The sequence below is a fragment of the Amycolatopsis sp. CA-211722 genome, from assembly GCF_056828465.1.
This window is the reverse complement of the sequence record NZ_CP184752.1, coordinates 7,940,863-7,998,533: the sequence shown is the minus strand read 5'-3', so window position 1 is coordinate 7,998,533 and position 57,671 is coordinate 7,940,863. Positions and strand designations below refer to the sequence as shown.

Sequence of the window (57,671 nt, the reverse complement as noted above, 5' to 3'; positions counted from 1 at the left end):
GGATCCCCGGCGACATCGAGGTCCGAGACGGACGCGGACGTCGGCTCCCCTGGCGGCACGCGGGTCCGGGCACGATCTCGATCCCGCTCGGCCGCGGCGGCACGGCCGTCGTCACACGACGGGGCGCCCGTCCGGTGCTGGAGCCACGGGATGTTCCCGGTGATCGTGGAACTCCGGCATGGGGGGTCTGAGCATGGACATCACTCGCAGGACGGTGCTCGGCGGGGCGTTGGCGGGCGTGGCGGCGGCCGGGTTCGCGCCGTCGGCGTCGGCGGTGGAGAACGACTTCGCGCTCGGCGGCGTCGACTGGCCGGGTTTCCTCGGCACGGCCGACCTGATCTGGCGGCGCATGCCGAAGACCTGGTACGAAGGTCCCTTTCTGGGCAACGGTTTCCTTGGCTCCGGAATCTACGCCGAACCGGGCCGGAACGCCGTCCGGTTCAACGTCCAGCACAGCGAGGTGCAGGATCATCGGCCGGAGTTCGGCTCCCTGTTCGGGCTCGCGCGGTTGCCGATCGGATACTTCACCCTCGAACCGGTCGGCGCCATCATCGGGATCGACTGGCGGATAGACCTCTGGAACGCCGAACTCAGGGGCACGATCACCACGGCCGCGGGCAGTCTCTCACTGCGTGCGATCGTCCACACCGGACAGTCGCTGCTCGCCGTCGAGATCGAGCCGTCCGAGGGTGAGCGCGGCTTCGAGTGGATCTTCCACCCGGCCGAGGCGGTGAGCCCGAGAACGGATCCCAAGTTCGGGAAGCCGCCGCCGGCCGGGTACGTGGCCAACCCGCCCGCGACTCTGGAAACCAGCGGCGACGCCGAGCTTTCCGTGCAGGCCCTGCTGGCCGGTGGGGAATACGTCACGGCGTGGCGCGAGGTCGAGCGCGGATCGAAGCGGACGCTGTACACGTCCGTGGCGTGGTCATTCCCCAAGCGGATGGCCGCGCGAGAGGCGCTGAAGACCGTCCGCCGGGCAGAGCCGTTCTCCGCGCTGACGGCCGGGCATCGGCGCTGGTGGCACGACTACTATCGGCACGGATTCCTGTCCGTTCCGGACACCCGGCTTCAGAGCTTCTACTGGATCCAGCTGTACAAGATCGCCTCCGCCGCGCGCCGGGAAGCGCCGGTGATGGCGACCTGCGGACCGTGGCTGGAGCCGACCCCGTGGCCCGCGACCTGGTGGAACCTGAACGTCCAGCTCGAATACTGGCTCATCCACGGCTCCAACCACCTCGAACTGGACGCCGTGAGCCACGCGCTCGGCAAGTTCCGGGCGAACCTGACGAGCCAGGTCGCCGAGCCCTACCAGCACGATTCGGCGGGCATCCCGCGCACGACCGACATGACCCTCCTCAACGGCGCGGCCGGGACGAACGCGGGATTCCCGGTGGGCATCCCCGGCAAGGCGACGCCGACGCCGGAGGTCGGCAATCTCACCTGGGCGCTGCACAACGTCTGGCTGTCCTATCGGCACACGATGGACCGGCGGCTCCTGCGGGACACCCTCTTCCCGCTGCTGCGCAAGGCGATCAACTACTACCTTCACTTCCTTGCGCCCGGATCGGACGGAAAACTGCATCTGCCGCCGACGTTCTCCCCGGAGTACGGCGTGAACGCGCCGGACTGCACCTACGACCTCGCGCTGATCCGCTGGGGTTGCAAGACCCTGCTGGAGTCGACGGCGGAACTGCGCGTCGACGACCCGCTCGCCGGGCGCTGGCGGGAGGTGCTGGCCACGCTGGTCCCGTATCCGGCCGACGCCGACGGCTACATGATCGGCGCGGGCGTGCCGTTCGCGAAATCGCACCGGCACTACTCACATCTGCTGCAGATCTACCCGCTGTACGAGATCACCTGGGAGCGTCCGGAACACCGGCGGATCATCGAGACCTCGCTCGACCACTGGGTGGGCTTCGAAGGCGCGTTGCAGGGCTACACGTTCACCGGTGCCGCGTCGATGTCGGCGCAGATGCTGCGCGGCGAGAAGGCGGCGTTCTACCTCGGCGAACTGCAGCGGCGCTACATCCAGCCGAACACGATGTACAAGGAATCCGGTCCGGTGATCGAGACGCCGCTTTCGGCCGCGCAGTCGCTGCACGACATGCTCGTGCAGAGCTGGGGCGGGGTGATCCGGCTGTTCCCGGCCGTGCCCGCCGGCTGGGCGGACGCCGCGTTGCGTGACTTCCGCACGGAGGGCGCTTTCCTGGTCAGCGCCTCCCGGCAGGCAGGGAGGACACGCTGGGTCAAGGTCACCAGTGAGGCGGGGGCGCCGTGCGTACTGCGGACGGACATGGCCGGGGAGCTGACCGTCCGCGACCGGTGGGGGCGGCCGAAACGCTGGCGGCGGTTGCCGAACGGCGACGTCCACGTCGACCTGCGGCGTGGAGAGGAGGCCGTCGTGCACCGCGCGGGGGACCGGCCCGACCTCGAGGTCCGGCCTGTCCCGGCGAACGGGACCGGCGCACCATGGGGGATGCCGTGACGGCGTGAGCGGCGATACGCGAGAGTGTTCCTGTACTTCTTCCGGACGACAGGAGCACAGATGTCCCAGCCGCCGCAGCCGGGCGAGCCCGAAGGCCAGGCGCCCGACCCCGGGGCTCCGCAGGGGCAGCCTCTCCAGCAGCAGTATCAGCAGCCCTATCCGCAGCAGCCGTACCAGCAGCAAGGCTGGTATGGCGCGCCGCAACAGCCGCCGCCGTCGTCGTCGACCAAGACGGTGCTGTGGGTCGGCCTGGGTGCGCTGGGGCTCGTCGTGAGCGTCGCCGTCGTGGCGATCACCGGCTTCGTGGCGCCTGGGTTCTTCCTGCCGGACTCGAAGGACAAGAGCACGGCCGCGTTGTCGTCCTCCACGTCGGCTCCGCCGTCCAGCACCGAGGACACCGCGACGCAGAGCCCGGTGAACATCCCTTCGAGCAGGGTTCCGATGCCGAAACGCGGCACGCCGCTGCCGGATCCGACGGACTGCGCGTTCCCGGCGGATTCCACCGGAACGGCGCCGAAGAAGGTGAACCCGCCCGCGGCGGGCCCGACCCCGGCGTCCGGGACGTCGGAGGTCACGGTCAAGACGACCGCAGGCGACATCGGGTTGACGCTGGACCGCGGGCTCGCGCCGTGCACCGTGGCGAACTTCCTCTCGCTGGCGCAGCAGGGTTACTTCGACGGAACCTCGTGTCACCGGCTCGGTACCTCGGGGCTGCAGATGCTCCAGTGCGGCGACCCCGAAGGTTCCGGGATGGGCGGACCGGGTTACACCATCCCGGACGAGGTCTTCTCCGGGCTGAAGTACGGGCGGGGCCTTCTCGCCATGGCGAAGAGGCAGGCGCCGGACTCGGGCGGCAGCCAGTTCTTCATGGTCTACGGAGAAGCCGAGCTGCCGCCGGAGTACACCGTGTTCGGGAGCATCTCGGACGCCGGTCTGCAAACGCTGGACAAGGTCGCGCGCGGTGGGGTGGACGACTCGAAGGGACCGGGCGACGGGACCGGACCGCCGCGGATTCCCGTGACGTTCCAGTCGATCGCGGTGGGCTGAACACCTCGTGAGTGGTAATGACGGTTAGAACCGTCCTTGCCACTCACGAGGTTTCTGGAAGCCGCCGATCTCCTGTTCGAGCAGTTCGGCCAGCCGCAACGGGGTGCGGTCTTCGAACATCGGGCCGACGAGCTGCACCCCGACCGGCAGGCCCTCGGGAGACCGGCCCGTCGGTATGGCGGTGGCCGGCAGGCCGGGCATGGTCGCGAGGCCCGCCCAGACGAGCTGATCGAAGTACGGGTACTCGACGCCGTCGACGTCGATGCGCCGCTCCATCGGATTCGGGTGGTGGTCGTGCGGGAACGCGGGAGTCGGCGTGATCGGGCACACCACGGCGTCGAACTCGGTGAACAGCCGCCGCCAGCGGTGGCGGTGGACCTCCCGGCGCTTGTCCGCTTCCAACCAGTCGCTGTGGCTGAACTCCATGGCGCGCAGCCGAACGGCGTCAAGGCTCTGGTCGTCCGCGTCGGCCCGAAGCCGCTCAAGCGATTCGATGGGAAATCGCGCGACGGAACCTGAAATCAGCAACTCCATGTAGAGCTTCGCGGCCTCGGTCAGGTCAGGCAGCAGCGGACAGCGCCACTCGACGCGGGCACCGGCGCTGACGAGCGCGTCGGCCACCCGGTGCACGCCCGCCCGGACGGCGGCTCCGGTCGGAATGAGCGGATGGTCGTCGACGACCAGGACCCGGAAATCGCGGAGCCGGTCGTGGCGGGCGGGTGGCAGCGCCGAGCGATGCGCCACGCCGAACGTCAGCGGGTCCGGTCCGGCCATGACGTCGAGCAGGAGCGCCAGGTCGCGCGCGGTGCGCGCCATCGGACCGACGACGGCGAGGTCGAGGTCGGTCGGAAAGGCAGGCTCGGACGGCGGGACCATGCCGCGAGCGGCAGCCAGGCCGAGCGTCGGCTTGTGCGCGTAGACCCCGCAGAAATGCGCGGGCGTACGCAGCGAGCCGGCGAGGTCCGAACCGAGGGACAGCGCGCCGAACCCGGACGCCAATGCCGCCGCCGACCCGCCGGAGGACCCGCCCGGCGTCCGGCCGTGATCCCACGGGTTGAGGGTGGTGCCGTAGATGTCGTTGAAGCTCTGGATGTCCTGCAACCCCAACGGCACATTGGTCTTGCCGAGCACCACCGCGCCCGCGGCCTTGAGCCGCGACACCTGAACGGCGTCCTCGGCGGGAACATAGGCGCGGTGTGCTGGCATGCCCCACGTCGTGGGCAGCCCGGCCATGTCGTACGACTCCTTGACCGTCACCGGGACGCCGAGCAGTGGCAGGTCCTCACCACGCGCGCGTGCCTGGTCGGCACGGTCCGCGGCGGCCCGCGCGCGGTCGAAGTCCGGTACGCAGATCGCGTTGATCACCTCGTCTTCGCGCTCGATACGGGCGATCGCCTCGTCGGTCAATTCCGCCGAGGTCACCGCGCCGGCGCGCAATGCGGCAAGGATTTCCTCGGCCGGCTGAAAGCTCCATTCCATGGATCCGAAGCTATCTGCGTCCTCGTGGGGGCACGAAATTCTATGCCGTGCAACAAAAAAAGAGCGCTTCGTGGACGCGTTCTGTGACTGTAGGGGGATCGGTGCAGGTCACGGTGCTGAAAATGGGCGACTCCGCCCGTGTGAGCCACGGAATGCCGGCTCGTGCAACGGGATGGACGTCTCAATTCCCCGAAGACGACCTGGCCGACCTCGCGCGCCGTCTCGGGGAGCGTCTGACCGGTTGATCGGGAGGGGTGTGTGGAAACAGGGACATTCACCGTCTCTGTTTCCACACACCCCTCACCCACCGTGAACCGAGACCTCAGAGCGGGTTGTGCGCCCCCAGCGGCGCGGTGCAGAACGGCCCGCCGACGTACTCCGCCGCGACACCGGTCGGCGCGGGCATATCGGCCAGCTGGTCGGCGTAGGTCTCCGCGTTGTCGAGCGACTTGTAGCCCAGGGCCTCGGCTTCGGCGAGCGAGTAGACCCGGCGCGTGTTGTCCGAGACGCCCCAGATCAGCCGGTAGCCGGGGGACGGGTAGCTCAGACAGGCCTCGAACAGCCGGGCGCCGTCGTCGGGGGAGAGCCAGGTCGTCAGGCCGCGCGGACCGAGGACGAGCGGGCTTTCGAAGCAGGAGCCGATCCGGATGACGATCACGTCCATGCCGAACCGCGAGTGGTACAGGCTGCCGAGTGCTTCGATGGCCGCCTTGCTGACGCCGTAATAGGTGTCGGGGCGGGGTGTGGAGTCGGCGGGGAGGCCGTCCGCGCCCGCCTCGTCGTTGCGGCGGAAGCCGACGGAATGGTTGCTGGAAGCCAGGATCACGCGCGGCACACCGGCGGCCCGCGCGGCTTCGAGGACGGTGTGGGTGCCGTTGACGTTGACGTCGAGAGTGGCTTCCCACGAGTTCTCGCGGCTGTGCCCGCCCAGGTGGATCACCGCGTCGACACCGGCGCAGGCCTCCGCCATCGCCTCCGGGTCGGTCACCGACGCGGTGATCAGCTCGACGTCCTCGCCGCCCGCGGCTTCGGGCTGCGCGGCCAGGTCGAGCAGCCGCAGTACCCGGCCGGAACGGCGCAGCCGCGGCCGCATCAGGGTGCCGACGATTCCCGCCGAGCCGGTGATCAGGACGCGCTGGTCTGCCATGTGAACCCCTTGTCAGTGAAGGAAGTGCGGGAGGATCAGCGGATGCCGGCGCGGCGCAGTTGCTGGCCGAGTTCCGCGGTGATTTCGGCGAGGAGCTCGCCGACGCGCTGGGCGTCGGCGTCGGTGACTTCGGTGACCGGCATGGAGCAGCTGATCGCGTCGGTGCCGGGGATGCGGTACGGGATCACGGCCGCGACGCAGCGGACGCCGAGGCTGCCTTCCTCGACTTCCGAGGCATAGCCGCGTTCGCGGGTCTTCGCGCATTCGGCGTGCAGCGCCTCGACGGTGGTGATGGTGTTCGGGGTGAGCGCCGACAGCTCTCCGGTCAAGAGCCCGTCGATCTCGTCGTGCGTCAGTTCGGCCAGTAACGCCTTCCCCAGCGCGGTCGCGTGCGTGGGCAGCGTGCGGCCGACGCGGGACACGAGATGCGTCGAGTGCCGGGACTCGCGCGTCTCCAGGTACACGACGTCGGTGCCTTCGCGGCGCGCGAAATGCGCCGTGTAGCCGGTCTTCTCGCGGATCCGCTCCAGCGCTTCGGTCGCGTACGGGACGACCGGGTCGCGGTCCAGATAAGCCGTGCCGCAGATCAGCGCGCGCACGCCGAGGCGGTAGCGGGCGGTGTTGGTGTCCACCTCCAGCCAGCCGGCTTCGAGCAGGGTGCGGAGCAGTCCGTGCAGGCTCGACCTGGGGAAACCGGTGCGCGCGTGGAGATCCGACAGGGAAAGCCACACGTCGTTCGCGGCGAAGGTTTCGATGAGGTCGATCGCCCGCCTTGCCGACTTCACCCCGGCGGGTTCAGGCGCGCCGTTCGCCACCGTGACGGCGGCTTCCTGCTGCGGCATCCGCGCTCCTCCATCCGGCCGTTGACTTGTGACTCCGGCCATATTAGCGTCCCGAACAGCGTTCTTATGGATGAACATAATCACTATAACAGACTCCGTTCATGGATGTGAACAGGTCGGGCTGGGCCTTCGTGAACGCGGAAAGGAGTCAGCGGTGCATTTACTGGACTGGATCATGGTGTCCGCGTACTTCGTCCTGATGGTGGTGATCGGCTTGTGGTCGCACAGCCGCATCAACACGGTCAGTGACTTCTTCACGGCCGGCGGCAAGATGCCGTGGTGGTTGGCCGGTATCTCCCACCACATGTCCGGCTACAGCGCCGTGCTCTTCGTCGCGTACGCGGGCGTCGCGTACACGGACGGCATCACCGTCTACTTCTGGGGCATGGCCAGTATCGGCATCGGTGTCGGCATCGGCAGCTGGCTGTTCGCCTCGCGGTGGAACCGACTGCGGTCGAAGCTCGGTGTCGCCTCGCCGCTCGAGTATCTGGCGAAGCGCTTCAACGTGCCCACTCAGCAGGCGCTCGCCTGGAGCGGCAGCCTCCTGAAGATCTTCGACATCGCGGCCAAATGGTTCGCGGTCGCGACGATCCTCAACGTCTTCGCGGGCGTGCCCTACACCTGGGGCATCATCATCACCGGCACGATCACGCTGATCTACTGCACCGTCGGCGGTCTCTGGGCCGACGCGCTCACCGACTTCGGCCAGTTCGTCATCCAGGCCATCGCGGCGATCGTGATGCTGTGGGTCGTGCTGGACAAGCTCGGCGGCGTTTCCGGGCTGTGGACCGTGTGGGGGGACCTCCCGCCCGCCCACCTGAACCCGACCACTTCGAAGTTCACCACCATCGTGTTGCTCGTCTACGTGCTGGTGAAGACGCTGGAGTACAACGGCGGTATGTGGAACCTGGCGCAGCGCTACATGGCCGCGCCGAACACCTACGAGGCCCGTCGCGGCGCGCGGCTCTCCTCGATCCTGTACCTGGTGTGGCCGCTGGTGATGATGTTCCCGATGTTCGCCGCCCCGCTGCTGATCCCGAACATCTCGAACCCCAACAACGCCTACGCGATCATGACCACGACGTTCCTCCCGCCGGGTCTGGTCGGGCTGGTGCTGGCCGGGATCTTCTCGCACACCATGGCGATGGTCTCCTCGGACGCCAACGCGATCTCCGCGGTCATCACCCGCGACATGATGCCGGTGTTGTGGAAGAAGGCCCGCAGCTTCACCGAATCGCAGGGACTGCTGGCCGCGCGGATCTCGACGGTGATCTTCGTCGTGCTCACCATGGCGGTGGCCACGCAGGCCGAGAAACTCGGCGGTGTGCTCGGTATCGTGGTGCTGTGGGTCGCCGCCCTGATGGGCCCGATCTCGGTGCCGCTGCTGCTCGGCATGCTTCCCGCGTTCCGCCGCTCCGGCTCCCGCGCGGCCCTGATCTCGTGGGCGGGCGGTCTCATCGCCTACGCGATCGCTTACTACGGCTACAACGCCACCCTCGCGGTCACCGTGTCCACCCCGATCCTGGTCTCGCTGGCGCTGTTCATCGGGCTCGGCTACCTCATGCCCGAGCGCAAGGCCTCCACCGACGAGATCATCGACACGATCGACCGCGACGACGACGTCCTACCCCGCAAGTCGCAGGACGGCACCACCGTGCCCGCCTGACCGGGCCCGTACCCGGGACCATCCACAAAGAACGAAAGAGAAATCCATGGCACAGCCCAAGATCGAACTCGACGGCCTACTGGCGTTCCCCCTGACCCCCTTCACCGAGGGGCTGGAACTCAACCTCGACGCGTTCGCGGAAACCGTCGAGAGCCACGTGGCCGCCGGAGCCGGTGCGCTGTTCGTCGCCTGCGGTACGGGCGAATTCAGCTCGCTGTCCCCGGACGAGCACGCAGCGATCCTGCGCAAGGCTCGTGAGGTCGTTTCCGGGCGCGTGCCCGTGTGGGTCGGCGCCGGCGGAGGCGCTGCGTCGGCCCGCGCAGGGATCGCGGCGGCGGAGGCAGGCGGCGCGGACGGCGTCCTCCTCCTGCCGCCGTACCTGGTCACCGGCCCGCCATCCGGGCTGGTCGACCACGTCCGGTACGCCGTCGGCGATTCCTCGATCCCGGTGATCGTCTACCACCGTTCCACCGGTGTGTTCACCCCGGATTCGGCCGTGGACCTGCTCGGCATCCCGTCGGTGGTCGGGATCAAGGACGGCTTCGGCGACGTCGAGCTCATGAGCCGGATCATCACCACGATCCGCTCCGCCGGCACCGACCGGGCCAAGGATTTCCTGTTCTTCAACGGTCTTCCGACGGCGGAGGTCTCCGCTCGCGCCTACGCCGCGGTCGGCGTGGCGCGGTACTCCTCGGCCGTGCACTGCTTCGCGCCCGAGATCGCGGCCCGGTTCCACCGTGCGCTCGCGGAGAACGACGACGCCGTCATGGAGGCGCTGCTCGCCGGGTTCTACCTTCCTCTGGTGGCGCTGCGGGACGAAGGGAAGGGCTTCGCCGTGTCGCTGGTCAAGGCCGCCGCGCGCCTGCGGGGTGACAAGGTCGGCTCGGTCCGGCCGCCGCTGGTCGAGCCCACCGCGGACCAGATCGCCCGCCTGGAGAAGATCATCGACGACGGCCTCGCCGTCCTCAAGTCCGTCGAGGCCGGTGCCTGAAGATGAAGGTTCTCGACGTCGTCCTGACCCCGGTCGCGTTCGCCGACCCTCCGCTGCTCAACGCGATGGGTGTGCACGAGCCGTTCGCGCTGCGCGGTGTCGTCCAGCTGATCTGCGAAGACGGCGTGGTCGGCCTCGGCGAGTCCTACGGTGACCTCGCGTTCCTCGATCAGGTGCGGAAGGTGCTGCCGGAGCTCAAGGGACACGACGTGTTCGACCTGCCCGGCCTCCGCCGGAAGGTCGCCACCACGCTGGGCGAGGTCGTCTTCGCCGACGCGCACGGGCTGACCGGGGGTTTCTCCGTCAGCAAGACCGTGGCCAGCGTGTACTCGCTGTTCGAGGTCGCCGCGCTCGACGCGCAGGGTCACTACCTCGGCAGGCCGGTGGTGGACCTGCTCGGCGGCAAGGCCCGCGACAAGGTCGACTTCTCCGCGTACCTGTTCTACAAGTTCGGTGCCCACATCGGCGCCGAGGAGGACTCCTGGGGCGAGGTGACCACGCCGGACGCGCTCGTCGGCGAGGCACGCCGCATGGTGGAGGAGTACGGCTTCGGCTCCATCAAGCTCAAGGGCGGCGCGTTCGACCCCGGCCAGGAGATGGACGGGATCCGCGCGCTCGCGGACGCGTTCCCGGACCACCCGCTCCGCATCGACCCGAACGCGGCCTGGACTGTCGAGACGGGGATCCGGGTCGCCGAAGAGCTCGACGGCGTCCTGGAGTACCTCGAAGACCCGACACCGGGTATCGAGGGCATGGCGCGCGTCGCGGAGAAGGCGAACATGCCGCTGGCCACGAACATGTGCGTCGTGCGCTTCGCGGACATCGAGCCCGCCTTCCGGCAGCGAGCGGTCGGCGTAATACTTTCGGACCATCATTATTGGGGTGGGTTGCGGGACACCCAAGCCCTCTCGACCACGGCGGAATGCTTCGACGTGGGCCTTTCCATGCATTCGAACAGTCATCTCGGGATCAGTCTGGCCGCTATGGTGCACGTGGCCGCGGCGACGCCGCACCTGACCTACGCCTGCGACACCCACTGGCCGTGGAAGACGGCCGATGTCATCGCCCCGGGTGCGCTGGAGTTCGCCGACGGTGCGGTCGCGGTGCCCGACAAGCCGGGGCTCGGGGTCGAACTCGACCCCGACGCGCTGGCGCGGGCCCATGAAGACTATGTCCGAAGTGGACAGACAAAACGGGATGACGTGACCTATATGCGGAAGTTCGTGGGAAGCTTCGAACCGAACACGGCACGGTGGTGACGAGGTGAAGGTCACCGGATACGCCTACCCCTGGGACGTCGTCGACGATCCCGGCTTCGTCGAACGCGTACGGGAACTCGGCGTCGACGAGGTCGCCGTCGCCGTGTCGTACCACAGCGCCCGGGCGGCGACGCCCTGGTCGCCCGAGCGCACCTCGGTCGTCGCGCGCCACGCGGCGCTGTACCGGCCGGTGCGTGAGGAGGCGTGGGGTGAGCTGAAGCCCGCCGAACCGGACTGGGTCGAAAGCCGCGACAGCGCGGGTGACGCCGTCCGGACGCTGACCGAGGCGGGGATCCCGGCCGCGGCCTGGCTCGTGCTGACGCACAACTCGCAGCTGGGCACGGAGTTCCCGGATTTCACCGTGCGCAACTGTTTCGGCGAGCGGTATCCGTGGGCGTTGTGTCCCGGCGTGCCCGCGGTCCGCGAGTACGCGGCGAACGTGACGGCGGAGAGCCTCGCCGGGCTCGACTTCGCGACCGTCATCCTCGAAGCCTGCGGTCCGCTCGGTGCCGTGCACCAGCACCAGCACGAGAAGACCGACGGTGTCTGGTCGCCCGCGGTGGCGCGGCTGCTGTCGATCTGCTGCTGCGACGACTGTCTCGACGCCTGGGCCGCGGCGGGTCAGGATCCGGCGAAGGCGCTGGGCAAGCTGCGGGCCGAGGTTCGGCGGCTGATTGACAGCGGTGACCTCCGGGCGACCGAGGACAAGATCCTGCCCACGCTGCGGCAGGTCCTGCTCGACACGCGCCAGAACGCGACCGACGCCCTCCGGCGCGCGGTGCTCGAGAAGATCCCGTCCGGGCCCCGGATCGTGCTGCACGGCGCGATGGACCCGTGGGTCACCGGCGCGCTGCCGGGGCTGACGCCGTCGGCCCCGGACGACGTCGACGCGGTGGTGCTGCAGAACTGGGCACCCGGTCACCCCAGCGTGAACGCGGTCGCGGCGGCACGGGCGAAACTGCCGGAGAAGGTAGCCGTCGGCAGCTACATCACCGCGGTGGCGGCCAGCCCGGTGCCCGACATCGAGGCCTACACCACCGAACTCGGCAAGGCAGGCGCCGCCGAGCTGCACCTGTACCACCTCGGCCTCGCCGGCCCGGGGCGCTGGGCGGATCTCATCGCCGCCGTCAGCGCCGCGCAAGAACTCTAGGAGACGCAAGAAATGAGCCAGGCAACGGATCCCGCCACGCTCGACCAGATCCTCGCGGCCGCCGCCGATGCGGCAGGCACGACGGCGGCCGCGACCCCAGCCCAGCGCGCCGGATGGCTGAACGCGGCGGCGGACGCCCTCGACGCGGCCGCCGACGAGCTGATCGCGCTGGCCAACCGGGAGACGCATCTCCCGGCCTCCCCGCGGCTGCAGGGCGAGCTGAAGCGCACGACGTTCCAGCTGCGCCTGTTCGGCGAGGTGCTGGCGGACGGCGAGTTCCTCGGCGCCACCGTCGACCACGCGGACGCCGCGTGGCCGATGGGCCCGCGGCCGGACATCCGCCGTCTGCTCACCCCGATCGGGCCGGTGCTGGTGTTCGCCGCCAGCAACTTCCCGTTCGCGTTCAGCGTCGCGGGCGGCGACACCGCGTCGGCGCTGGCCGCGGGCTGCCCGGTCGTGCTCAAGGCGCACTCGGGGCACCCGGAGCTGTCCGCCCGCACCGGCGAGGTCCTGCGTGACGCGCTGGTCGGGGCCGGTGCGCCGGAAGGGATCTTCGCGGTCATCTACGGCCAGCAGAACGGCGTCACGGCGCTGAAGGACCCGCGGATCCAGGCGGCGTCGTTCACCGGTTCCGTGCCGGGCGGGCGCGCGCTGTTCGACATCGCGACCTCGCGGCCGTCGCCGATCCCGTTCTACGGCGAACTCGGCAGCGTCAACCCGGTCGTCGTCACGCGGGCCGCGATCGACGCGCGCGGTGAAGCGATCGCCAAGGGCTACGCGGGTTCGTTCACCCTCGGTGCCGGGCAGTTCTGCACCAAGCCGGGGCTGCTGTTCCTGCCGGAGGGCCACGGCCTCGAAGACACGCTGCGCGAGGCCGTCGCGGCGGTCCCGGCACAGCCGATGCTCAACGAGCGCATCGCGGCGGGCTTCGCCGACGGACTGGCGAAGCTCAGCGAGGTCGACGGCGTGGAGGTGCTTTCGGAATCCGGTGGCGCGGAAGGGATCTCGCACGGCGCGACCCTGCTCGCCACCACCGCCAAGGCCTTCCTCGCCGACGCCGGCACAGTCCGCGAGGAGTGCTTCGGCCCCGCGTCGCTGATCGTCACCTACACCGATCAGGACGAGCTGATCAGCCTGCTCGGCGTGATGGAACCCGGTCTCACCGCGACCATCCAGGGTGAAGAGTCCGATGTGGACTGGATCCGCCCGGTGCTCCCGTCGCTGACCAGGGTCGCCGGCCGTCTGTTGTGGAACGACTGGCCGACCGGTGTCACGGTCAGCTGGGCACAGGAACACGGTGGTCCCTACCCGGCGACCACCGCGCCGACCAGTACCTCGGTCGGCACCGCCGCGATCGAGCGGTTCCTGCGACCGATCGCCTGGCAGGGCTTCCCCGACGAGCTCCTGCCGGAACCGTTGCAGGAGAACAACCCCTGGGGCCTGCCTCGTAGGACCGACGGGAAACGCTAAGAGCTCGTGAGCGGTAAGGACGGTTAGAACCGTCCTTACCACTCACGAGCCCCAGCACCCGCCGCCGCCCCTTGATCCGTCTCTGACCCCTTTGGGAGGCACTGTCATGCCCGGTTTCGGTTACTTCGACAGGAGAACGGCCTTGCGGGGAGGCGCGGCAGCGGCCGCTTCGGTGGCGCTCACGTCAGCACTCGCGGGCACTTCGTCCGCGCAGCCCGCGGCCCCGGGTACGTCGTCCATCGTGACCGGCTACCGCGAACTGCAGACCGGGATCGACCGGCCGTCGGCGGAACGCTCCGCCGCGCTGGCGAACCTCGACCGGGTCGCGAAGTCGTACCACGACAGCATGACGGTCGGCGGCGGTCCACTGTGGAAAGACCTGCCGCTCGGTCCCGGCAGCGAGTTCACGACGTCGATGTACGCCCGGCTCCGCGCGATCGCCGTCAACTGGGGGACACCGGGTGGCGCGCTGGCGGGCGATCCCGCCGTGCTCGCCCGGATCAAGGGTGCGCTGGAACTGTTGTACACCAGCGATCAGTACAGCGAGAAGACCGCCGAGATCGGCAACTGGTACACCTACGAGATCGGCATCCCGCTCTACCTGCTGCACATCCTCGCGACGGTCGCCGACGAGCTCACCCAGGACGAGCTCGCCAAGTACCTCAAGCCGGTGCTGAAATTCTCCGGCGACCCGAACCGCCGCACCAACAACCCCGGCGTCGTCGAGACCGGCGCCAACCGCGCGGACAAGTCGATGATCTCGATCGTCTCCGGCGCGATGCTCGGCGACGCCGAGCGGATCAAGCGCGGCGTCGGCGCGTTCACCGACGTCGAAGGCAGGGGAGCGGCGAGCGTCATCGCCAAGCTGCACCGTGCGGCGGGCGACGGCTTCCACACCGACGGTTCGTTCCTGCAGCACGATTCGGTGCCGTATCCCGGGCATTACGGGATCATCCTGCTCACCGCGGTCGCGTCCGCCGTCCACGTCACCAAGGGCACGGAGTTCGCCTTGCCCGCCGACGTGCGCGACGCCGCGTACGCGCTGGTCGCCGACACTTTCGCGCCCTTCGTTCACGCGGGCGCGCTGATGGAGTCGGTCCGCGGCCGGTTCCTTTCCCGGCAGGGGGAATCCGCGCACGACATCGGGCATCAGCTCACCGGCGCGGTGGTCCTGCTGGCGCGGTCGGCGAGCGGGAAGCGCAAGGAGGAACTCGGCGGTCTCGCCGCGAAGTGGATCACCGACGACACTTTCGCGCCGTACCTGGAGATCCCCGATCCCGAGCGGTTCGCGCCAGGGCCCGACCTCGTCGGGATCCCCGGCATCGAGTTCGCGCAGGAGCTGCTGGCGACCGGGATCCGGCCGGCGCGGACGGTCGCGACCCATCGCGTGTTCGGCCAGCAGGACCGGATGGTGCACATCACCGAAGGCTGGTCGGCCTCGCTCGGTGTCGCCTCGACCCGGATTTCGCGGTACGAGTCGATCAACTCGATGAACCTGCACGGCTGGTACGTCGGCGACGGTGCGCTGTATCTGTTCCTGCCCAAGGCGAAGGGACATTTCACCGACGCCTACTGGCCGACGGTGGACCCGCTGCTGCTGCCGGGAACCACCAGCAAGGCCGGCCCGACGCCGAAACTGGAGTCGGTCCCGCTGACGAGCAAGGATCACTGCGGTGGCGTCCGCTGGGACGCGCGGCACGGCGCGCACGCCCTCGACTTCGTCTCGCAGGACGGCACGCTGACCGCGAAGAAATCCTGGTTCTTCACGCCGTCGGGCGTGCTGTGCCTCGGTGCCGGGATCTCCGACTCCTCCGGCGAACGGGTCCGCACCACGATCGAGAACCGCAACCTCGGCGAGAGCGGCACCGGTGTCCTGCTGGCCGACGGCCACCTCGTCGGCGGCTCGGAATCGTTGCGGCGCAAGCGATGGCTGCACCTGGAGAAGGTCGGCGGGTACGTCCTGCTCGACAACGCCGAGGTCACCGCGCTGCGCGAGGACCGGACGGGCACCTGGCGCGACATCGACAAGGGTGCCAACACGAAGGGCACGACCGTGCCCTACACCCGGCGTTATCAGAAGCTGGTCATCGAACACGGCGCCAATCCCTCGGACGCGAGCTACGCGTACGCCGTCCTGCCCACCGCGTCGGTGCTGGAGACGATCGCCTCGGCCTGGTCGTGGCGCGTCCGGTCCAACACCGCGACCGTGCAGGCCGTCCGGTTGTGGGACGCGACGCTACTGGCGAACTTCTTCGCCGCCGGCTCGGTCGACGAAGTGTCGGTGTCCGGTCCGGCCTCGGTCGCTCTGGGGCGGACCGGGAACGGCTGGCGGCTGGCCGTTTCGGACCCGACACAGCGCCAGGAAGTCCTGCGCGTGACCGTACGGCGCAAGACCGTCGAGGTGCCGGTGAAGGACACCTTCGGCGCCACACAGGTCGTCCGCGTCTAGTCGGCTGAACGCGGGGCGGGGGCCGTGTCGCGAAAGCCACTTTCGGGACATCAGACGTCGCGAAAGTGGCTTTCGCGACACGCCCGGCCAGGAGCACGCCGTCCTGAACGCGCGGGCGCATTTAGGTCACGATCTGGCCTGAATGGCCCCTACGGTCGCTTCATGACCGACATCGAGCAGTTCCGCATCGACATCCCGCAGTCCGATCTGGACGACCTGACCGACCGGCTGGCCCGCACCCGCTGGCCGTCGGCGCTGCCCGGTGCCGAGTGGAGCAGGGGCGTTCCGGTCGCGTACCTCAAGGAGCTGGCCGAATACTGGCGAGACGGCTACGACTGGCGCGCGTACGAGAAGCGGCTCAACGAGTTTCCGCAGTACACCACGACCATCGACGGGCAGCGGATCCATTTCCTCCACGTCCGCTCGCCGGAACCGGACGCCGTCCCGCTGATCATGACGCACAGCTGGCCGAATTCGATCGCCGAGTTCCTGAACGTCCTGGGGCCGCTCACCGATCCGCGGGCGCACGGGCTCGACCCGGCGCGGGCCTTCCACGTCGTCGCGCCCTCGCTGCCGGGTTTCGGCTTCTCCTCGTTCCCCGAGCCTGCCGACCAGCGCCCGTGGGACATCGCGCGGGTGGCGCGGACCTGGGCGGAGCTGATGAGCCGTCTCGGCTACGAACGCTATGGCGCGCACGGGAACGACGCCGGAGCGCTGGTGACGCCCTGTCTCGCGGTGCACGCGCCCGAGCACGTGATCGGCTCGCACATCACGTCGGGTCTCGGGATACCGATGGGCGATCCGGCCGACTTCGACGGGCTCACCGAGCAGGACCAGGCCGATCTCGCCGCCCTGATGGAGCGCTTCGCGGGTGACAGCGGCTACGCGCCGTACCTGACGAACCGGCCGCAGACGCTCAGTTTCGGCTTCCTCGACTCGCCGGTCGCGCAGCTGGCGTACCTGGTCGAACGGTTCAAGGAATTCGACGGCTGGCCCGAAGGCACGGCGCCCGCCGAGCCGATCGACCGCGACCTCCTGCTCACCAACGCGACGTTGTACTGGCTGACCGGGACCGGTGGCACCTCGCTGTGGCCGTACTACGAAGGAGCGGCCGCGATGCCGATCGACCAGACCGTGGTACCGACCGGCGTCTCCCACGGCGGGCCGTCCGTGCTGCGCACGATCGCCACCCGTAAGAACGACGTCGTGCGCTGGGCGGATCACGACAGCCCGAGCCATATGGTCGCGATGGCCGTCCCGGACGACGTGGTGGCCGAGCTCCGGGAATTCTTCGGGAATCTCGCGAAGTGATGTCGAGCGGTGGACGTCGGCTCCGACCCAGGGACGAAGCTAAAGTGCGAGTGACCCCATGGAGGACCTGATGACCACCTCGTTCGAGACCGTGACCTCGGCCGACGGCACCTCGATCGCCTTCGAACGCGCCGGGGAGGGCGCGCCGGTGATCCTGATCGGCGGAGCGTTCAACGACCGGACGACCGTCGCCGGCCTCGCCTCGACGCTGGCTCCGCACTTCACCACGATCGCCTACGACCGGCGCGGGCGGGGTGACAGCGACGCGGGCGCGGTCTATTCGGTGGAGCGCGAGGTCGAGGACCTCGCCGCGCTGGTCGAGCACGTGGGCGGTGCGGCGGCGGTGTTCGGGCATTCGTCGGGTGCGGTGCTGGGGCTGGAGGCGGCGGCCAGAGGCGTCGCCATGACCCGCCTCGCCGTGTACGAGCCGCCGTATGTCGTCGACGAAAGCCGCACGCGGCCCGCGGCCGACCTCTTCGATCGCGTCCGGGCCTCGATCGCCGACGGCGACCGCGACAGCGCGGTCGAGCTGTTCCTGGTCGAAGGGACGGCCACGCCGGCCGAGGTCGTGAAGGGCATGCGGGACGACGCGTTCTGGGCGTGGTTCACCGGACTCGCCCACACACTGCCCTACGACCTCGCGCTCTGCGGACCCGGCAACGTGCTGCCCGCGGAGCGGCTGGCCAAGATCGCGGTCCCCACGCTCGTCATCGACGGCGGCGAGAGCGACGCCTGGATGCGTGCGGGTACTCGCGCGGTCGCCGACACGGTCCCCGGCGCCCGTTACGCCACCGTCGAGGGGCAGGACCACGGCGTGCTCCGCCGGCCGGACACCTTGCGCGACCTGCTCACCGGGTTTCTCAGGTGACGACCTTCAGCGGTTCGAGGGACAGGCCCATCGCCGCGTAGTGCTCGCGAGCGGCGCGGGTCTGTCCCAGCCCGGCCAGCGCCCGGGCTTCCTGCAGCCGGTAACCGATCCGCCTCGCCGTCTCCAGCGCGAGCCGGTGCCGTCCGAGGCCCGCCGCCGTGTCGCCGAGCGCGAGGCAGGCGGTGCCCAGGCTGTTCGCCGCCATGGCCAGCAGCAGCGGATGATTGAGCCGGGTGAGGATCGCGCACGCGTGTTCGGCCTGCTCGCGCGCGTCGCCCGGCCGGTGGGCGAGCAGCAGGGCGTCGGCGAGGTCGATCCGGCTCCACGCCTCGCCGAACAGGTAGCCGAAGTCGCGCGAGGCGGCGAGGGAACCTCCGATGGTCTCGAAGGCTTCCTCGAAATGCCCGAGCCGGGCCAGCACGAGACCGAGCTGGGCCGAGCTCAGGATCGTGCCGCGGTCGTCCTCGCGCAGCGCCAACGACCGCCGTGCCGATTCGAGCGCGCCGTCCAGGTCGCCGAGGACCTCCTGCGTGTTGCTGAGGTTGGTCCACAGCGTCGCGGCGGCGTCGGTGCCGCCGTCCGGGACGGCCAGGCCATCACGGTAGAACCCGATCGCCTCGGCGTAGCGGCCGAGCATGCTGTGCAGGGCGCCCGCCCGGGACAGCGCGATCGCTTCGGCCGCGCGATCGCCGGATCGCCGGACCACGTCGAGCCGCTCCATGGCGCAGTCCATCCCCTCGGTGAGCCGCCCGTTCTCCCAGAACGCCAGGGTCAGGCTCGCCAGGCTCAGCTGGATCGCGTGCGGATCACCGATCCGGCGGGCGGCGGCGAGCCCGGCCCGCGCGACGGCGAGCAGCTCGTCGAGATACCCGTTCTCCCGGAGGTGTTCCGTGGTGTCCTCGGCGATCCGCCAGGCGTACTCGTCGAGACCGGCGTCGAGCGCGTGGCGTGTCACCGCCACCAGGTTCGCCCGTTCCCCGCGGTACCAGCCGGGGCCGCCGCCGTCGCGGTAGTGATCGAGCAGTCTGGCGAGCGCCGGACCCGATTCCTCGTCGCGCGCGACACCGCGGGAGTGCTCGGCGATCAGGTCGTGGAACGCGTAGCGGCCCAGCGCGGGCTGCCTGAGCAGATGCGCGTCGAGCAGGTCCTCCAGCAGCCGTTCGGCCTCGGGTTCGCCGGTGCCGGCCAGCGCGGCCGCCGCGGGTACCCCGATGTCGGTGCCGGGATTCCTTCCCAGCAAACGGAACATGCGCCGCTGCGCGGTGTCGAGCTCCCGATAGGACAGTGCGAAGGCCGCGGCCACGTCGCGCCCGGCGACCTTCAGCTCGGCCAGCCTGTCGTGTTCGGAACCCAGCCGTTCGGCCAGGGTCGTCGCGGTCCACTGTGGACGATGCTGGAGCCGTGCCGCGGCGATCCGGATTGCCAGCGGCAGGTTTCCGCACAACGCGGCCACGCCCGAATCCGGCCGGCCGGACGCGGCCGCGAACAGGGCACCCGCCTGTTCGTCAGGCAGGACTTCGAGGCTGATCGGCGCGGCCCCGTCCACGGCGGCGAGGCGACGCCTGCCGGTGACCACGAGCGCGACCGTGGCGGAACCCGGCACCAACGGCCTCAGCTGTTCGGCGCTAGCGGCGTTGTCGAGCACCACGAGCAGCGACCGGCCCGCCGTCTTGGCGCGCCAAAGCTCCGCCCGGCGGTCCACGCCGCCGGGAAGCCTGCTCGCGGGGACGTCGAGCTGGCCGAGCAGGGCTTCGAGCGCGGCCTCGGGTGAGAGCGGTTCACGGGCGGGGGAATGCCCGTGCAGATCCACGAACAGCTGCCCGTCGGGGAAGTCGGCGGCGAGCCGGTGCGCGACGTGGACGGCGAGCGCGGTCTTGCCGACCCCGGCCATCCCGTCGACGGCCACCGGACGGCCGAGGCGGAGGGCGTCGAGCAGACGGCCGATCTCGGCTTCCCTGCCGGTGAAATCCGGGACGTCGTAAGGGAGGAAGCACCGTGTCTTGCCGTATTCGGGCTCGTCGCGGAGGATCCGCTCGTAGAGTTCGCGGAGTTTCGGCCCGGGGTCGATCCCGAGTTCCTCCACCAGCCGGGTCCGTGCCTGCCGGTAGACGTTGAGCGCGCCGGCCTGCCTGCCCTGCTGGTGCAGCGCGCGCATGAGCAGCCCGGCGAACGGCTCCCGGAGCGGGTGTTCGGCGACCAGCGCCGTCAGTTCCGCGACGGTGTCCTCCCCGGCCGAGATCTCCTCGTCGAGGCAGCGCTCCACAATGGACAGACGGCGCTCGTCGAGCTCTTCGGCCTCGCCGCGCAGCGCCGTACTGTCCACACCGGACAGGGCGGGGCCGTGCCAGCACGCGAGTGCTTCCCGTAACTCGCCTCGCGAGACGTGCTCTTCGAACGTGCGCAGATCGAAGGTGCGCGGGCGCAGGACGAAGCCCGGACCCTCGGCGGTCAGGACGTCATCGGCGGCGCCCTCGGCGACGAGTGCGCGTTTCAGCGCGGTGGTGAGGTTGCGGATCTGCCGGGTGGCGGTGGCGGGCGGGTCCTCGTCCCAGACGACGTCCACCAGCCGTGAGACCGAGACGACGCGATCGGCGCCGAGCAGCAGCGCGGCCAGGATCCGTTCCTGCCGTGCGCCCGCCAGTTTCAGCGCCCGCGCGCCGCTGCGGCATTGCACCGGACCCAGAATCCGAAACTCCATCGCACCCCCTCCCGCGAGGTTAGCCGCCCCCTCCTCCGTGCCGGTGCGGAAGTGATGCAGCTGTGATGCGCCGTCCGGCGAACCTGCTGAGGACGGAATACGGGACGTGACGAGGAGAATCCCATGCGCAAGCGGTACTACGCGGCGTTGGCCGGGCTGGTCGTGGCGGCGGCGGGAATCGCCGTGCCCGCCGCGGCGGCGGCCAGTGACCAGCGGGCGGAGACGGAGCGGCAGACCTGCCGGCGCGCGTTCGACCGCGCGGTCTTCGAGGACATGGACAGCTTCAACAAACGCGACGAGGCCCGCTACCGGGCGATCATCCACCGGGACATGGTGACCGTCGGGCGCCGGGGCCAGCTGTTCATCGGTTACGACGCCAACGTCGACCCGGTGGTCAACGAGCAGTTCAAGGTGCCGTACGAGTACAGCATGCCGTGGACGGTGACGCACACCGTCGTCGAGGACTGCAAGATGGGTTTCGCGATCCTCGACGCCTACTACAAGGTGCCGTCGCAGAACATCGACCGGCACTACACGATCAGCCTGACCCTGGTTCGTGAGCACGGCAAGTGGCAGGTCATCAAGGACACGGTGACCGACGTGCTCCCCTGAGGGGGTCGTGAGTGGTGATGACGGTTCCGAGGGGGTCGTCACCACTCACGAGGGCCGGGACCGGGCTGGCGGCGAGCGATCGATCACCACGTGTAGAGTTCGTGCTCCTTCCGAGCGTTCCCGATTCCGGAGAGGGGCCTGTGCGAATGGACGGGCTATTCTCCGTGACGGAAAATACCGGCCCCGGTCTTATGTTCTGTTCGGTGCCGGACATTCGACGGTTTTCTATCGCGACGCGCCCGAATATCGGGACGTCACCCGCGTTCGGCGGTGGGGGAGGGAGTTGCAGTACCGTAGGGTGACCACCCGATTGGATGATCGGTAAACCGTGAGTACGGTTAGAGAATCGTGGAAGATGTTTCTCCACCACGGAATACGACAGCGACCCCAGGACCGGCGGACGTGACTGCCCCACTTCCGGACGGCGATGAGTTCCCCGTATCGCCGGACGCCCCGAAGAGAACTTCATCCTCCGCAGCCCCGAAGCGGAAGAACATCGCGCCGAGCCGCGCCACGCTGGCCCGCAAATGGGCCTACCTGGTCACCGGTACGGCGTATCTTCCGTATACCAACGCCCAGATCGAAGAGCATTTCGCCGCTCTGCTGGACGAGGTCTTCGCGGCGGTGCGAAGCGAAGACGCCGAGCCCGCGCAGGCTGCCGAAGCCGGCGCGCGGCTGGTCGCGCTCAGATGCGTCGGCCCGGACAGCCTCCGCCGCACGATGGACGTGCTCGGCAAGGGGCTCCTGCACGAGCCGGAGCTGCGCGGCGTGAAGTCGCTCCCCGAACGGGTGTTGCAGGTGCTCGGCGCGCTCGCGGCAGGTTACGGCGAGGCGTTGCGCGAGAGCATCCAGACACAGCAAGAGGATCTGAGCCGCACACTGGTCACGCTCGAACGCGAGACCCGGCGTGAGCTGGTGCTGACCCAGGCACGGTTCGAACAGCTCTTCACCGGTTCGGCCACCGGCGTGGCCGTCACCAGGGTCGACGGCCGCGTCCAGCGGGTGAACCCCGCGTTCGCCGAAATGCTGAACCGGCCCGTCGCGGACCTGGCCGGGCTCAACCTCTACGACCTCGTGCATCCGGACGACGCCGACGGACTGCGCGAGGGCTACCGGAAGCTGCTCGATGGCGAGAGCCAGCGGCTCGAGCTGTCGCGAAGACTCGTGGCCGAGGACGAGGAACCGACGTGGGCCGGTTTCACCGGCGCCGTCATCCGCGACCCGTCCGGCGAAGCCCAGCAGCTGATCACCCTGGTCGCCGGCGACACGGACGTCTCGTTGCTGCAGCGGCAGCTGAGCCGCCAGGCCCTGCACGACCCGCTGACCGGCCTGCCGAACCGGCAATGTTTCGGCACCCGCCTGGAACGAGCGTTGCGGCACGCCGACCCGTCCTTCGGCGTCACGGTCTACCACCTCGACCTGGACGGTTTCTCCCTCATCGCGGGCGGGCTCGGCCAGAAACAGAGCGACGACCTGCTGAAGAACGTCGCCGCGAAGCTGCGGGCCGTGGTCGGCGGCGAGGACGCGCTCGTCGCCAGGATCGGTGGCGACGAATTCGGCATCCTCATCCAGAACACCGCGGCCAGCCCGGACGTCGCCACCGTCATCGGCATGATCAACCACGAGCTCTCCGAACCGGTCTACCTCGACAGCGGGAGCGGGGTCGCGGTTTCGGCCTGTATCGGGGTCGTGCACCGGCCACCGAGGGACATCGCGCCCAACGAACTGCTGCGCGTTTCCGGGATGACGCTGCGCCGGGCGCAGGCCAACGGCTACCGCCAGTGGGCGCTGTCCGACTCCGTGCTCGACACCAGGGAACGGCACGAGTTCGGCCTGGCCGTGTCCATGGCGGGCGCCTGGGAGACCGGCCAGCTCGAGGTGAGCTTCCGGCCGTTGACGTGGCTGGCGGACAGCAGGCCGGCGGGTATCGAGGCGAGGCTCGCGTGGAACCACCCGCGCCACGGCCGGATCGGTCACGACACCTGCGTCCGCTTCGCCGACGAGACCGGGCTCATCGTGCCGCTGGGCGAATGGCTCATCCGCACCGCTTGCGAGGAGGCGGACGACCGGCTCCCGATGGTCGTGGGACTGACTCCGCACCAGGCCGCGGATCCGGATCTCGTCGGATCGGTGCGGAGCATCCTGACCGCGACCGGGATCGGGCCGTCACGGCTGCGGCTGGGCTTCCCCGCCGGCACCGTGCTCGCCGAACTCGGCGAAACGGTCGACAACCTGCATCTCCTCGCCGAGATCGGCGTGGACGCGGAACTGCAGGACTTCGGCGCGGCCGGTGACGTCGTCTGCCTCGTCGACGTGCCCGTGCGGACGGTCCGGATCGCGCCCCGGCTGGCGGAGCGGCGGACGGAACCGTTGGCGGAACGCTCGCTGCGGAACCTCATCGACACCGCGACCATGGCGGGCGCGACGGTGATCGCGGACGGGATCGATTCGACCGGTGACGCGGGCTGGTGGCAGAGCGCCGGGGCCCACATCGGCGCCGGACGGTATTTCGGTTAGGCCGAACTCGCGTGATCAGAGGCGTAACTCGCGTGATTGAAGGCGTAACTCACGACTTACGCCTCTGATCACGCGAGTTACGCCTTCAATCACGCGAGTCACGCGTTCGGTTAGGCCGTTTGCCGCAGTGAGGCGCGCCAAGTTACCCGAGGGTTGACGTTCGCGGGCGGATTGGGCAACATCCCAGGTCCTCACCCCGCACCTCGGAGGCATGCACATGCAGGTAGGCCCGAGGCGTGGCGGGCGTTTCACCGCGCCCGTCGTCGTCTTGAGCCTGTTGCTGGTGATCGCGCTCGGCGCCTGGTGGGGTGTGGACTATCTGCGGGCCCGCTTGGCGGGTAACGGTTGTGACGCGCTGACGCCGGTCGAGATCACCGCGGCGCCCAACGTGGCACCGGTGCTCACGCGGCTCGCGAAGACCGTGCCGCAGGAAGAATGCTTCAGCGTCAACGTGACCCCGAAGGAATCGGCCGAGGTCGCCGATCTTCTCGGGACCACCGCCTCCGGCGGGCCCGACGTCTGGGTTCCCGAGTCGAGCACGATGTTGTCCCAGGCCAGGGACGCCGGCGCGTGGAACCTGCCGGAATCCGGTCAGTCGGTGGCGAATTCCCCGGTGGTACTGGGACTTCCCGACGAAACCGCGCGGCGGTTCGGCTGGCCGGGGAAAGCGCCCTCGTGGCAGGAGATCCTCGACGGCTCCCAGGTCGGGATCCCGGACCCGGCGCGTGATCCGCGCGGCGTCGGCATGCTGCTCGCCCTGCGGAAGCTGACCGAGAAGGAGCCCGATCCGGCAGCCGCCTTCACCGCCGCCCTGCGAAAACTGAACCCCGCGTCAGGGCAGGCCCCGGCGACCGAACAGTCGGTACTCGCGCGGAATCTCGTGGCCGTGTATCCCGGTGTCCCGGTGCAGGGGTTCGACTACCCGTATGTCGTGCTGCCCAAGGCCTCCGAAGCGACGAGGACCGCGGCGGAGCGTTTTCTCCGGCTGCTGCTCGACCCGCTCGCCGGCAGTATCTTCGCCGACGAGGGATTCCGGTCGCCCACCGGTCACTTCGCCGTGCCACGGGCGCAGGACAACCGGACCGACCCGGCGCCGCGTCCGCCGGGGCCGCCGCCGGTGACGGATCTGTATGCCGCGCTGCAGGCCTGGGCGGGGACGAACCTGAGCGCCCGGGTCCAGGTGCTGCTCGACGTCTCCGGTTCGATGGCCGCCGCCGTGCCGGGGACGGGGAAGAGCCGGATGGAGCTCACCCTGCAGGCCGCGACGCAAGGCCTCGGATTGTTCAAACCCTCCACCGAGCTGGGCTTGTGGCTCTTCTCGACCAAATTGGACGGTGACAAGGACCATCAGGTCCTGTTGCCGATGAAGACGATCGCCGAGCAGAAGTCGTCGGGCGGCGTCGAGCGGCTTCAGGCCGTGCGGCCGAAAGCCGGCGGCGCGACCGGGCTCTACGATTCGATCCTCGCCGCCTACCAGAACGCCAGGCAGAACTGGAAACCCGGCCGGATCAACCTGGTCGTCGTCCTCACCGACGGGCGCAACGAGGACGGCGAGACGATCGGGCTGCCGCGACTGCTGGAGGAACTGGGAAAACTCCAGGACCCGAGGAAACCGCTGCCCGTCATCGGGATCGGCATCGGGCCGGATATCGACGCGTCCGAACTGCGGCAGGTTTCCACCGCCACCGGCGGGGATTCGTTCACCACCCCCGATCCGAGGAAGATCTCGGACGTCTTCTACCAGGCGCTGAGCAAGATCATGTGCCAGCCGCCGACCTGCAAGAATTGAGGCGATCCGTGCTCCTCCGGGGGAAAAGACCTTCGCCGGTCACGCTCACCGCGGTCGTCGCCGGCGTGGTCCCGTTCGTCCTGCATGCGTGGGCCGCGCTGCGCGGCAGCCTCGCACAGGACGATTTCGTCATCACCTACCACGCCGCGAAGGCGGGCCCGTTCGACTTCGGCTACTTCTTCCAGGACTACCACGGCCATCTCGCGCCGGGCGGATTCCTGCTCGCCGACGTGCTGACCGCGTGGGCGCCGCTGAACTTCGCCGTGCTGATGGCGCCGGTCCTGGTGATGCAGGCGGTGTCCGCCGCGCTGCTGTGGGCGGTGCTGGTGCGCTGTTTCGGGCGCCGGTGGGGGATTCTCGTCCCGTTCACGATGTTCACGACGTCGACCTTGCTGCTCGTCCCGACCTTGTGGTGGGCGTACGCGATCCAGATCGCGCCCGTGCTGCTGGCCGCCACCGCCGCTCTCCACGCGCACGTGCGGTATCTGGCCGACGGCGGACGCTGGGCGATCGCCACCGTGGCCTGGACCGTGTTCGGGCTGGCCTTCTACGAGAAGGCCGTGTTCATCCCGGTGCTGATCGCCGGGATCACCGTGCTGCTCGGGATTTCCTTGCGCCGGCACCTCGTGCTGATGGGCGTCCTCGCCGCCGTCCTGGCGGGCTACGCCGTCGTTTTCTCGGTGTTGACCACGAGTCAGGTCGGCCAGGGCGGTGGCGCGGTCACCGTCGGCACGGTCGCGGACATGACCGCCCGGATGCTCGGCGACACCCTGATCCCCGGACTCGTGGGCGGGCCTTGGTCGGGCCCGGGGCCCGGTGCGACGTTCGCCGCTTCACCCGTGGCGGTGCGGATCCCGCTGCTGCTCCTGGCCGTCGCGGTCCTGATCGCCGGGATCCGCGTGGGCGGGCTCCGGGCGAGGAAGGCGTGGCTGCTGCTGGGGCTGGTGTTCCTGGCGGACGTCGGGCTTTCGGCGGCCACCCGGCTGACCGAGGTCGGCCCGGAACTGGGCAGCGATCCCCGCTACGTCGCGGATCTGGCGCTCGTCGCCGCGCTGTGTCTCGCTTTCGCCTTCCTGGAGCCCAAACCTTTCGACCGGCCTTCGGATACCGTCGCGTCGACGGCGAAACGCCCGGTCGCTCTCGCGTTGTGCCTTGCCCTGCTCGCGAGTTCCGCCGTCGGATTCTCCCGGCTGGCGCCCGGGCTGAGGTTCGACCACTCCCGGGAATTCCTCGCCAACGCGCGGGCCTCGATCGATCGGGATCCCGACCTCGTCCTGTTCGACACGGCGGTGCCGAACGACGTCCTGCACGGCTGGTTCGGCGAAAACGCCCGCACGTCGAGGGTGGTGGGCCTGATCCCGGGTTTCCAGTTCGACCGGCCGGCGAGCCGGATGTCCCTTTTGGACGATTCGGGCACCGCGCGGACGATCACCGGGGTGGAGCCGGTTTCCCGCGGCGTGCCCGGCCCGGTGGCGGGCTGCGGGTACGCCGTTGGCGAGCACCTGGTCCGCGTTCCGTTGGACACGCCCGTTCTCGGCCGCTATCTGCTGCGGATCGACTACTTCACCTCGGACGGCGGCGAAGGGTTCGTGGACCGCGACGGCGCCCGTGTGCCGGTGTGGTTCCAGCCCGGGCTGCACACGATGTACCTGCCTATCGAGGGACTTTTCGACAAGATCGGCTTCCAGTTGTCCGCCAAGGGGGCTCCGGTCTGTCTCGCGAAGATCGACGTCGGCAAGCCGCTCACTCAGTAGGGGTCGTACGGGCTGTCGTGGCCGAAGACTCTCGCGACGGGCGCCAGGCGGAGCCGCAGCAGGATCTTGATCCCGACGTTGCGCAGGAACCACGGCATCTGGGCGAGCACGCGCAGTCTGTCCTTGACCGACGGTGGGGAAAGCCGGAACCGGGCCAGCGACGTCGCGCGGTCGAGATAGGTGTAGCGCCGTCCGAAGAGGACTTTCGCGATCGTGCCGAGGGTGACGCCGATCGACGAAAAACAGTCGTGGACCAGGATTTCCCTACCGTCGGCCAGGTCGGCCGACCAGCGCAGGTCGTCGGTGTAGGTCCAGTAGTCGTGTTTGCCGTCGATGTAGAGCAGCTGGATGGGACGATCCCAGCTCGGGCGGAGTTTCGTGCTGTACTCCGCCACGAGCTCCACGACGTCCTCGACGCCCGCGTTCCGCAAGTTCGCCTCGAAGCGTTGGCGTGTCGGCGATCCGCCGAACAAACGGCCGTCGACGAACGGGTCGACGGCGACCACCCGAGCGCCGACCGTGCGGGCGGCGCTCGCGAGCACGATCGTCGAACGGCCCTGGTGGCTGCCGATTTCGACGATGAGGTCGCCCTTGTCCAAGCGGCACGCCGCGTTCCACAAGGCCAGGCCCTGCTCCCGCGTCATCCAGCCCTTGACGGGTTCGGCGAGCGACCACGCATCTTCGAAACCGTCTGTCATAGGGCGCATGGTAGCCGCGTTTCCGCCTAGTATCTACCGGATGGTAACCCCCGGGGCGCTCGCGAAACGGCCGAGCACGTGGATCGTGCTGGCGCTCACCGTGCTGTCCTTTGTGCAGCGTCCCGGCAGGACGACGTTCGACACGAAACTCGATCTCGCCGTGGATCCGCTCGCCTTCCTCGGCAGGGCGTTGCATCTGTGGAATCCCCAGGCGACGGCGGGGGAGCTGCAGAACCAGGCATACGGCTACCTGTTCCCGATGGGGCCGTTCTTCGCCCTGTGCCAGGCGGTCGGCGTCCCGGTGTGGATCGCACAGCGGTTGTGGTGCGCGATCCTGCTCTCGGTCGCCTTCGGTGGCGCCCTGCTGGTGGCCCGCGCGCTGAAAATAGGGAACGAACGGACTCGGCTGATCGGAGCAGTCGGTTACGCCCTCGCGCCGAGGATGGTCACCGAAATCGGTTCGCTGTCCTCGGAGATGCTGCCCGCCGTCCTGCTGCCGTGGGTGCTGTTGCCGCTGATCCTCGCCGATCGCCTCGGTTCGCCGCGCCGGGCCGCCGGATTGTCCGCGCTCGCCGTGCTGTGCATGGGCGGGATCAACGGCGCGATGGTCGTGATGGCGCTCGTGCTCCCGGGATTGTGGCTGCTGACCCGGAAATGGCGGAGCACGCACGTCGCGCTGGTCATCTGGTGGTTCGTCTTCGTCGTCGGCGTGGTGCTGTGGTGGTTCCTGCCGCTGGTACTGCTCGGCCAGTACAGCCTGCCGTTCCTCGACTACATCGAATCCGCGACCAACACCACGGCGCCGATGTCGCTGTTCGAGGTGCTGCGCGGCACGAACCAGTGGGTCGCCTACGTCGTGCAGGGCACACCGTGGTGGCCGTCGGGCTGGGCGCTGATCGACAATCCCGTGCTGATGACGGCCACCGGGCTGGTGGCCGCGGTGGGCCTGCTCGGCCTCGCGCGGAGCGGCCTGCCCGAACGGCGTTTCCTGGTGCTCGGTGTCCTGACCGGGTTGACGCTGCTGACCGTCGGCTATGTCGGCACGCTCGACAGCCCGCTGGCGGAACCGGTGCGGCATCTGCTCGACGGGCCGCTCGCGCCGCTGCGGAACGTGCACAAATTCGAACCGGTGCTGCGGCTGCCGTTGATGCTGGCGTTCGTGCACGGCATCACGAGCGCCGCGCCCGCGCTGCGCCGAAATCTGCGGCCCGCGCTGGGCGCCTTGCTGGTGGTGGCGATGGCCGCGCCGGTGTGGCTGCTGACGTTGCGGCCAGGGCCGGGCTGGGACGAAGTGCCGGGATATTGGTACGACGCGATGGGGCATGTCGCCAAGACCGACGCGACGGCGCGCACGTTGCTGCTGCCGGCGACCGGGTTCGGTGAGTACGAGTGGGGTCGCACGGTGGACGAACCGGCGCAGGCCATCGCGGACAGTCCGTGGGCGGTGCGCAATCAGGTCCCGCTCGGTTCGGAGGGCAACACCCGCCTGATGGATTCGATCGACGCGGCGTTGGCCGACGGCAGAGGGGATCCAGGGCTCGCGGCGCTGCTCGCGCGATCGGGCTACCGGTTCTTGGTGCTGCGCGGCGACATCGACCGCGCCAAGGTCGGCGCGCCCGACTTCACGACGCTGCGGGCCGGACTGGCGGGGTCGCCGGGGATCGAGAAGTCGGCCCAGTTCGGGCCGCTGGAGATCTTCGAGGTGAAACGGCCGGTGCCGCTCGTCACGGCGACGCCCGCGAAGGACGTGCCGACGGTGAGCGGCGGTCCGGAGAACCTGCTGCCACTGATGAACTCCGGGCAGCTCGACCCCGGAACGCCGACGGTGCTGACCGGGGACGGCGGTTCGCCGTCCGGGCCGAGGCTGGTGACCGACGGGCTGCGTCGCGCCGAGCGCAACGTCGGCGGCGTGCGGGACAACCTGAGCCAGACGCTGACGGCCGCGGAATCCGCGCGACAGCAACGAGCGGCGCTGGACGTGCTGCCGTTTCCCGGCGAGCAGCATCAGACCGTGGCCGCCTACCGGGGGATCCGTTCGGTCGACGCGTCGACGGCGGCTTCGTTCGCGGACGCGTTCGGCGGTTCGGACCCGAGCCACCAGCCGTTCGCCGCGCTGGACGGGGATCCGCGCACCGCTTGGCATTCGTCGAGTTTCACCGGCCCGATCGGGGAATGGCTCGAAGTCGAGCTCGCTACGCCGAGGCTGGTGAACTCGGTCGATCTCGCGATGGTCGACGACATCCGCGTCGGCTGGCCGGCGACCCGGATCCGCATCACCACGGACAACGGTTCCGTCGATCACCAGGTGGTCCGGGGCGCGGGGGCGCACACCTACCCGGCGCCCGCGGGAGTGACGCGCAAGGTGCGGATCACGTTGCTGTCGCTCGTGGTCGGCAGGCAGGACGGCAACGTCGGGATCTCGGAGCTGAAGATCCCCGACGTCGATCCGCAACGCGCGCTCGAAGTGCCCGCCGACCTCGGGCCTGGCGCGGCGCCGGGGTTCGCGTTCACCCGGGGCGCGCAGCCGCGTTACGCGTGCGTGCCCGACGGAGGGCGCGTCCGGTGCGATGCCAACGCGGGCCGCGACGGTGAAGAACCGGACGGCATCCGCCGGCTGTTCTCGACGACGTCGCCGAGTGCCTACGAGTTCGGCGGTACCGTGCTGCCCGCCGGCGGTGGACAGTTCCCGGTGACCTTGCCCGGCGTGCGGGTGTCGGCGACTTCGCAACTGGGCGGGGACCCGTCGGCGAGCGGATTCGCCGCGGTGGACGGGAATCCCGCGACCACCTGGCTGCCCGACGTCACCGACCTGCGGCCGACGTTGACCCTGGACTGGACGAAACCCCAGACGATCTCGGGGATCCGCGTCGCCGCCGACACAGGGGCGCCCGCGCGGTTGGAACTGACCACACCGACGTCGAGCCGTTCCGTCGAACTGGACGCCTCCGGTTCGGCGACGTTCCCGCCCCTGGAGACCTCGCAGCTGAAGATCGCGTTCGCCGGTCTCGACGACGACCAGCGGACGCGGAACTCGCTGGGCATCGGGAGCCTGTCCCTGACCGGAGCCGAACTTCCCGCGCCGGCGGCGGAATTCACGCTGCCCTGCGGCTCGGGACCGAACGTCCGCCTGGACGGCCTCGACTACGACACGTCCGTGCGCGGCACCCTCGCCGACTTCGTCGCGCACCGGCCGCTGAAGCTCTCCGCGTGCCCCGATTCGGCGGGCGGCGTCGAGCTGGCGGCGGGCGGGCACGAACTGCGGACCGACCGGTCCGAGTCCTTTGTGGTCCAAGACCTGTGGCTGAAACCTGTCGGGCAGGCTTCCGGGGTCGCCGGGCACCGGGCCGTCACCGTGGACTCCTGGGAGGCGACGTCCCGCTCGGTCACCGTGGGCGGGGGCGACGAGTCCATTCTGGCCGTTCCGGAAAACGCGAACGCGGGCTGGACCGCTTCGCTGAACGGGACTCCGCTGGTGAAGACGCGAGTCGACGGCTGGCAGCAGGCGTGGATCCTGCCCGCGGGCTCCGGTGGCGTCGTGCAGCTGGAGTTCACGCCGGACTGGAAGTACCGGGCGGGCCTGGTGATCGGGGCGGTCGCGATCCTGCTGGTGCTGGTCGGCGCCCTGTGGCCGGCCCGGCGGCGGCGAATTCCGGTCGAGGCGGGCTCCGGGCGCGTGGTACCGGTGGTGCTGATCGGACTGCTGGCCGTACTGGGCGGAATGCTGCCGATCGTGCTGCTGATCGCCGTCCTGCTCGCCCGCCAGTTCAGCGAACGCGCGCCGCGGTACCTCGCTTTCGGCGGCATGGTCGTGGGAACGCTCGTCGCGGTGGTGGGGCGGCTGCTGGGGCACGGGCAGGAGTGGGCCTATGGTCCGGTGACGCAGGCTTCGCTGCTGCTGGCGGCCGCGGCGATGGTGGCGACTTGTGTGCCTTGGTTCGCCGGCCGGTCACCCGAGACGGACGTCGGGCCGCGGTCGTAGGCGCGCGCTGTCCAGCGCCGCGCGGAGCTCGGAGACGACCTTGCCGGGGTCCGAACGCAGTCGCGACGGCAGTGTCTGGAGCACGACGATCCCGGCCGCGGCATAGCGGGCGTTGCGGGCGAGAGTGCCGGGAAAGCCGTCGCTACCAGCGTGGTGCCCGAGGGAATCGATTTCCCAGGCGAAGCCCAGTTCGTCGCACCAGCCATCCGGCTGCGCGATGTAGGTGCCGTCCGCGTCGAAGATCCTGACGTTCCATTGGCACTCGGGAAGATCCGATCGTTGCCAGAGACGCCAGGCGTCGGCTTCGGCGACCGACCGGGCACCACCGAGGATCGGGGTCAGTGCACTGCTGAGGAGTTCTTTGCCTGCTCGGATTTCGCCGAGCTCGGCGAAGAGAGCACGCGGAAGACAGAAACCTCGCTGCACGGACTCGGCCATCATCGCCGTGACGGTGTCCTTGTCCGATGTCCTCCTCGCCGCGTCGATCACCGCCCGGGGCACTGGAGCTGTCGGGATGCCCGACCGTTGTCTGGGTTTCGGGAGGCGTCGCGACCTTTCGACGCGGACGAAGCCGCTGTTCGTGACCGAGCGATCCGCCGGGATCAGAACATGAACGTCCTCGGTGGCAGGAAGGTTGCGTAGGCCGTATCGCTCCAAAGCGCGCACGCCGGTCAGGATCGAGCCGGTTCCGGAGTGCAGGAGCGCGGCGTGGACCTTCTGCTCGTCCGTCGGCTCGCCGTTCTGGAGCAGCACGACGCCGGGCAGGAGCATCCGCCACGTCCCGCCGGGCCGGCAGCGCCGCGAGATCGTGCTCCGCGACACTCCGATGGTCTCGAGTTGTTTCGCCGCGATCACCGACGGACCGTCGACGATCAAGGGGTGGCGCGCCCAGTCTCCTCTACGCACTGGAGCAGCATGGAGCCGAGCACCGACAGAACCCGGCGCCTCGGCATCGTGACCGGACCTTTCATACGCGACCGTGTGGATTTTGGTGCGTTGGATGACCAGAAATCCACACAGTCACCTCCGCCGCGACCGCCACTCCAAAACGGCGCCCGACAGCGCCAAACCCCCAGCACAGCAAGCCGCCACTGTCACCACCTGAACCGCCGACGAGTGCAGCCACGTGGTCACCAGCACCGTCTCCACGACGACGGTCGTCCACATCAGCACGGTCACCCGCCGGTCACCGGCGGCGAGGCGCGAGAACAGCAGGATCTGCACCAGCGCGAGCATCGAGCCGGCGAGCGCGAACGGCCAGACCGGCATGGTGCTGGCGGCGTAGCCGGAGCCGCCGATGAACGAGAGCAGGCGCGACCCGAAAACAAAAGAAACCAGCAGCACGAAGGCGTCCAGGGCAGCGCAGACGGCCAGGGCGGCTGGCAGGATGCGGCGCCGGTCGTCGCCGTTCGCGAAACGGGGGAGCACCAGGACACCGACGGCCTGGGGGAGCCAGTAGGCGATCTTCGTGACGATCGCACCGAGCGCGTATTCGCCGGCTTCGGTGGCGGGGAGGGTGTGGCGTGCCAGCACCAGGTCGAGGTTCACCAGCAGGACCAGCGCCAGCATCGCCTGCGCCGCGTGCAGGACTTCGCCCGCGTGCCGGCCCGCCTTCCGCGGACGCTGCCGTCCACAGAGGATCCAACCACAGAAGATCACCAGGTACGAGCCGATCGCGGTCCCGGCCAGCGCGCCGGTGGCGTCCCCGCCGATCAGCAGGCCGATCAGCGAACCGCCGACTTTTCCCACGCCTTCGAGCGCCATGAGCCCGGCCAACCGGGAGAAGCGGCCGCTGCCCTGCAACAGCCCGTGGAAGAGGCCGAGCAGCGTGAGCGGTCCGAGCGTGACGGCGAGCAGGAGCGCGGGCACCACGGAATCCAGGTGCAGCACGAAGACCAGCACCGGCGCCAGGAGCAGCCCGATGGCCGCGACGATGGCGCTCGTGGTGAGTCCGAGCGCGAGAAGGGTCCCGCTGTCCTGCGGTTTGCGGGCCACCCGCAACGCGACCACGGTCTGCAGGCCCATCGCGGGGACGACGCCGATCACCAGCACCGCCAGCAGCGAGCTCAGTTCACCGAACGCGCTCGGCGCGAGCAGCCGGGCGGCGACGATGCTCAGCACGTAGGCGCCGGCGTTGTTGGCCGCCAGCGCGAGGGAAACGAGGATCGCCGCGACACGCTTGTCGGTCCTGGCCTCGTCGACCTCGACGTCTACGCTCAACGGTGCTCCCATTACCGGCGGGTAATCTCCGCGACCATAACCGCGATCGAGGCGGAAAGGGAAGAGCAGTTGGACGCACGGCGTGAACGTCTCGTACTGGCCGCGGTGTCGGCCGGGCTGGCGACGCTGGTGTTCCTGCCCGTGCTCGGACGTGGTTTCGTCCTGAGCTACGACATGGTGTTCGCCCAGCGTCAGTCGCTGATCCCGGACGCACTCGGGCTCGGTTCCGCCCTGCCGCGATCGGTGCCCGCCGACGCCGTGATCGCGCTCGCGACAGCGGTCGTTCCCGGTGACGTCGTCCAGAAAATCGTCTTGCTGCTCTCGCTGTTCCTCGCGGCATACGGCGCAGGACGGCTGGTCCCGACGGAGCAACTCGGTACGCGGATCGTCGCGGCCACCGGTTATGCGTGGACGGCCTATTTCGCGGAGCGGTTGTTCATCGGGCACTGGCCGCTCCTGCTCACCTACGCCTGCCTCCCGTGGATCGTGCGTGCCGCGCTTTCCCTGCGCCGGAACGAACCGAGGGCGTTCGCGGGGCTGGTGCTCGCCTGTGCCCCGGCGGTGCTCACGCCACCCGGTGGTGTGCTGGCCGCGCTCACCGCGATCGCGCTGGCCGGACCACGGAAACTCGGTCATACCGTCGGTCTCGCCGTCGTGCTCAACCTGCCGTGGCTCGTCCCGACGTTCCTGCACGCCGGGGGCACGCTGTCCGATCCGGCCGGCGTGGCCGCCTTCAGCGCCCGCGCGGAAAGCTGGGGGCCGGCGATCCTGAGCGTGCTCGGGCTGGGCGGGATCTGGAACGGTGACGTCGTTCCCGGCAGCCGGGGCGCGCCGATGGCGCCGGTGCTCATCCTCGTCACGGTCGCCGTGGCTCTGGCCGGGCTCCGCCCCCTCGCGCGAAAGTGGGGGACGCCGGCGACGAGAGCGTTGCTGCTGCTGGGAGTTTTCGGTGTCGTGCTCGCCGCGCTGGCGACGCTGCCGTTCGGCGAACCCGTGCTCTCCTGGGCGATGGCGCACGTTCCCGGCGCGGGACTGCTGCGGGACGCACAGAAATGGGTGGCCTGGTGGGCGCTCCCGGTGGCGCTCGGGTTCGCGCTGGCGGTCGAAGCCGCCGCCGCACGCCTGCGGACCGGCGCGGCGCGGCGGGCGCTCGTCGTGGCCGCCGCGCTCTTTCCCTTGCTCACCATGCCGGATCTCGCCTGGGGCGGCTGGGGAAGGCTCGAAGCGGTGCGCTACCCGGACGACTGGAACACCGTCCACCGGATACTCGACGACGACCACCGGCCGGGCGACGTCGTCGCGCTGCCGCTGTCCACGTTCCGGAGTTTCGCCTGGAACGACCACCGGACACAGCTGGACCCGGCGCCGCGGGCGCTGTCCGAGACAGTGCTCGTCGACGACACCTTGCGCGTGGGCGGCGAGGAGATCTCGGGCGAGGATTCCAGAATGGACCGTGTCCGCGCCGCGAAGTCGCCGGAAGACCTGGCCACGGTGGGAATCGGCTGGATCCTGGTCGAACACGGGACGCCGGGACGGGTCGACCCGCGGTTGCTGACCGGCGCGGAACCGGTGTGGTCCGGTGACTGGCTCACGCTTTACCGCACTCCCGGTGAGCCCGCGGTGACCGGGACGCGCTCACCCGTCCCCGTGGTGCTGGCAAACGGAGTAGCGCTGGTGTCGATCGCCGCCGCACTGTTGTGCCTCAAGTTACCGGTGCGTACATTGAGCCGACGCAGGAATTCCCTGTCTCGGAAGGAGTAGGTCTTGGGCACCCTCATCGGCGCGGCGGCCGCCGTCATCATCGGGCTCGCGACGGCCGCGGGCGGGAGTTACGCGCTGACGAACACCGCGGATCCGGACGCCGCACCCCAGGTGCAGGCGAAGATCAAGGAGCAGTTCAACCCGAACTCGAGCCCCGAGCACGTCATTTACGGCAACCGCTGAGCCGGTGTCCGAGCTCGCTTCCGACCGTGCCGGCCGGGTCGTCGGGCTCTATGGCGACCCCACCGTTTCCTGGAGCATCCTCCTGGAAGCGAGACTGTCTTCGCCGCTGACGCCGGAAAAGGCGCGGATGCGGCTGGCGGTCGCGGTCGAGGAACGGCCGTGGCTCGGGGCCGCTCCCGAAGTCGTGGCCGTTTCCGGTGAGGAACTTCCGGCGATCCGCGACCGTTTCGCCGGGACCTCGTACGAGCGCGGCGCGCCGTTGCTGCGGGTCGCGGTCGGCGTCGACGAGCCCGTCGTGCTGATCGCCGCGCATCACGGCGCCCTCGACGGTCTCGGCCTGCTCGCCGTCCTCGGGCTGGCCCTGGACATCCCGATCTCGTCCGCCGCCAAGGGAATCGGCGCCCGCACGGCCGATCGCTCGTTTCTCACTTCGGCCTTCCAGCGTCTCGCTGAAGCGCTTTTCACGCCGCCGGCGAGAATCACCCCGGAACGGGCGGAAAGCCGCCCAGGAGACGTGTTCAGCGCGAGGATTCTCCCTCGCTCGCGATTCGGATCCTCGGCCTTCGCCGCGGCCGCCGCGAACCTGACCGAGACGTGGAACGCCCGGCACGGCGAGGAAGCCGCCAGGGTGGTGGCCGCGGTCGGCGCGTCCTGGCGCAGTGGAGCCGCGTCCGAACCCGTGCACGACAGCGCATTCTTCCGGTTGCGGCTCGGCGCGAACCCCACGGTCGCCGAAGTGGGCGCGCTGCTGGCCGCGCAGCCGCCGGAACCCGATTTCCCCGCCCGCAGCAGCAGGATCGCCCGGCTGGGCACCCGGCTGCTGGCGAGCAGGCTCGGTTCGACCTACCTGGTTTCCAACCTCGGCGTCGTTTCGGCGGCCGACGCGGTCACGTCGATCGCGTTCTACCCCGCCGCCAGCGGCCGCTCAGGCGTGGCGTTCGGCGCGGCGACCGTCGGTGAGACGAGCACCGTCACCGTGCGAGCACGCCGCAAGGACTTCGACGACGCCGCCACGGCCGACCTGGCCGCCGGGCTCGTCGACGCCCTGCGGCGTCAGCACCCGGGGATGGGGGATGGCCACCCCGGCCACGTCACGCACGAGTGATTCGAAGCGGTTCACGCTGTGTTCCCAATCGAACAGGCCGGCCCAGGTGACACCGGCCTTGCCCATCTCGGTCCGTCGTACCCGGTCGGTGAGCAGTCCTTCCACCTGTGCCGTGAAATCGGCGAAGTCGTCGGCCAGCAGCCCGGTCTTGCCCTCCACAATGGACTCCGCCACGCCACCGGCCGCCCGGTAGGCCACCGACGGCACACCGTGCGCGGCGGCCTCCATGATGACGATTCCCCAGCCCTCCTTGACCGACGGGCACAGGTGCAGCCAGGACCGTTCCAGGATCTCGTGTTTCTCGTGCTCGTCCACCCAGCCGTGCAGCCGGACGCGGTCCTCGACGCCCCGCTCGCGGGCGTGCCCGCGCAGGACCTCTTCCCACGGGCCCTGGCCCACGACCTCCAGTTTCAGCGTCGGCCAGCGGCGGCTCAGCTCCGCGACGACGTCGATCGCGTGCTCGATCCGCTTGTGCGGCACCAGCCTGCTGACCGCGACCAGTGTCGGCTCGGTTTCGCGGACGGCCTTGCCGCGCGGGGGAGTGTCCAAGCCGTTGGGTACCACGGTGATCCGCGAGCCTTCGATGCCGAGCCCGGCCAGTTCGCCCTTGGTGATCTCGGAAACCGTGACGTAACGGCAGTGCCGGAACAGCCACGGCGCCAGCCGCGACTCGATCCACCAGCCGATGCGGCCCAGTGTCTCGCCGAGCGCGCTGATCCACTGTTCCTTGTGGACGTGATGCACCAGTACGAGCACCGGGCAGCCCGCGACGAGCCTGGCGAAGAACGGCATTCCGTTCTGGACGTCGACGACGAGGTCGGCGTGCGCCTTCCGGATCGCCCGGAGCGCGTGGACGTAGACACCGAACTTGTTGCCACGGCGGCGATAGCGGACACCGTCGCGCCATTCGCCCGCGTTCGCGCCCGGGTACGCCGCGCACTGGATCTCGACCCGGTATCCGGCTTTGGCGAGCCCTTCGGCCATCCGCTCGACGTACCGCTCGGAGCCGCCGCCCTCCGGATGCCCGGTGTCGCGCCAGTTGACGAGCAGCACACGTGGCCTTTCCATCGTGGTTCTCCCAACCTGTTAGCGACAATGCTAGGTTACCGGTGCGTACACGGTAGATGAATCATTCTCGGAAAGCGATGGTTCGATGGTCGGTAATCGGTCGGTGACTCCAGCAACGATGCCTCATCGCGCCACTTTGCGCAGATCGGTGACGTTGTTCCGGGCCTTTCTCACCGAACAGACGGATCCGGACGGTTTCTACTCGGTGCTCGCCGACGACTCGGTCCGGCAGTTGGCGCAGCACACTCCGTTGAACGGCCGAACCGTCGTCGACGTCGGTGGTGGGCCGGGCTATTTCTCCGACGCTTTCCGTGCCGCCGGAGCCACGTATCTCGGCATAGATCCCGACGTCGGAGAGCTGACGGCGCGGGGAGAGGCCGGGGAGAACATGGTCCGCGGCAGCGGGACGAAACTGCCGGTGCGCACCGCGTCGGTGGACGTCTGCTATTCGTCGAACGTCCTCGAACACGTTTCCGAACCCGGCGTGATGCTGGCCGAGATGTGCCGGGTGACGAAACCCGGCGGCACGATCTTCGCCTCGTTCACGCCGTGGTATTCGCCGTGGGGCGGTCACGAGACGGCTCCCTGGCATTTCCTCGGCGGTCATTACGCGCGGCGGCGTTATCTCGAAAAGAACGGCAAGGAGCCGAAGAACAAATTCGGGGAAAGCCTTTTCGCCTTTTCGGCCGGCGCGGCCATCCGGTGGGGGAAGGCCGCGCCGCACGCCGATCTCCAGGAGGTCTACCCGCGCTACCACCCCTCCTGGGCCCAGTGGATCGCATATGTCCCCGGCGTACGGGAAATCGCGTCGTGGAATCTGGTGATGGTGCTGCGCAAGCGTCAGTGACGCGAGGGGGCGGGGCGCCGCTTCACCAGCAGGAAGACGCCGAGCGCCAGGAAGGCGGCGCCGCCGATCCCGAGCACGATCGGCCCGGTGCCGCCGATGAAGTCCAGCTTGCCCTTGTTCTCGTCCACCTGCTTGACCATCGCGTCGACGGTCGCGTCGGTGAAGGTCAGCTTCCCGTCGAAGACCACCGTGGGCGTGGGATTCGCGGCCGACCGCAGTTCCTGATGCGACTGCTGCTCCTGCTTGACCTGGATCCCCGTCACCGGCTCGATCCAGCTCGTGATGGTGCCCTGGTAGAACTGGCCGGCCTCGACGGAGTCGCCGGTGGCGCCGATGAGCGTGCCCGGCACCTTCTTCGTCGAGATCTTCGTGTCGGGGATCTCCTGGACGAACTTGTAGACCTCGACGCCCTTGATGTCCTCGACACCCTTGAACCGGGCCTGGACGGCGCGGCCGGTGTTGTCGTCGTAGACCTGGTAGTCCTTCTGCTCGGTGCCGAAGGGGAACTTGAAGTTCAGGCCGGGCTGCGGCTTGTACTCCTGGACCTCTTCGGGCTTCTCGCCCTCCTTTTCGGGCTTCTCCTTGAGTTTGGTGACGAAGCTGCTGTTGGCCGAGCACTTCGCCTCCTGGTCGCCGCCGGGCGGGACATAGCCTTCCGCGGTGCGGCGGTCGAAGCAGACCTGGCGTTTGCTCGCGCTGACCACGGTCTGGTCGCTGGTGTCGACGACCGAGACGGCCATCAGCCACACGGCGACGTCCGTGCCCTCCCGCATCTCCGGCGGCGCGAAGTTCGCCACCACCCGGGCGGTCGCCTTCAGCTTGGCGTCGTCACGGATCTCCGTGACGGTCTTGCCGTCTTCGGTCTTCACCGCGAGCACCTTGGACGCGGTGCCTTCGAGGACCGACGTCGACTCCTGGTTCAGCGGCACCTTGGCGAGTTCGGGCTTCACGTAGGTCGGCAGCAGAACCGCGCCGGCGATGGCGAACACCCCTAGTGCCAAGAAGATCAGGCTCAACGCTCGACGCAACGGTCCTCCTGTGAGACACATTACCCATCGGTAATCAGTCGCCAGATAGTGGCCCGCCACCCGATCGGCGTCAAAGGTGTGACCGACGGTCACAGGCAAGCCGTGCGACCGGAAGGCGGTACGCGCGCGGCCATTCGGCGCAGGCAGCCAAACATGTTTGTTCCCGGGAACAACGTGAGCGGGACCACCATCGGACGACTTCCGGTGCGTGGAAAGGAACTCTGTGCCGCAGGACCCGAACGATCCCCGCGCGCTGGACATCGGCGCCTACTCGGATTCGATCACCGACGTCGAGCTCCGCGACGCCGTCGCCGACGTCGCCGCACTGCTTTCGTTGCACGGAAACGTGATTCGCGATCTCGACGCCAGGAGATCACGGTGGCGCCCAGGGCGGCGGTCCCCGCATCCCGACGTCGTCCTGTCCGCCGCCGGAAGACGTCCACAGTGGACCAGGTCGGCGAATCCCGAGGTGACCTTGCCGGTCGCCACGACCGCGCGCGGCCGGACGCTCGCGGTGCGGCTCACCGCGCGGCCCGGCCTCGGGCACACGCTGCTGGACCTCGCGAGGATCATCGACGCCGACATGGCGCCGGACCGGAGAGCCTAAGTGTCCGCCAGCCGGACCGCTTCCAGCGCTACATAGAGCTCGCCGACGTCGACCGGGTCGGACAGATCGCGTCTGGTCAGTTCCTGCACGCGCCGCAGGCGGTACCGGACCGTGTTCGGGTGGACGATGAGCCGGTCCGCGGCCTCCTTGGCCGAGCCGCGCCCGGCGAACCACGCGACCAGCGTGTCGAGCAGGACCTGCCGCTCCGGCTTGGGCAGCACCAGGAGCCCGGCCAGCACCGAGCGCAGGACGTCGCGCGACATCTCCGGCGCGCTCGCGACCAGCGTGGTGACCGGGGAGTCGCCGAAGACCGCGACCCCGGCGGCGCCGGTGGTCAGCGAGCGGCGGGCGATCCGGGCGCGGTGGACCGCGTCCGGTACTTCGAGGAACCCGTTGAACGGTCTGCTCATCCCGACCGCCAGCGGCAGGGTGCCCAGCACGTCGCGCAGCCGCCGGACGTCCTCGACTCGATCGATCACGACGAGGCCGACCTCGGCACCGGGCCGCCAGGCGGACTTCCAGCGCCGGGCCCGGAGCAGGGCTTCGACGCCCGGCCGTTCGTCCGGATCGACAGGCTCGGTCACCACGGCGACGAACGTGCCCGCCGCCGGGAGGTCGAGTTCCTTGGCGGCGTTCTCGAGCTCACCCTGAGTGGCGAAGCGGCCGTGCAGCAGGCCGTCCAGCAGGGCGAGCTTCTCCTGGGAGAGTTCGGCGGCGACCTCGCTGTAGGCGGTGGTCAGCGCGTCGGAGTAGAGGTCGATGGTCTTCCACACGTTGGAGTTGATCTCCACCGTGCGGGCCGGGTTGATGAAGCCGGGGCCGGCCAGTTCCAGCAGCCGCTCGTAGACGAAGATCCCGCCGATCCGGAACGCGCGGAGCACGGACGGCAGCGGGACACCCTGCCTGGCCTGGGCCAGCCCGGTCTTGCGGGCCGCGTCGAGCGGAAGGCCCCGCCCCTCGACGAGCGCGGTCAGCGCCCGTTCGAGATTGGCCCGGCAGACCTTGCGCAACTCGTCCGGCGCGGTGCTGTCCACCTGGTGATAGAACTCGTCCTCGTCGCTGAGGAGCTGGGCGAGGCGGTCGCTGAACTCGGGCAGCCGGGTGAGCATCGCCTGCATGAGCACACGCTGCTCCCGGGGTGCGGGAGTAGCGAGAGCTTCGGTGCCCATCCGTCAACTCTAACCCGATAGAGTGGCCGCTTTTTATCACGATGCGACGAAAGGGCGGTTTCCCGAGCTGAGCGCGGTTGACAACCTGCGCAGGGTGTCGCGGGCTTGCCGCAGCTCATCGGGGGTGACCCCGCTGTCACCGAGCAGGTCGCGGCGCTGGGATCCGCTCGCGTCCCACAGCCGCTCCAGCAGCCGCGCGCCCTCGGGCGTGATGGCGTACAGGGGCGAGCGCCGATGTGCCGGATTCGGCTCCGCGCGAAGCTGGCCGGCCCCGGTGAGGTCGTCCGCGACGCGTTGCACGGCTTGGCGGACCTGGCCGAGCCGCCGCGCGATGGCGGGGACGGGGAGCGGTTCTTCGGACACCGCGCTGAGCACATGCCAGCGGGCGACCGTCGTGCCCTGCCCGGCGGCCTCCCGTTCGCTGATCCGGCGGCTCAGCCCCGCCAGTTCGTAGACGTCGGCGATCAGCAGCCGGTAGTCGCGGACGAGATCGGTCATATTTGACAGCATACTGTCAAATAGTCATTCTGGCCGGATGGACGTCACGGAACGGATCGCCGCTGTCTTCACCGCCCCGGGGCCGCGTCCCGAACTCGCCGGACGGCTGGGCGTGTTCGAGCCGCTGATCGGCAGCTGGGACCTCGTGGTGCACAACTACGCCGAGGACGGGACCGTCCGGACCGTCGACGGGGAATGGCATTTCGGCTGGGCGCTCGACGGCCGCGCGGTGGCCGACGTGTGGATCAGCCCCGCCAGGGCGAGCCGGGGTGCCGGGGTGGACGGGGAATGGGGGATGAGCCTGCGCTTCTACGACGAGAGGATCGACGCGTTCCGGTCGACCTGGCTCGGTCCCGGCAACGGCTGGGTGATCCCGTTCCTCGGCAAGCGGACCGACGACGGCTTCGAGATCGAGGCCGACACCGGCGGCGTCCGGCGCCGGTGGATCTTCTCCGAGCTGACCGCCGGGAGTTTCTCGTGGCGGGCGGAGGAAACGCTGCCGGACGAGGCCCCCTTCGTCCGGCAGCGTTTCGAGGCCACTCGCGCGAGCAGTGGTCGATCTTGAGCTCGGGACAGCCGCGCGGACAAGAAATCGACCGTCCCAAGTGGACTCTTCTACACCGGGACGAGCTCCGGTTCGGTGGCTTGCCCGATGATCGGGACATCGGTCGCGTACCGGGCGTTCCGCTCGGTGAGCAGCGACCGAAGCCGCGCGAGCGCGCGGAACTGGGCCGCGCGGACCGCTCCGGCGCTGGGCAGGCCGAGCCGTTCGGCGGTCTCCTCGGCCGAAAGCCCGAACACGAACCGGAGCGCGAGCACCTGCCGGTGCGGCATCGGCAGTTTCGCCAGCAGGACACCGGCCTGCAAACGGTGTTCGAGGCGTTCGATCTCGTCCGGGTCGCGGCGGGCCCAGAACGTCAGCCCGTCGCCGATCTCCGGGACGGAGGCGACCGGTTCGCGGGAGCGGCGCCGGTGCAGATCGGCCACCTTGTGCCCGGCGATGCCGAGGACGAACGCGAGGAACCGGTCCGGGCGGTACCGGTAGCGGGGCAAGGCGATCAGGACCGCCTGCAACACCTCCTGCGCGCAGTCCTGTGCGTCGCAAGCGCCCGATCCGCCGCCGCCGATCCTGCTCGCGCAGTAGCGGAACACGTGCGGGCAAAGGAAACGGGTCAATTCGTGGATCGCGTCCGGGTCACCGGCCACGGCCGCCCGGACCACTCTGCTGTCCGGGTTGGGCAGCCGTCCCGCCGTGGCCGCGGCACGGGAATCCGCGGGGACCGTCGATGGCGCTACCTCGTCCAAGTCTGCACTCCTGGTTCAGGGGAACTGGCCGCCAAGGTGCGCCCGTCATCGGGGACTGGGACTTCGTGCGCGGTTGTCCAGCTTGCCGTTCTCCGCGAGGGATGTCCACACGACGGGCCGGAAGTCATCCGAACCGCTCAATGTCTACTGTGGACACTCGTGGACGGCGCCTTGAAACAGGACAGCACCGGGGGATAGGCGGTGGTGTCGGTGCTGAGGAGATCCGAGGTCCAGACCAGGCAGTGCGCGAGGACCCGGATCCGCTGGTCGAGATCGGCGTTCTCGCAGGCCTTGCCGATCTGGTCGGCGCAGGTGGCCCGGTCGTCGCGGACGTTGGCGGCGATCGCGCGGACGATCGCGGCCACGCCCGGATCGAGCCGGTCCGGCCGGACCGTCATACCCGCGTGATCCCGCAGGCGCAGGGTGAACGGTTCTCGGATCCGCAATGACCGGCGACGATCCTTGGCCGCCAAGGAGAACGTGTCGACCAGCCGTCCGACGACGTCGCCGAACGCCGGCGCGCGCCGGGTGGAGGACGCGATGGACACCAGTGCGGTGGCGAGCCGGTCGGCTTCTCCTGATCTGGTGAGCGAAAGGAGATCGCGGGCGACGGTGTGCGCGCGCTGGGAAGTGGGTGTCATGTCGGGCCCCTCGTTCGTCGTGCCGACTCCCGATACCCGTCGTAACGAGCGTTAAACCCGGATTGACGCGGGTTGCGGTCCGGATTGCGCCGTTCGGCTCACGTCGATGGGTACTTTCCGACGTGCAAGTAGCCACTCACGGCGGCGACCACCTGATCCGCGCGGGACGGCTCGAGGTTGCGTACCCACGCCCGGAGCGCGTCGAGAAAACCGGCGAGATCTCGGTGCACGCTCTGGAGGAGGCCCGGGAGGTCCTGGCACCGGATCTCCAGTCGCCGTCCGTCGAGGGATCCCCAGTCCTCGTCGTCCGCGTCGGGCCAGAACCGGATGATCTCGCCGTCGAACTCGAACACCGACCCCGGTCCATGGCCGAGGTCAGGTGCCTTGCCGTCCGGCAGCCCGAACCAGTCCGGCCAGTCGGTCAGGTCGGCGCAGCAACCCGGACGCACGACGATGCCCTCGGCCTCGAGCTGCAGACCGCCGGGGAGGAAGGTGCGCTCGAGCCGCACCAGCTCGTCGAACGTGGTCCCGAGGTCGGGCCGGGTGAGCTCGCCGCTCGTGCTGTGCCCGAGCAGGGAGAGCACGACCGCGCCGACGTCGTCGGAGGGCATTTCGTGGTGCAGGGGGATCCACTCGCCGTCGTAGCCGCGAAACGGCCACAGGTCGAACGACGAATATCCCTGTGGCAAGGATTCCACCACCGGCGAGAGCCTGGACATGCGATGACGATAGAGGCCGTGGCCCTGTCGGAGCCACGGCCTTTCCGCCTAGCGCGTGAGCAGGTCCCGCAGTGCCTTCACCACCTCCGCCGGTGATTCCTCGGCCATGAAGTGCCCCGCCGTCACCGTCCGGTGGTCCAGATCCGTCGCCCAGGCACGCCAGAGCGCGACGGCGTCGTAGCCCAGCGCGGCGCCCCAGTCCTGCTGGAGCACGGTGAGCGGCATCGTGAGCCGGTTGCCCGCCGCGCGGTCCGCCTGGTCGTGTTCGACGTCGACGCCGGCCGACGCGCGGTAGTCGGCGACGATCGAGGGCACCGCGTTCCGTGACGCCTCCAGGTACGCGGCCCGGACGTCGGCGGGGATCGCGTCGCCGCGCTGGGTCCACGCGTCGAGGAAGTGACCGAAGAACGCGTCGGGCGCGGCGCCGATCAGCTGCTCGGGCAGTCCGGGCGGCTGGGCCATCAGGTAGAGGTGGAAGCCCACCGCCGCGGAGGTGCCGTGCAGGACGTCCCACATGTCCAGCGTCGGCAGCACGTCGAGGATCGCGAGATGGCTCACCTTGTCCGGGTGGTCGAGGCCGGCGCGCAGCGCCACCAGCGCGCCCCGGTCGTGCCCGGCGAGGGCGAACCGGTCGTGCCCGAAGGCCTTCGCGACGGCGACGACGTCCGCCGCCATGGTCCGCTTCGAGTAGGTCTCGCCGGTGTCGGCAGGCTTGTCGCTTTCGCCGTATCCTCGCAGGTCAGGGCAGAGGACGGTGTGGTCGGCCGCCAGATCCGCCGCGACGTGCCGCCACATGAGGTGGGTCTCGGGGAAACCGTGCAGCAGCACGATCGGGCTGCCCGTCCCGGCGACGGCGACATTGACCGTCACGCCGTCCGCGACGGGCACGCGCTGGTAGTCGAATCCGGTGATGCGCATGGGTACCTTCCTGGTCGTTCGGTGACGATCGCCAGCGTCCCCGGCCCGGATCAGCACCCGGTCAGCGGCGACCGAGCGGCCGGGGCACGATGATCACCGTCGAGGCGAGGAGGTGACGATGCGGTTCGGGGTGCTCGGCCCGCTCGTGGCCGTGGACGACGGGGGCGAGGTCGGCCTCAAGGGGCCTCGGCACCGCGCGGTGCTGGCCAGGCTGCTGATCGCCCGCGGCCGGGTCGTGCCGGTGGAACGCCTGGTCGACGACCTGTGGGAACGCCCGCCGGTGGGCGCGGTCGGCGCCGTGCAGACGTTCGTCGGCGCTTTGCGCCGGGCGCTGGAGCCGGATCGCGCGCCCCGTGAGCCCGCGCGGCTGCTCGTCACGGTCGCTCGCGGCTATGCCCTGCGCGCCGATTCGGTCGACGCGTGGGACTTCGAGGCCGCCGTCGCCGCGGCCCGCGAACTGCTCGACGCCCTGCGCCCGGACGCTGCACTGTCGCAAGTGGACACCGCGCTCGCGCTCTGGCGCGGTCCCGCGTACGCCGAGTTCGCCGAAGAGGGTTGGGCCGTCGGCGAAGTCTCCCGGTTGACCGAACTCCGTTCACTGGCCGCGGAACTGCGCGCCGAGGCGCTCCTCGCGCTCGGGCGCGCCGCCGAGGTGATCCCGGAGCTGGAGCCGCTGGTGCGGGCACATCCGTTGCGCGAGAACGGTTCCCGGTTGCTGGCGCTCGCGCTCTATCGCTCCGGGAGGCAGGGCGACGCGCTGGCCGTACTCCGCGCGACGCGCGACCACCTCGCCGACGAACTCGGCATCGATCCCGGCGCCGGCCTCCGGGGCCTGGAAGCCGACATCCTGGCGCAGGCGCCCCGCCTGGAGCAGCCCGCGCCCAAGATCCCCGAGCGGCCGCTGATCGGGCGGGACGCGGAGCTGGCCGAGCTGGAAGAAGCGATCACGCGGTCGCGGCTGGTGCTCGTCTCCGGCGACGCGGGGGTGGGGAAGACCGCGCTCGCCGAAGCGTTCTCCGCGCGTCTCGCCGCGCGGGGCTGGACTACGGCCTGGGGGAGCGATCCCGACGACGAGAGCGCGCCACCGGCCTACGCCTGGACCCGGATCCTGGCCACACTCACCGAAGCCGGGTACGGCCCGGCGCCGACGGCGGAGCGGGGGACCGAAGACCCACTGGCCGCGCGCTGGCGGTGGCATCGCGCCGTCGCGGCCCACCTGTCCGGTGCGGCGCCGCTCCTGCTCGTCCTCGACGACCTGCATTGGGCGGGCGAAGAGACCTTGGCGCTGCTGACCTCGGTACTGGCCGAGCCGGTGTCGGTCATCGCGACCTATCGCGGCGTCGACCCGCCTGCGAGGCTGACGGATTTTCTCGCCACGGCCGCCCGTCACGAGCCGGCGCGGATCTATCTCGGCGGTCTGCCCGAGAGCGAAGTCGCCGGGCTGGTCCGCGCCACGACCGGGCAGGAGATCGACGAGGAGACCGCCGCGGTGCTCCATCGGCGCACCGGCGGGAACGCGTTCTTCGTCCGTGAACTCGCCCGTCTGCTGGCCACCGACGGCGCGGCCGCCCTGGCCGCGGTGCCGCCGGGGGTCCGCGACGTCGTCCGGCACCGGGTGGACGCGCTGCCGGCCGACTCCCGCGGCGTGGTGCGGCGGGCCGCGGTGATCGGGACGGACGTCGATCTGGACGTTCTCGAAGCCCTGGTGGGGGAAACCGCGCTCGACGCCGCCGAGATCGCGGTCCGGCGCGGATTCCTGACCGAGCGGGCGCCGCGCCGGTTCCGGTTCGCGCACGCGCTCGTGCGGGACACGCTCTACCACGATCTCTCCCGTTCACGGCGCGCCCGCGAGCACGGAGAGATCGCCGAGGCGCTGGAAAGCCTTCGCCCGGACGACGTCGACGCCCTGGCGCACCATTTCCTCCTGTCGGAGGAGCACGACGCCCGTGCGGCGCGGTACGCGCAGGCCGCCGCCGAACGCGCCGAAAGCCGTTTCGCCCCAACGGAAGCGGCGCGCCTCTGGGACGCCGCGCTCACCGCCTACGACCGTTCCGGCGCCTCCGGCACGGCGAAGCGGCTGGAGCTGATCATGGGCAAGGCCCGGGCTTCGGCCGTCGCCGGTGGGCTCGGTCAGTCACGGCGACATCGGGCCGAAGCGTTGGAACTGGCGGAAAAGCTGGACGATCCGCTGCTGACCGCGCGAGTGATCGGTGCTTTCGACGTCCCCGCCAGCTGGACCGAAAGCGACGACCGGGAGCTCGCTTCCCGGATCGCGGAAACCGTCGAGCGCACCCTCGCCGCGTTGCCCGCCGAACGCCGGGCCGAGCGGTGCCGCCTACTGGCCACCCTGGCCGTCGAACTGCGGAACGCGGGCGGACAGCGAGCACGTGACGCGGCCCGGGAAGCCGAAACGATCGCGCGGACGCTGGACGATCCGGCTCTGCTGGCGTTCGCGCTCAACGCCCGGTTCCTGCAGTCCTTCGACCGCGCCGGTCTCGCTCCGGAGCGGGCCGCGATCGGGGCGGAGCTGGTCGACCTCGCCGCGCGGCACGGGCTCGTGACGTTCGAGGTGCTCGGGCATCTCGTGCTCCTGCAGGCGGAGAGCGCGCTCGCGGATTTCGCCGCCGCGGATCGGCACGCCGCGGCGGCGGACGAACTCGGCGAGCGGTACGGCCTGCCACTGGTCGGCGTGTTCACCCGGTGGTATCGCGCGATGCGGACCGCGATGACCGGCCCCGGCGGGGAAGCCGCCTACCGTGCCGCCGCGGCGGGCCTCGCGGGAACGGCCATGTCCGGTGTGGACAACGGGATCCTCGCCCTCGCCCTGTACTGCGACCGGCTCCAGCGTGGTTTGCCACCCGAGGCGCTGGAGGACGACTACGGCGCTTACGAAAGCTGGTGCCGCCCGGTGCTCCCGATCCCGGATTCGCCACGGGACCTGCTGTTCGAGGCCCGTACCTGTCTGCACGCCGTCGTCGCGATCGAGCTCGGTGACCGGACGGCGATGGAACGCCTCTACGCCGAGCTCCTGCCCGCCGCGGGAGAGATCGCCGGTGCCGGGAGCGGGATGCTCACCCTTCGCCCGGTCGCGTACTACCTCGGTGAGCTGGCCACCGCCCTCGACCGGCCGGACGCCGCCGCCGAGCACCATCGGAAGGCGCGGGCCATCGCGGTGAAGGCCGGTTCACCGCATTGGGGTTAGCTCACTGTTCCCGCATCGCGCGGCGGATCTCGGCCAGCTTGTCCTTGGCGGCCTTGTCGCGGTCGGCGATCTTCTTGTCCAGCGACGCGACGTCTTCCTTGCCGCCGAGCCCGGCGAGCTCGGTCGAACCCAGCGACGTCGTGTACCGCTGCTCGATGCGGTCCCGCACGTGGTCGAACGAGGGCACGCCGCCCTCGCTGTAATCCGGCTCCGGGACCTCGACGGGCGCGGTCGGGGACTCTTCGACGATCTCGGCGTCGAGGATTTCCTTGTCCGGGTTCTTCTCGGTCATCGTCCACTCCGTCCTGCGTGCCACGGCACGGCTTCGGTCATCAACCCGAGCATGCCCGAAACCAGCCGCATCTGGTCGACCGTGCGGATGTCGGCCTCGACCAGCCGTGGCGAGCAGACCACGATCGCGAGCGCCTGAGCGCGTGAGAGCGCCACGTTGAGCCGGTTGCGGGAGAGCAGGAAGTCCAGGCCACGCGGCAGGTCGACCGCCGAGGACGAGGTCATCGTGGTGATCACCACCGGCGCCTCCTGCCCCTGGAACCGGTCGACGGTGCCCACCCGGACGCCGGGGTGCCCGGCCTGGTCCAGCGCGCGCGCCACGACCCTGGCCTGCAGGTTGTACGGCGCCACGACCAGGATGTCCTCGTCACCGAGCGGCCGGGGCTCGCCGTGATCGGTCCAAGCACGGCCGTGGAGTTCGGCGACGAGGGCCGTGACAGCCTCGGCCTCCTCGACCGACCGCGTCGTGTTGCCGTGGTGATCGACCTCGGCGAGATACAGGCCCGCCTCGACACCGTCGATCGCCCGCTCGGCGGCCGAAGGATGGGAGTGCAGGCGGCCCGCGTAGGACAGCCGCGACACCGGCGCGCAGACGGCCGGATGCATACGGCGGGTCTCGTCGAGGAAGTACCCGAGCTCGGCCGGGATGATGTCGGCCTCGCCGATCAGATGCCCGAGCGCGGAAGCTTCGGCGCCCGCGGGATGCGTCCCCTGCACGACCTGCGGCAGCTGCTGCGGGTCGCCCAGCAGCAGGAGATTCTTGGCGCACGTCGACACCGCGAGCGCGTCGGCGAGGGCGAACTGCCCCGCCTCGTCGATGATCAGCAGGTCGAAGGGCTCTTCCCGGATCGCCGCGTTCGCGAAGGTCCAGGCCGTCCCGCCGACCAGATGGCCGGTGTCGTGCTCCTCGCGCCATTTCACCAGCGCCGGATTGGTCTTCGGCTGCTCCCACGGCGCCGCCGGATCCGGGGTCCGCTTGGCGCGTTTGGCGCACGGCAGGTCCGGCGCGTTCTTGAGCGCGGCGGACAGCACGTTCTCCACGGCCTTGTGACTGGTCGAGGTGACGGCGATGGTCTTGCCCGCGCGCACGAGTTTCGCGATCAGCCTGCCCGCGAGGTACGTCTTGCCCGCGCCGGGCGGGCCCTGGACGGCGAGCGTGGAACCGTCGAGCGCCTCGACGGCCTCGATCACCGTGTTCACCAGGTCCGGCCCGGGTTCGGGCAGGTTCCGATCGTCGCGCAGCCGCGGCGTCGCACGCCTGAGCAGGTCGACGCCGGGATGCGCGGGCAGCGCCGGCAGCGTGTCCACGACGAGGCGGGCGAGATCCGCGACCGCGTCGTCCTTGGGGGAGGGCCGGACCGGGCTCCCGGGCAGCACCGCGACCGGCCGGTCGGCGGTGGTCTCGTCGGGCGGGCAGCTCTCTTCCAGGGTCAGCTCGACGGCGGTGGCCGAGACGACCTTCGCGTCCCGCGCGGCCGCCCCGTACCGCAGGCGGACGTCGTCGCCGGGGGCGAAGGGATGCGGCCGGTCCGGGTCGCAGCGGAGCACCAGCGAGCGTTTCGCCTTGCGGACGCGACCAGAAGGCGGCACCCATTCCCCGGCCTCCAACGAGACAGGGACGGTGCACGCGTTGTCGGTCTCCAGGTCGCCGAGCGGCGCGGCCAGCTGACGGAAGTACTCCCACCACGCCGGATTCGTCTCGCGGCGGTGGTAGCCGACGGACGCGGCGAGCAGCGCGCGGGCGCGATCCTCACCGGTGAACTCCGCGGGGTCGTCGGGCAGCCCGTCCAGCAGCGGATCGACCAGCGCGGCCAGCTGCGCGGCGCGTTCGGCACGTTTCTGGGCGGCGACGTCCTCTTCGGTCTGGCGGAGCAGAGCGTCCACATCGGACTCTTCGGGCGGCTCGGCGAGCTCGATCCCTTCGTCCACGCGGACTTTGTGGAGGAATTCGAAAAGCCGCAGCGTGGAGACGCAGTCGTATTCGTTGTAGTCGCTGATCCCGCGCAGTACCTCGTCGGCGTGCTCCGTCTCGCCGGAGGCGGTGAGCGTCAGGTACTCCTCGTAGGCCTCGATGCTCGACACCGCCGTCTTGACGTCGCCGTCGCGGGCCTCGGGCATGTAGAGCGGTTCGAGGTACTTGATCGAGTACGACCGCTGCGAGACCCGGAGTGCCTTGCGCACCACGGAATACAGGTCCACCAGGCCGCCGCTGCGCAGCAGGTGGTCGACGGCGTCCTCCCGCGTCCCGTGCACGGCGGCGAGGCGCTTGATCGCGGTGACCTCGTACGGCGCGTAGTGGTAGACGTGCGAGCCGGGATGTTCCGCGAGCCTCGCGGTGGCGAAGTCGACGAACTCCTCGAAGGCCCGTTTCTCCTGCGACCGGTTGTGCGCCCAGAACGGGGTGAACTTCGTGCCGTCTTCGGCGGTCACGGCGCCGAAGAGGTATTCGAGCCCTTCACCCGCCAAGGCGTACGGGTCGCCTTCCATGTCGAAGAAGACGTCGCCGGGCGCGGGCGGCGGGAGTTCGGCCAGCGCGTCCGGATCGATGACCTCGTAGGCGATCTGCCCGGTGGCGTCCTGCCGGACCTGGATCGCGGCCTGGGCGCGCAGCGTGGTGAACGACGTCGTCGAGATGTCGCGCGGCCGGTCCTCCGGCGCGGCGGCCGCGAGCGCGTCGATGGTGCCGAGGCCCGCGGCGACGAGCTTGCGCCGCTGATCGCCGCGCATCCCCGCGACCAGCGAAAGATCGCGGTCGGCTTCGCGGGCGCTCGCGCAGTGCGCGGCGTAGGAGCAGCCGCCGCACGCCGGCCGCTCGTCGGCCCAGAGCTGGACCGGCAGAGTGGGCGGCCGGTTCTCGAGCCGGGCGCGGAGCCGATCCACGAGCGGAAGAAAGTCGTCCACGCGGAACGAACGTGTGCTGTGATCGCCGAGCAACAGGTGCATTCGCGGCCCGGCGGGCCAGCCTGCCCGGCGCAGCGCGTCGGCGTACGCGGTCAGCTGGACGACCGCGGCGGGCTTCGCGTGCCTGGCCAGCTTGGTGTCGTAGACCTCGTAGCGGCCTTCGTCGTCCCGCATCAGGAAGTCGGCGCGGCCGGAGAATTCGCCGTCGTGGAAGACCGCCTGGTAGATCACCGGCGCACCCGCCCGCAGCGCCTCTTCGGTGGCCTTCGCGGCGACGACCGGGTCGCGTTCGTCGATCTCGACGACGGCGCTCCGCTCGCCGCGCAGCTTGTCCAGCGTCGCGGCCTCGTGCGCGCGCCCGTGCGTGACCGCCAGCTGATCCGGCCCGGAGCCCGGCCGCGGCGCTCCCGGGAGACCGGCGGCCAGCGCCTGGTTCAGGAGGCTGCGGTGCTCGCATTCGAGCAGGTCGGCGAGATCGGACGGGGTGTACATCGCCCGGGAGTCTCGCACGGACTCCCGGATGGACGGCCCCGGCGCGCCGGAGTCAGCCCGAGGTGTGGTCGAACTTCAGATGCGAGGTGATCCGGTAGCGGTCGCCCCGGTAGAGGGAGCGGGTGAACTCGATCACGCGGCCGCCCGCGTCACGCGTCGTGCGCTCGAACAGCAGCGCGGGTGAGTGCAGCGGCACGCCGAGCAGCCCGGATTCGTCGGCGTCGGTGACGGTCGGTTCGATGATCTGCACGGCCGTCGCCGGGACGGTCTCGTACCGCGTGCGGAGCAGTTCGTAGAACGAACCTGACTCGAAGCCCGCGGCCGTGATGTCCGGCACGATGTCCCGGGGGACCAGGATCCGTTCGATCGCCATCGGCGCGTCTTCGACGACGCGGACACGGGTGACCGCCACCAGCGTGTGGCCGGGGGAGACTTCGAGCCGTTTGCCGAGCCGGGCGCCCGCCGGCGTGGTGGCGAAGTCGATCACCCGGCTGGTCCAGTGCCCTTCGGCGGGCGGGGCGAACTGCTCGCCGCCGGTGGCGGGAACGAGGTCCTGGGAGATCTTGCGCGGAGCGGTGAAGGTGCCGCGGCCGTGCTCGCGGACCACGAGACCGTCGCGCTCCAGTTCGTCGATCGCGGCTCGCAGCGTGGGGCGCGAAACGCCGATTTCACTGCTCAGAGCGCGTTCCGAAGGCAGGACCTCGCCCGGCTGGCGCCGCTCGATGAGCTGGCGTAGCCGGTCCTTGACCTCAGTTCGCCGCATGACCACAGCCTACCCAGTGGTCAACGTGAATTGGCTGGCGGACAAGTTGTCTAGACCTATTGACTTTACCACTTCGGCGGGTGACGGTGGAAGAAACTGACCAGTGGTAAAGGAGACGACGATGTCGAACACGGGGAAGTTCCGAGCCGCCGCCGTCGCGGCGTTATCGGTCACCGCACTGGCTCTGGCTCCGGACGCCGCTTCGGGAGTGGCCGGTTGCGGGGCACTGTTCGACGACTTCCACTACGGCTCGCATACCGACGGTCTCCTTGCCGAACACGGCTGGCAGGTGCGTTCCGGTGCGGGCGGCCCCGGTGTCGGCGGCGCGCGCTGGGCTCCGGAGGGCATCACGTTCCCGGTGTCCGGCGGGGACAAGGTGCTGCAACTCGCCTCCACTACCGACGGCACGCCCGCGGGCACGACGCAGACCGAGATCATGCAACCCGACCGGCGGTTCTTCGAGGGGACCTACGCCGCCCGGATCCGCTTCTCCGACGCGCCGGCGTCCGGCCCCGACGGCGACCGGATCAACCAGACGTTCTTCACCATCAGCCCGCTCCGCTACGACAACGACCCGATCTACAGCGAGCTGGACTTCTCGGAGTACCTGCCCAACGGCGGCTGGGGCGAGACGGGGCCGGTGAACTTCCAGACCAGCTGGCACACGTACACGCCGGATCCGTGGTACGCCGAGAACAAGAGCGCCAGCCAGCGCCGCAGCATCGATGGCTGGCATTCCGTCGTCGCGACCGTGTCCGACGGCCATGTGCGGTACCACATCGACGGCGCGCTGGTGGCCGACCACGACCGGAGTGGGCCGTTCGACGTGTACCCGCGGCAGAACATGTCCCTCAACGTGAACCAGTGGTTCATCGACCTCACGCAGCACAGCGGCGGCACGAGCACATATCTCGAACAGGTCGACTGGGTCTACTACGCGAAGAACGAGGTCCTGACTCCGCAGGCCGCCGCCGAACGGGCCGCGTCGTACCGGTCCTCGGGCGTGCGGTTCGCCGACGACCTCGGTGGCTGTTAGATATGAGCCGTGGATCGGCTGACTGAGCGTTTCGAGGAACACCGGATCAGGCTGCGGGCGGTGGCGTACCGGATGCTGGGTTCGGTCAGCGAGGCCGAAGACGCCGTCCAGGAGACGTGGCTGCGGCTCGACCGCACCGATGCGGCGGAGATCGAAAACCTCGGCGGCTGGCTGACCACGGTGGTGGCGCGGGTGTGCCTGAACGTGCTGCGCTCGCGCGATCACCGGCGGGAGGAACCACTCGACGCCGCGTTTTCGGAGCCCGCCGACTCCGCGGTCGATCCCGCCGCCGACGCGGAGCTCGTCGACTCGGTGGGGCTGGCGATGCTGGTGGTCCTGGACACGCTGGCCCCCGCCGAACGGCTCGCGTTCGTCCTGCACGACATGTTCGCGGTCCCGTTCGACGAGATCGCCCCGCTGATCGACCGCACCCCGGCCGCCGCGAGGCAACTCGCGAGCCGCGCCCGGCGCCGTGTCCAGGGACGCCCGATTGCCGCGGAACCGGACCTCGCGCGACGACGCCAGGTCGTCGACGCCTACCTGACCGCGGCCCGCGGCGGCGACTTCGCGGCGCTCCTCGAACTTCTGCACCCCGACGTCGCCCTCCGCGCGGACAAGGCGGCGGGCCCTTCGCGCGAGCCGATCTTCCTGCGTGGCGCCAGCGTGGTGGCTCGCGGCGCAGCGGCCGCGTCGGTGCGGGCGGCGGTCACTCAGCTCGCGCTGGTGAACGGCGGCATCGGGCTCGTGATGGCCGACGAAGGACGGCCTTCGGTGGTCCTCACGTTCGCCTTCGTGGACGGGAAGATCAGCGAGATCGACGTCATCGCGGATCGGGAACGGTTGCGGGGGCTGGATCTGGTGCTGGTGGACTGAGCCGGGTCGCGAAGGGTGTGATGACTTCGCGGGGACGCGTCGGTGGGCTGAGATCCGCGAATGCGGTCCAGCTGTACTGGGTCGATGACTTCCGGTGCCAAGCACGGACACCGTCGCTGACGGAGTACGAAGGAATCGGCGAGCTCCGCTTCCGGGGTGAGCGGACACGATCCTCGATGAGTTCTCCGTGATCGACAGGTCGCCGCTGGCGATACAGCAGGAAGGTCGGAAGAGAATCATCGGCTCGCTCAGTCCGAGGATTCCTATCCGGCTTCTGGGCATCTATCGCGACAACGCACATGACGGCGCAGCGGGTTTTCAACGGCTCAATGCGCTCGGGCCGTCATCGACTACATCTGTCTGCCGACCGAGGCGCAGGCCGTCGACCTCGGGAAGTGGCCGGCGGGGCGGTCGGAGAGTTCGATGTTCGGTACGTGGTTCAACTGAGCGAGGCACGCGAAGTGTGCGGGGGTGTTTCCCGGGGAGTGAAAACGGACCGCGTCGTTCTCCGGGCATGCCGAAGGGCCCGTCGCTGGTGGTGCGGCGGGCTCTTCGGGGTCAGCGGTGGTTGTGGCGTGGTGTTTGTAGTGGGTCCAGGTATTGGGGTGGGATGAATTCGGGGCGGCGGTTGGTCATCTGGACTTTCCAGCCGGATTGTCCGTGGATGACCATGTGGTGGTAGCGGCAGAGTAGGCAGAGGTTGTCGAGGTCGGTGTCGCCGTGTTGGCCCCAGGGGAGAATGTGGTGGGCTTCGCAGTGTTTGGGTTTGCGGTGGCAGCCGGGGAAGGCGCAGCCGTGGTCGCGGAGGTTCAGTGCTCGTCGTTGGGTGGGGGTGACGCTGCGGGTGGCGCGGCCGATGTCGAGGGGTTCGCTCTCGGAGCCGAGGACGGCGGGAATGATTTTCGCGTCGCAGGCGAGCATCCGCGCGTGGCGGGCGGTGATCTGGGTGACCTCGTCCACACAGGCCGCCCCGAGCCCGGAGGTGAGGGTTTCCAGGGGGATGGTGACGACGATGGTGGTGCGGTCCCCGGACAGGGTGGGGGCTTTGTCGTTGGTCATGGCGTAGTGGATGGCGTCGAACAGGGCGTCGCCGTGGCGTTCGCCCGGGGGTGCGGGGGTCGCGGTTGCCGTCCTGGTCGGTGGGTCTTCGTTGTCCCCAGGTGTCGAACAGGGCGTTCACGCGGGCCCCGAATTCGGGGTCCAGCAGGCCGTTGAGTCGCCACCAGCCGTCGTCGCGTTTGCGGAGGTGGACCTCGCGTGAGGGTGGTTTGAGGTCTTCGTCTTTGGGTTCGTTGCCGTCGGGGTCCAGATGCGCCAGGAGGTCGGCGCCGGCGTTGGTGATCTCCTGGGGTCCGGCGTGGCGGGCGAGGTTCACCAGGATGTGTTCCGCGCCGGTCCGGTCGTCGGTGGAGACGTCGGCGGGAATGTTCTTCAGCACGGTGAGGATGGGGTCGAGCTGCTGGTGCCCGAGATCCCCGTCCGCGGCGGCGGCCCCGGCGATGGGGGCGAACGCGGGGGCGGGGGTGCCGTCGAGGTTGCGGCCCTCGTTCAGCGCCAGCGCGCGTGTCACGGTGTCGCGGGCTTCTTTCGGGGTGATGCGGGCGGTTTCGGCGAACCAGCCCGCCGTCGAACCATGCCCGAACAACTCCATCGGACCACGGGACTCGATCTCGACCAGGTACTGTCCGACCTCCGCCAAAGCCTGCCGCGCCACCGACAACCGCTCGACCACCCCATGCGCGAGCTCGCGCGCACCGGCACGCCACAACTCCTGTGGCGGTTCGAGGATGCGTTGGCTGGACACCCCACAAGAATACCAGGAATCGAACACCT

General features: G+C 69.7%; 42 protein-coding genes and 1 pseudogene (1 of these 43 running past the window's edge). 24 read left to right on the top strand and 19 right to left on the bottom strand.

Annotated elements, in window-relative coordinates; all coding sequences use genetic code 11:
• The 3 genes in view from ACOCEP_RS36550 to ACOCEP_RS36540 are tightly spaced (at most 60 nt apart) and all read left to right on the top strand, a layout consistent with a single transcriptional unit that may run on beyond the window.
• On the top strand, positions 1-191 hold the final stretch of the coding sequence (locus tag ACOCEP_RS36550) for a glycosyl hydrolase family 95 catalytic domain-containing protein (RefSeq protein WP_482334218.1). The gene continues 2,089 nt to the left of window position 1, outside the view; only the last 191 of its 2,280 coding nucleotides appear in the window; the start codon falls outside the window, past its left edge; the stop codon is at positions 189-191.
• A gap of 2 nt (positions 192-193) precedes the next feature.
• The gene (locus tag ACOCEP_RS36545; RefSeq protein ID WP_482334216.1) at positions 194-2,485 is read left to right on the top strand and encodes a glycosyl hydrolase family 95 catalytic domain-containing protein; all 2,292 of its coding nucleotides are present in this window, start codon (positions 194-196) and stop codon (positions 2,483-2,485) included.
• 60 nt (positions 2,486-2,545) lie between these two features.
• Positions 2,546-3,532 carry a peptidylprolyl isomerase gene (locus ACOCEP_RS36540; protein ID WP_482334215.1) on the top strand — a complete coding sequence of 329 codons (987 nt, stop codon included), beginning with the start codon at positions 2,546-2,548 and terminating at the stop codon, positions 3,530-3,532.
• Positions 3,533-3,556: 24 nt separating this feature from the next.
• Here the strand turns inward: ACOCEP_RS36540 and ACOCEP_RS36535 are convergent, their stop codons facing one another.
• The 3 genes from ACOCEP_RS36535 to ACOCEP_RS36525 all read right to left on the bottom strand — a co-directional run bounded on the left by ACOCEP_RS36535 (position 3,557) and on the right by ACOCEP_RS36525 (position 7,000).
• Entirely contained in the window at positions 3,557-5,011 is a 1,455-nt protein-coding gene (locus ACOCEP_RS36535) for an amidase (protein WP_482334213.1), read from the bottom strand.
• 322 nt (positions 5,012-5,333) lie between these two features.
• Positions 5,334-6,158 (bottom strand): NAD-dependent epimerase/dehydratase family protein, encoded by an 825-nt coding sequence (locus tag ACOCEP_RS36530; RefSeq protein WP_482334211.1) that lies wholly within the window; start codon positions 6,156-6,158, stop codon positions 5,334-5,336.
• Between the two features lie 35 nt (positions 6,159-6,193).
• Positions 6,194-7,000 carry an IclR family transcriptional regulator gene (locus ACOCEP_RS36525; protein ID WP_482334209.1) on the bottom strand — a complete coding sequence of 269 codons (807 nt, stop codon included), beginning with the start codon at positions 6,998-7,000 and terminating at the stop codon, positions 6,194-6,196.
• Between the two features lie 154 nt (positions 7,001-7,154).
• Between ACOCEP_RS36525 and ACOCEP_RS36520 the strand changes: the two genes are divergently transcribed.
• From ACOCEP_RS36520 to ACOCEP_RS36485, 8 genes are all read left to right on the top strand, one after another.
• Positions 7,155-8,666 (top strand): sodium:solute symporter family protein, encoded by a 1,512-nt coding sequence (locus tag ACOCEP_RS36520; protein WP_482334207.1) that lies wholly within the window; start codon positions 7,155-7,157, stop codon positions 8,664-8,666.
• Between the two features lie 46 nt (positions 8,667-8,712).
• Positions 8,713-9,657 (top strand): 5-dehydro-4-deoxyglucarate dehydratase, encoded by a 945-nt coding sequence (locus ACOCEP_RS36515; RefSeq protein WP_482334206.1) that lies wholly within the window; start codon positions 8,713-8,715, stop codon positions 9,655-9,657.
• A gap of 2 nt (positions 9,658-9,659) precedes the next feature.
• Positions 9,660-10,916, top strand: a complete 1,257-nt coding sequence (locus ACOCEP_RS36510; RefSeq protein WP_482334204.1) for a glucarate dehydratase family protein — start codon at positions 9,660-9,662, stop codon at positions 10,914-10,916.
• 4 nt (positions 10,917-10,920) lie between these two features.
• Complete coding sequence (locus ACOCEP_RS36505) at positions 10,921-12,066, top strand: hypothetical protein (protein ID WP_482334202.1); 1,146 nt, start codon at positions 10,921-10,923, stop codon at positions 12,064-12,066.
• A gap of 12 nt (positions 12,067-12,078) precedes the next feature.
• On the top strand, positions 12,079-13,536 hold the full coding sequence (locus ACOCEP_RS36500) for an aldehyde dehydrogenase (NADP(+)) (protein WP_482334201.1): 1,458 nt from the start codon (positions 12,079-12,081) through the stop codon (positions 13,534-13,536).
• A 106-nt stretch (positions 13,537-13,642) separates the two neighbouring features.
• Positions 13,643-15,985, top strand: a complete 2,343-nt coding sequence (locus ACOCEP_RS36495) for a polysaccharide lyase 8 family protein (protein WP_482334199.1) — start codon at positions 13,643-13,645, stop codon at positions 15,983-15,985.
• 162 nt (positions 15,986-16,147) lie between these two features.
• The gene (locus tag ACOCEP_RS36490; RefSeq protein WP_482334197.1) at positions 16,148-17,296 is read left to right on the top strand and encodes an epoxide hydrolase family protein; all 1,149 of its coding nucleotides are present in this window, start codon (positions 16,148-16,150) and stop codon (positions 17,294-17,296) included.
• A gap of 58 nt (positions 17,297-17,354) precedes the next feature.
• Positions 17,355-18,164 (top strand): alpha/beta fold hydrolase, encoded by an 810-nt coding sequence (locus ACOCEP_RS36485; RefSeq protein ID WP_482334195.1) that lies wholly within the window; start codon positions 17,355-17,357, stop codon positions 18,162-18,164.
• Here ACOCEP_RS36485 and ACOCEP_RS36480 read toward each other — a convergent pair.
• Complete coding sequence (locus ACOCEP_RS36480; protein ID WP_482334193.1) at positions 18,157-20,862, bottom strand: AfsR/SARP family transcriptional regulator; 2,706 nt, start codon at positions 20,860-20,862, stop codon at positions 18,157-18,159. The genes ACOCEP_RS36485 and ACOCEP_RS36480 overlap by 8 nt on opposite strands.
• 123 nt (positions 20,863-20,985) lie before the next feature.
• Here ACOCEP_RS36480 and ACOCEP_RS36475 point away from each other — a divergent pair, with 123 nt between their 5' ends.
• The 4 genes from ACOCEP_RS36475 to ACOCEP_RS36460 all read left to right on the top strand — a co-directional run bounded on the left by ACOCEP_RS36475 (position 20,986) and on the right by ACOCEP_RS36460 (position 27,534).
• Positions 20,986-21,474 carry a hypothetical protein gene (locus ACOCEP_RS36475; RefSeq protein WP_482334191.1) on the top strand — a complete coding sequence of 163 codons (489 nt, stop codon included), beginning with the start codon at positions 20,986-20,988 and terminating at the stop codon, positions 21,472-21,474.
• A 402-nt stretch (positions 21,475-21,876) separates the two neighbouring features.
• Positions 21,877-23,991, top strand: coding sequence for an EAL domain-containing protein (locus ACOCEP_RS36470; protein ID WP_482334189.1), 2,115 nt, complete (start codon positions 21,877-21,879; stop codon positions 23,989-23,991).
• Positions 23,992-24,202: 211 nt separating this feature from the next.
• Positions 24,203-25,780, top strand: coding sequence for a substrate-binding and VWA domain-containing protein (locus ACOCEP_RS36465; RefSeq protein ID WP_482334188.1), 1,578 nt, complete (start codon positions 24,203-24,205; stop codon positions 25,778-25,780).
• 8 nt (positions 25,781-25,788) lie between these two features.
• Positions 25,789-27,534 carry a hypothetical protein gene (locus ACOCEP_RS36460; protein ID WP_482334186.1) on the top strand — a complete coding sequence of 582 codons (1,746 nt, stop codon included), beginning with the start codon at positions 25,789-25,791 and terminating at the stop codon, positions 27,532-27,534.
• Here the strand turns inward: ACOCEP_RS36460 and ACOCEP_RS36455 are convergent.
• Positions 27,528-28,232: a class I SAM-dependent methyltransferase gene (locus tag ACOCEP_RS36455; RefSeq protein ID WP_482334185.1), complete on the bottom strand. Its 705-nt coding sequence runs from the start codon at positions 28,230-28,232 to the stop codon at positions 27,528-27,530. The genes ACOCEP_RS36460 and ACOCEP_RS36455 overlap by 7 nt on opposite strands.
• A gap of 40 nt (positions 28,233-28,272) precedes the next feature.
• Here ACOCEP_RS36455 and ACOCEP_RS36450 point away from each other — a divergent pair, with 40 nt between their 5' ends.
• Complete coding sequence (locus ACOCEP_RS36450) at positions 28,273-32,211, top strand: alpha-(1->3)-arabinofuranosyltransferase (protein WP_482334183.1); 3,939 nt, start codon at positions 28,273-28,275, stop codon at positions 32,209-32,211.
• Here the strand turns inward: ACOCEP_RS36450 and ACOCEP_RS36445 are convergent.
• Both ACOCEP_RS36445 and ACOCEP_RS36440 read right to left on the bottom strand, forming a co-directional pair.
• On the bottom strand, positions 32,179-33,117 hold the full coding sequence (locus ACOCEP_RS36445) for a hypothetical protein (RefSeq protein ID WP_482334182.1): 939 nt from the start codon (positions 33,115-33,117) through the stop codon (positions 32,179-32,181). The two genes, ACOCEP_RS36450 and ACOCEP_RS36445, sit on opposite strands and share 33 nt — an antisense overlap.
• A 114-nt stretch (positions 33,118-33,231) precedes the next feature.
• The gene (locus ACOCEP_RS36440; RefSeq protein WP_482334180.1) at positions 33,232-34,431 is read right to left on the bottom strand and encodes a lipopolysaccharide biosynthesis protein; all 1,200 of its coding nucleotides are present in this window, start codon (positions 34,429-34,431) and stop codon (positions 33,232-33,234) included.
• Positions 34,432-34,500: 69 nt separating this feature from the next.
• Between ACOCEP_RS36440 and ACOCEP_RS36435 the strand changes: the two genes are divergently transcribed.
• Together ACOCEP_RS36435 and ACOCEP_RS36430 are read left to right on the top strand one after the other, a co-directional pair.
• A complete protein-coding gene (locus ACOCEP_RS36435; RefSeq protein WP_482334179.1) occupies positions 34,501-36,192 on the top strand; it encodes an MmpA family trehalose lipid delivery protein in 1,692 nt (563 codons plus the stop codon).
• Between the two features lie 3 nt (positions 36,193-36,195).
• A complete protein-coding gene (locus ACOCEP_RS36430; RefSeq protein WP_016335312.1) occupies positions 36,196-36,375 on the top strand; it encodes a hypothetical protein in 180 nt (59 codons plus the stop codon).
• Positions 36,376-37,300: 925 nt separating this feature from the next.
• Here the strand turns inward: ACOCEP_RS36430 and ACOCEP_RS36425 are convergent.
• On the bottom strand, positions 37,301-38,533 hold the full coding sequence (locus ACOCEP_RS36425; protein WP_482339883.1) for a glycosyltransferase family 4 protein: 1,233 nt from the start codon (positions 38,531-38,533) through the stop codon (positions 37,301-37,303).
• Between the two features lie 163 nt (positions 38,534-38,696).
• Here ACOCEP_RS36425 and ACOCEP_RS36420 point away from each other — a divergent pair, with 163 nt between their 5' ends.
• Positions 38,697-39,395 (top strand): class I SAM-dependent methyltransferase, encoded by a 699-nt coding sequence (locus ACOCEP_RS36420; RefSeq protein WP_482334177.1) that lies wholly within the window; start codon positions 38,697-38,699, stop codon positions 39,393-39,395.
• On the opposite strand, the gene pgfA is transcribed toward ACOCEP_RS36420, so the two are convergent.
• Positions 39,389-40,423 carry a cell envelope lipid trafficking protein PgfA gene (pgfA, locus tag ACOCEP_RS36415; protein WP_482334175.1) on the bottom strand — a complete coding sequence of 345 codons (1,035 nt, stop codon included), beginning with the start codon at positions 40,421-40,423 and terminating at the stop codon, positions 39,389-39,391. The two genes, ACOCEP_RS36420 and pgfA, sit on opposite strands and share 7 nt — an antisense overlap.
• Before the next feature lie 223 nt (positions 40,424-40,646).
• Here pgfA and ACOCEP_RS36410 point away from each other — a divergent pair, with 223 nt between their 5' ends.
• The gene (locus ACOCEP_RS36410; RefSeq protein ID WP_482334173.1) at positions 40,647-41,030 is read left to right on the top strand and encodes a hypothetical protein; all 384 of its coding nucleotides are present in this window, start codon (positions 40,647-40,649) and stop codon (positions 41,028-41,030) included.
• On the opposite strand, the gene ACOCEP_RS36405 is transcribed toward ACOCEP_RS36410, so the two are convergent.
• Both ACOCEP_RS36405 and ACOCEP_RS36400 read right to left on the bottom strand, forming a co-directional pair.
• Positions 41,027-42,199, bottom strand: a complete 1,173-nt coding sequence (locus ACOCEP_RS36405; protein WP_482334171.1) for a PucR family transcriptional regulator — start codon at positions 42,197-42,199, stop codon at positions 41,027-41,029. The two genes, ACOCEP_RS36410 and ACOCEP_RS36405, sit on opposite strands and share 4 nt — an antisense overlap.
• 36 nt (positions 42,200-42,235) lie before the next feature.
• Positions 42,236-42,697 carry a MarR family winged helix-turn-helix transcriptional regulator gene (locus tag ACOCEP_RS36400; protein WP_482334170.1) on the bottom strand — a complete coding sequence of 154 codons (462 nt, stop codon included), beginning with the start codon at positions 42,695-42,697 and terminating at the stop codon, positions 42,236-42,238.
• A 37-nt stretch (positions 42,698-42,734) separates the two neighbouring features.
• On the opposite strand from ACOCEP_RS36400, the gene ACOCEP_RS36395 reads away from it, so the two are divergent.
• The gene (locus tag ACOCEP_RS36395; RefSeq protein WP_482334169.1) at positions 42,735-43,262 is read left to right on the top strand and encodes a hypothetical protein; all 528 of its coding nucleotides are present in this window, start codon (positions 42,735-42,737) and stop codon (positions 43,260-43,262) included.
• Between the two features lie 50 nt (positions 43,263-43,312).
• Here ACOCEP_RS36395 and ACOCEP_RS36390 read toward each other — a convergent pair whose 3' ends face one another.
• The 4 genes from ACOCEP_RS36390 to ACOCEP_RS36375 all read right to left on the bottom strand — a co-directional run bounded on the left by ACOCEP_RS36390 (position 43,313) and on the right by ACOCEP_RS36375 (position 46,280).
• On the bottom strand, positions 43,313-44,002 hold the full coding sequence (locus ACOCEP_RS36390) for a sigma-70 family RNA polymerase sigma factor (RefSeq protein WP_482334167.1): 690 nt from the start codon (positions 44,000-44,002) through the stop codon (positions 43,313-43,315).
• A 137-nt stretch (positions 44,003-44,139) separates the two neighbouring features.
• Complete coding sequence (locus ACOCEP_RS36385; RefSeq protein WP_482334165.1) at positions 44,140-44,643, bottom strand: hypothetical protein; 504 nt, start codon at positions 44,641-44,643, stop codon at positions 44,140-44,142.
• Between the two features lie 98 nt (positions 44,644-44,741).
• A complete protein-coding gene (locus ACOCEP_RS36380; RefSeq protein ID WP_482334164.1) occupies positions 44,742-45,362 on the bottom strand; it encodes a hypothetical protein in 621 nt (206 codons plus the stop codon).
• Between the two features lie 48 nt (positions 45,363-45,410).
• Positions 45,411-46,280, bottom strand: coding sequence for an alpha/beta fold hydrolase (locus tag ACOCEP_RS36375; RefSeq protein ID WP_482334163.1), 870 nt, complete (start codon positions 46,278-46,280; stop codon positions 45,411-45,413).
• Between the two features lie 118 nt (positions 46,281-46,398).
• Between ACOCEP_RS36375 and ACOCEP_RS36370 the strand changes: the two genes are divergently transcribed.
• Positions 46,399-49,482 carry an ATP-binding protein gene (locus ACOCEP_RS36370; RefSeq protein WP_482334161.1) on the top strand — a complete coding sequence of 1,028 codons (3,084 nt, stop codon included), beginning with the start codon at positions 46,399-46,401 and terminating at the stop codon, positions 49,480-49,482.
• 1 nt (position 49,483) lies between these two features.
• On the opposite strand, the gene ACOCEP_RS36365 is transcribed toward ACOCEP_RS36370, so the two are convergent.
• From ACOCEP_RS36365 to ACOCEP_RS36355, 3 genes are read right to left on the bottom strand one after another with little or no spacing between them, the layout of a single operon-like run.
• Positions 49,484-49,774 (bottom strand): hypothetical protein, encoded by a 291-nt coding sequence (locus tag ACOCEP_RS36365; protein WP_482334159.1) that lies wholly within the window; start codon positions 49,772-49,774, stop codon positions 49,484-49,486.
• Entirely contained in the window at positions 49,771-53,166 is a 3,396-nt protein-coding gene (locus ACOCEP_RS36360; protein WP_482334157.1) for a TM0106 family RecB-like putative nuclease, read from the bottom strand. The genes ACOCEP_RS36365 and ACOCEP_RS36360 overlap by 4 nt, the downstream gene beginning before the upstream one ends.
• Positions 53,167-53,218: 52 nt before the next feature.
• The gene (locus ACOCEP_RS36355; RefSeq protein ID WP_482334156.1) at positions 53,219-53,929 is read right to left on the bottom strand and encodes a GntR family transcriptional regulator; all 711 of its coding nucleotides are present in this window, start codon (positions 53,927-53,929) and stop codon (positions 53,219-53,221) included.
• Between the two features lie 121 nt (positions 53,930-54,050).
• Between ACOCEP_RS36355 and ACOCEP_RS36350 the strand changes: the two genes are divergently transcribed.
• Positions 54,051-54,965 (top strand): glycoside hydrolase family 16 protein, encoded by a 915-nt coding sequence (locus ACOCEP_RS36350; RefSeq protein ID WP_482334155.1) that lies wholly within the window; start codon positions 54,051-54,053, stop codon positions 54,963-54,965.
• A gap of 9 nt (positions 54,966-54,974) precedes the next feature.
• Entirely contained in the window at positions 54,975-55,838 is an 864-nt protein-coding gene (locus ACOCEP_RS36345) for a sigma-70 family RNA polymerase sigma factor (protein WP_482334153.1), read from the top strand.
• Positions 55,839-56,396: 558 nt separating this feature from the next.
• On the opposite strand, the pseudogene ACOCEP_RS36340 reads toward ACOCEP_RS36345, so the two are convergent.
• Positions 56,397-57,642 (bottom strand): annotated as a pseudogene (locus ACOCEP_RS36340) (HNH endonuclease signature motif containing protein).
• Positions 57,643-57,671: the final 29 nt, after the last annotated feature.

What these genes read in the sequence shown, in the direction of transcription:
- ACOCEP_RS36515 (WP_482334206.1), top strand. Translation starts at nt 8,713, where the DNA reads ATGGCACAGCCCAAGATCGAACTCGACGGCCTACTGGCGTTCCCCCTG.
- ACOCEP_RS36475 (WP_482334191.1), top strand. Translation starts at nt 20,986, where the DNA reads ATGCGCAAGCGGTACTACGCGGCGTTGGCCGGGCTGGTCGTGGCGGCG.
- ACOCEP_RS36510 (WP_482334204.1), top strand. Translation starts at nt 9,660, where the DNA reads ATGAAGGTTCTCGACGTCGTCCTGACCCCGGTCGCGTTCGCCGACCCT.
- ACOCEP_RS36355 (WP_482334156.1), bottom strand. Translation starts at nt 53,929, where the DNA reads ATGCGGCGAACTGAGGTCAAGGACCGGCTACGCCAGCTCATCGAGCGG.
- ACOCEP_RS36500 (WP_482334201.1), top strand. Translation starts at nt 12,079, where the DNA reads ATGAGCCAGGCAACGGATCCCGCCACGCTCGACCAGATCCTCGCGGCC.
- ACOCEP_RS36350 (WP_482334155.1), top strand. Translation starts at nt 54,051, where the DNA reads ATGTCGAACACGGGGAAGTTCCGAGCCGCCGCCGTCGCGGCGTTATCG.
- ACOCEP_RS36545 (WP_482334216.1), top strand. Translation starts at nt 194, where the DNA reads ATGGACATCACTCGCAGGACGGTGCTCGGCGGGGCGTTGGCGGGCGTG.
- ACOCEP_RS36450 (WP_482334183.1), top strand. Translation starts at nt 28,273, where the DNA reads ATGGTAACCCCCGGGGCGCTCGCGAAACGGCCGAGCACGTGGATCGTG.
- ACOCEP_RS36490 (WP_482334197.1), top strand. Translation starts at nt 16,148, where the DNA reads ATGACCGACATCGAGCAGTTCCGCATCGACATCCCGCAGTCCGATCTG.
- ACOCEP_RS36480 (WP_482334193.1), bottom strand. Translation starts at nt 20,862, where the DNA reads ATGGAGTTTCGGATTCTGGGTCCGGTGCAATGCCGCAGCGGCGCGCGG.
- ACOCEP_RS36485 (WP_482334195.1), top strand. Translation starts at nt 17,355, where the DNA reads ATGGAGGACCTGATGACCACCTCGTTCGAGACCGTGACCTCGGCCGAC.
- ACOCEP_RS36540 (WP_482334215.1), top strand. Translation starts at nt 2,546, where the DNA reads ATGTCCCAGCCGCCGCAGCCGGGCGAGCCCGAAGGCCAGGCGCCCGAC.
- ACOCEP_RS36365 (WP_482334159.1), bottom strand. Translation starts at nt 49,774, where the DNA reads ATGACCGAGAAGAACCCGGACAAGGAAATCCTCGACGCCGAGATCGTC.
- ACOCEP_RS36465 (WP_482334188.1), top strand. Translation starts at nt 24,203, where the DNA reads ATGCACATGCAGGTAGGCCCGAGGCGTGGCGGGCGTTTCACCGCGCCC.
- ACOCEP_RS36375 (WP_482334163.1), bottom strand. Translation starts at nt 46,280, where the DNA reads ATGCGCATCACCGGATTCGACTACCAGCGCGTGCCCGTCGCGGACGGC.
- ACOCEP_RS36380 (WP_482334164.1), bottom strand. Translation starts at nt 45,362, where the DNA reads ATGTCCAGGCTCTCGCCGGTGGTGGAATCCTTGCCACAGGGATATTCG.
- ACOCEP_RS36525 (WP_482334209.1), bottom strand. Translation starts at nt 7,000, where the DNA reads ATGCCGCAGCAGGAAGCCGCCGTCACGGTGGCGAACGGCGCGCCTGAA.
- ACOCEP_RS36360 (WP_482334157.1), bottom strand. Translation starts at nt 53,166, where the DNA reads ATGTACACCCCGTCCGATCTCGCCGACCTGCTCGAATGCGAGCACCGC.
- ACOCEP_RS36455 (WP_482334185.1), bottom strand. Translation starts at nt 28,232, where the DNA reads ATGACAGACGGTTTCGAAGATGCGTGGTCGCTCGCCGAACCCGTCAAG.
- ACOCEP_RS36495 (WP_482334199.1), top strand. Translation starts at nt 13,643, where the DNA reads ATGCCCGGTTTCGGTTACTTCGACAGGAGAACGGCCTTGCGGGGAGGC.
- ACOCEP_RS36400 (WP_482334170.1), bottom strand. Translation starts at nt 42,697, where the DNA reads ATGACCGATCTCGTCCGCGACTACCGGCTGCTGATCGCCGACGTCTAC.
- ACOCEP_RS36405 (WP_482334171.1), bottom strand. Translation starts at nt 42,199, where the DNA reads ATGGGCACCGAAGCTCTCGCTACTCCCGCACCCCGGGAGCAGCGTGTG.
- ACOCEP_RS36535 (WP_482334213.1), bottom strand. Translation starts at nt 5,011, where the DNA reads ATGGAATGGAGCTTTCAGCCGGCCGAGGAAATCCTTGCCGCATTGCGC.
- ACOCEP_RS36385 (WP_482334165.1), bottom strand. Translation starts at nt 44,643, where the DNA reads ATGACACCCACTTCCCAGCGCGCGCACACCGTCGCCCGCGATCTCCTT.
- ACOCEP_RS36530 (WP_482334211.1), bottom strand. Translation starts at nt 6,158, where the DNA reads ATGGCAGACCAGCGCGTCCTGATCACCGGCTCGGCGGGAATCGTCGGC.
- ACOCEP_RS36370 (WP_482334161.1), top strand. Translation starts at nt 46,399, where the DNA reads ATGCGGTTCGGGGTGCTCGGCCCGCTCGTGGCCGTGGACGACGGGGGC.
- ACOCEP_RS36395 (WP_482334169.1), top strand. Translation starts at nt 42,735, where the DNA reads ATGGACGTCACGGAACGGATCGCCGCTGTCTTCACCGCCCCGGGGCCG.